The 41,421-nt window shown below is 63.7% G+C and carries 35 protein-coding genes and 1 tRNA gene; 5 read left to right on the forward strand and 31 right to left on the reverse strand.

Annotated features, from left to right (window positions below; all coding sequences use genetic code 11):
- Nucleotides 1-15 precede the first annotated feature (15 nt).
- Nucleotides 16-92: transfer RNA gene (locus tag EV660_RS17630), tRNA-Met, on the forward strand.
- 88 nt (nucleotides 93-180) lie between these two features.
- Here the strand turns inward: EV660_RS17630 and EV660_RS17635 are convergent.
- The 16 genes from EV660_RS17635 to EV660_RS17705 all read right to left on the reverse strand — a co-directional run bounded on the left by EV660_RS17635 (nucleotide 181) and on the right by EV660_RS17705 (nucleotide 25,100).
- Complete coding sequence (locus EV660_RS17635; RefSeq protein ID WP_071480032.1) at nucleotides 181-1,341, reverse strand: patatin-like phospholipase family protein; 1,161 nt, start codon at nucleotides 1,339-1,341, stop codon at nucleotides 181-183.
- Nucleotides 1,338-4,094 (reverse strand): TIR domain-containing protein, encoded by a 2,757-nt coding sequence (locus EV660_RS17640; RefSeq protein WP_071480033.1) that lies wholly within the window; start codon nucleotides 4,092-4,094, stop codon nucleotides 1,338-1,340. The genes EV660_RS17635 and EV660_RS17640 overlap by 4 nt, the downstream gene beginning before the upstream one ends.
- Nucleotides 4,091-4,612 carry a hypothetical protein gene (locus tag EV660_RS17645; RefSeq protein WP_071480034.1) on the reverse strand — a complete coding sequence of 174 codons (522 nt, stop codon included), beginning with the start codon at nucleotides 4,610-4,612 and terminating at the stop codon, nucleotides 4,091-4,093. The genes EV660_RS17640 and EV660_RS17645 overlap by 4 nt, the downstream gene beginning before the upstream one ends.
- Complete coding sequence (locus EV660_RS17650) at nucleotides 4,609-8,949, reverse strand: nSTAND1 domain-containing NTPase (RefSeq protein WP_071480035.1); 4,341 nt, start codon at nucleotides 8,947-8,949, stop codon at nucleotides 4,609-4,611. Before EV660_RS17650 ends, EV660_RS17645 begins: the two co-directional genes overlap by 4 nt.
- On the reverse strand, nucleotides 8,946-13,145 hold the full coding sequence (locus EV660_RS17655; protein WP_071480036.1) for an nSTAND1 domain-containing NTPase: 4,200 nt from the start codon (nucleotides 13,143-13,145) through the stop codon (nucleotides 8,946-8,948). The genes EV660_RS17650 and EV660_RS17655 overlap by 4 nt, the downstream gene beginning before the upstream one ends.
- 13 nt (nucleotides 13,146-13,158) lie before the next feature.
- A complete protein-coding gene (locus tag EV660_RS17660) occupies nucleotides 13,159-14,946 on the reverse strand; it encodes a WD40 repeat domain-containing protein (protein ID WP_071480037.1) in 1,788 nt (595 codons plus the stop codon).
- Nucleotides 14,943-16,103 (reverse strand): toll/interleukin-1 receptor domain-containing protein, encoded by a 1,161-nt coding sequence (locus tag EV660_RS17665; RefSeq protein WP_157798889.1) that lies wholly within the window; start codon nucleotides 16,101-16,103, stop codon nucleotides 14,943-14,945. The genes EV660_RS17660 and EV660_RS17665 overlap by 4 nt, the downstream gene beginning before the upstream one ends.
- A gap of 12 nt (nucleotides 16,104-16,115) precedes the next feature.
- Nucleotides 16,116-16,292, reverse strand: a complete 177-nt coding sequence (locus EV660_RS18755) for a hypothetical protein (RefSeq protein ID WP_157798888.1) — start codon at nucleotides 16,290-16,292, stop codon at nucleotides 16,116-16,118.
- A gap of 292 nt (nucleotides 16,293-16,584) precedes the next feature.
- The gene (locus EV660_RS17670; protein ID WP_071480040.1) at nucleotides 16,585-16,842 is read right to left on the reverse strand and encodes a hypothetical protein; all 258 of its coding nucleotides are present in this window, start codon (nucleotides 16,840-16,842) and stop codon (nucleotides 16,585-16,587) included.
- On the reverse strand, nucleotides 16,842-17,522 hold the full coding sequence (locus EV660_RS17675; RefSeq protein WP_071480041.1) for a YcbK family protein: 681 nt from the start codon (nucleotides 17,520-17,522) through the stop codon (nucleotides 16,842-16,844). The genes EV660_RS17670 and EV660_RS17675 overlap by 1 nt, the downstream gene beginning before the upstream one ends.
- A gap of 169 nt (nucleotides 17,523-17,691) precedes the next feature.
- Entirely contained in the window at nucleotides 17,692-18,000 is a 309-nt protein-coding gene (locus EV660_RS17680; protein WP_071480042.1) for a hypothetical protein, read from the reverse strand.
- Nucleotides 17,997-19,073, reverse strand: a complete 1,077-nt coding sequence (locus EV660_RS17685; RefSeq protein ID WP_071480043.1) for a DUF2793 domain-containing protein — start codon at nucleotides 19,071-19,073, stop codon at nucleotides 17,997-17,999. The genes EV660_RS17680 and EV660_RS17685 overlap by 4 nt, the downstream gene beginning before the upstream one ends.
- A 20-nt stretch (nucleotides 19,074-19,093) precedes the next feature.
- Entirely contained in the window at nucleotides 19,094-23,128 is a 4,035-nt protein-coding gene (locus EV660_RS17690; RefSeq protein WP_071480044.1) for a baseplate multidomain protein megatron, read from the reverse strand.
- A 9-nt stretch (nucleotides 23,129-23,137) separates the two neighbouring features.
- Nucleotides 23,138-23,596, reverse strand: a complete 459-nt coding sequence (locus tag EV660_RS17695) for an NlpC/P60 family protein (protein WP_071480045.1) — start codon at nucleotides 23,594-23,596, stop codon at nucleotides 23,138-23,140.
- Complete coding sequence (locus tag EV660_RS17700; RefSeq protein ID WP_071480046.1) at nucleotides 23,593-24,477, reverse strand: DUF2163 domain-containing protein; 885 nt, start codon at nucleotides 24,475-24,477, stop codon at nucleotides 23,593-23,595. Before EV660_RS17700 ends, EV660_RS17695 begins: the two co-directional genes overlap by 4 nt.
- A complete protein-coding gene (locus EV660_RS17705) occupies nucleotides 24,474-25,100 on the reverse strand; it encodes a DUF2460 domain-containing protein (RefSeq protein ID WP_071480047.1) in 627 nt (208 codons plus the stop codon). The genes EV660_RS17700 and EV660_RS17705 overlap by 4 nt, the downstream gene beginning before the upstream one ends.
- Nucleotides 25,101-25,240: 140 nt before the next feature.
- Here EV660_RS17705 and EV660_RS17710 point away from each other — a divergent pair, with 140 nt between their 5' ends.
- Nucleotides 25,241-26,653, forward strand: coding sequence for a hypothetical protein (locus EV660_RS17710; RefSeq protein WP_071480048.1), 1,413 nt, complete (start codon nucleotides 25,241-25,243; stop codon nucleotides 26,651-26,653).
- 91 nt (nucleotides 26,654-26,744) lie between these two features.
- Here EV660_RS17710 and EV660_RS17715 read toward each other — a convergent pair whose 3' ends face one another.
- The 4 genes from EV660_RS17715 to EV660_RS17730 form a co-directional block, all read right to left on the reverse strand.
- Nucleotides 26,745-28,925 (reverse strand): phage tail tape measure C-terminal domain-containing protein, encoded by a 2,181-nt coding sequence (locus EV660_RS17715; RefSeq protein ID WP_071480049.1) that lies wholly within the window; start codon nucleotides 28,923-28,925, stop codon nucleotides 26,745-26,747.
- Complete coding sequence (locus EV660_RS18975) at nucleotides 28,906-29,046, reverse strand: DUF7697 family protein (RefSeq protein ID WP_232727342.1); 141 nt, start codon at nucleotides 29,044-29,046, stop codon at nucleotides 28,906-28,908. Before EV660_RS18975 ends, EV660_RS17715 begins: the two co-directional genes overlap by 20 nt.
- Before the next feature lie 98 nt (nucleotides 29,047-29,144).
- Nucleotides 29,145-29,600 (reverse strand): hypothetical protein, encoded by a 456-nt coding sequence (locus tag EV660_RS17725; RefSeq protein WP_071480050.1) that lies wholly within the window; start codon nucleotides 29,598-29,600, stop codon nucleotides 29,145-29,147.
- Nucleotides 29,601-30,557, reverse strand: a complete 957-nt coding sequence (locus EV660_RS17730; protein ID WP_071480051.1) for a phage tail tube protein — start codon at nucleotides 30,555-30,557, stop codon at nucleotides 29,601-29,603.
- 111 nt (nucleotides 30,558-30,668) lie between these two features.
- Between EV660_RS17730 and EV660_RS17735 the strand changes: the two genes are divergently transcribed.
- The gene (locus EV660_RS17735) at nucleotides 30,669-31,154 is read left to right on the forward strand and encodes a thermonuclease family protein (RefSeq protein WP_084634743.1); all 486 of its coding nucleotides are present in this window, start codon (nucleotides 30,669-30,671) and stop codon (nucleotides 31,152-31,154) included.
- Nucleotides 31,155-31,163: 9 nt separating this feature from the next.
- Here the strand turns inward: EV660_RS17735 and EV660_RS17740 are convergent, their stop codons facing one another.
- From EV660_RS17740 to EV660_RS17790, 11 genes are all read right to left on the reverse strand, one after another.
- On the reverse strand, nucleotides 31,164-31,583 hold the full coding sequence (locus EV660_RS17740; RefSeq protein WP_071480053.1) for an acyl-CoA transferase: 420 nt from the start codon (nucleotides 31,581-31,583) through the stop codon (nucleotides 31,164-31,166).
- 114 nt (nucleotides 31,584-31,697) lie between these two features.
- Entirely contained in the window at nucleotides 31,698-32,498 is an 801-nt protein-coding gene (locus EV660_RS17745; protein WP_071480054.1) for an LEM-3-like GIY-YIG domain-containing protein, read from the reverse strand.
- Between the two features lie 199 nt (nucleotides 32,499-32,697).
- Nucleotides 32,698-33,330, reverse strand: coding sequence for a DUF6441 family protein (locus EV660_RS17750; RefSeq protein ID WP_071480055.1), 633 nt, complete (start codon nucleotides 33,328-33,330; stop codon nucleotides 32,698-32,700).
- A complete protein-coding gene (locus EV660_RS17755; protein ID WP_071480056.1) occupies nucleotides 33,327-33,638 on the reverse strand; it encodes a head-tail joining protein in 312 nt (103 codons plus the stop codon). The genes EV660_RS17750 and EV660_RS17755 overlap by 4 nt, the downstream gene beginning before the upstream one ends.
- Nucleotides 33,639-33,649: 11 nt before the next feature.
- Nucleotides 33,650-34,672, reverse strand: coding sequence for a major capsid protein (locus tag EV660_RS17760; RefSeq protein WP_071480057.1), 1,023 nt, complete (start codon nucleotides 34,670-34,672; stop codon nucleotides 33,650-33,652).
- 49 nt (nucleotides 34,673-34,721) lie between these two features.
- A complete protein-coding gene (locus EV660_RS17765) occupies nucleotides 34,722-35,102 on the reverse strand; it encodes a head decoration protein (protein ID WP_071480058.1) in 381 nt (126 codons plus the stop codon).
- 88 nt (nucleotides 35,103-35,190) lie between these two features.
- Nucleotides 35,191-36,645, reverse strand: a complete 1,455-nt coding sequence (locus EV660_RS17770; RefSeq protein ID WP_071480059.1) for a S49 family peptidase — start codon at nucleotides 36,643-36,645, stop codon at nucleotides 35,191-35,193.
- Nucleotides 36,645-38,135 (reverse strand): phage portal protein, encoded by a 1,491-nt coding sequence (locus EV660_RS17775; protein WP_071481954.1) that lies wholly within the window; start codon nucleotides 38,133-38,135, stop codon nucleotides 36,645-36,647. Before EV660_RS17775 ends, EV660_RS17770 begins: the two co-directional genes overlap by 1 nt.
- An 11-nt stretch (nucleotides 38,136-38,146) precedes the next feature.
- Nucleotides 38,147-38,356: a phage head-tail joining protein gene (locus EV660_RS17780; protein WP_071480060.1), complete on the reverse strand. Its 210-nt coding sequence runs from the start codon at nucleotides 38,354-38,356 to the stop codon at nucleotides 38,147-38,149.
- Nucleotides 38,357-38,359: 3 nt separating this feature from the next.
- On the reverse strand, nucleotides 38,360-40,402 hold the full coding sequence (locus tag EV660_RS17785; RefSeq protein WP_071480061.1) for a phage terminase large subunit family protein: 2,043 nt from the start codon (nucleotides 40,400-40,402) through the stop codon (nucleotides 38,360-38,362).
- Complete coding sequence (locus tag EV660_RS17790) at nucleotides 40,350-40,889, reverse strand: hypothetical protein (protein ID WP_071480062.1); 540 nt, start codon at nucleotides 40,887-40,889, stop codon at nucleotides 40,350-40,352. Before EV660_RS17790 ends, EV660_RS17785 begins: the two co-directional genes overlap by 53 nt.
- A gap of 133 nt (nucleotides 40,890-41,022) precedes the next feature.
- Between EV660_RS17790 and EV660_RS17795 the strand changes: the two genes are divergently transcribed.
- Together EV660_RS17795 and EV660_RS19145 are read left to right on the forward strand one after the other, a co-directional pair.
- Nucleotides 41,023-41,235 carry a hypothetical protein gene (locus tag EV660_RS17795; protein ID WP_071480063.1) on the forward strand — a complete coding sequence of 71 codons (213 nt, stop codon included), beginning with the start codon at nucleotides 41,023-41,025 and terminating at the stop codon, nucleotides 41,233-41,235.
- Between the two features lie 34 nt (nucleotides 41,236-41,269).
- A partial coding sequence (locus EV660_RS19145; RefSeq protein ID WP_168800680.1) for a DUF6900 domain-containing protein occupies nucleotides 41,270-41,421 on the forward strand: 152 nt, incomplete at its 3' end.

Raw genomic sequence — 41,421 nt, forward strand, 5'->3', positions numbered from 1 at the left:
AAAACAAACAACCAACGCGGGGTGGAGCAGCCAGGTAGCTCGTCAGGCTCATAACCTGAAGGTCACAGGTTCAAATCCTGTCCCCGCAACCAAATACATCAAACATTACAAATACTTAGAACCCGACATAAACCGTCGGGTTTTTGATTGTTCAAAACGACTCAACGCCAACTCAACGTTTCAAGAGGCCCCCTTCGATGTGGGAATGAAACCCGCGAAATGAGAGCTGACATTGACTGTTGATGCCGCAGCAGTTCCAATCTCACCGAATGCATCCATCGCTCTGACGTTATCCATGACCAGCTTCTCTTTTGGCTGCGCAACTCCTAAGACTGATAGCCCTTCGCGGCTGAGATCTGCGTCATACCGCACATATTTGAACGCCCGATCTGTTGCCTCGCTCGGGATCATGTGCCCTAGTTCTCTATCAATTATGTTGCCGTAGACGCAGCGTCCGATCACTCGACATGACACATCGTTCTCAATCGCCATGCCGCGCATCAAGAGGGCCAGGGCGTATTTCGCGAGCAAAGGCAGCGGCAAACCCCAGCGGCGAAGGGCATCTCTCGGATCGATTTCATACCCGGTGCCGACGGATACCAGCAAGAGACGGTCCTCGCCACGTTCCCAGCCGAATTCGGTTGAACCAGGGCTCCTCCGCAAGCGATAGCTAGGGGCCGTAGCCATCTGAAAGAGCTTCAGGGCCGGATTGTTATGCGCGGTCAGCCCGCCGTCCTGGAACTTGAACACTTTCTCGCCGAGCGTGACCTCCTCAAGCGGGAAGAAGCTCGGCGCTGCAGTGCTGGCGCGAACGAGTTGCCAGAGCTTGAGATTTCGGTTGCAGTCCGGCCTTTCGGGGTCGTTGTACATCGCGTCGGGATTCGTGCTGACCGGCCAGCACGAATCCGTACTGGCATTGTGCATGACCATCATGAGATGCCGGTCGATCGGTAGTTTACCCTGCTCTTGCAGTTCAAGGATGCTAAGGTCAGTGAACTCACGCTTCAAGGTCTGGGCGATTGGCCCACGAGGGAATTTGTGCGACAGGCCTGACCAGAGCCGTCGTGGCCAACTGACCGGCGCGAACATCGCCGGTCCGTCGTTGAGATAGATATCCGTGATCTCTTTGACGCTGCGCCCCATCATCAACCCGGCGGCGATGATGGCGCCGGTGGAGGTTCCGGCGATGTAGTCGAAGTAGTCGCGCAGGCGGAAATGGTCGTGGCCGCCATGCGCGGTGCGGAGTTGGCCTTCCATCTCCTGCAGGATGCCGAGCGAGATCAGGCCCATCAGGCCGCCGCCATCGAGGGCAAGTAGGCGTTTTTGTGGGGGGCGGGTCATGTTATGACGTTCCAGTGCAGAATGTGGACGTTGCCGAGCGCGTCGCCGACTGCGAGCAGAGTTTGTGATCCAGCGACTGACGTGATCTCTGCATCAAACGTCATTACGCCCATGACCTTGCCCGTGACAGCTGACCATAGACACAAAGTGCCGTCTGCGGCGCCGCTGACAATGTGGCTACCGTCGGGCGTGAGAATGACGCTGAGGACCATGTCCTCGTGCCCGCGCAGGGGGGCGCTCAGTGCTGCACCGGTCGAGGTATTCCACAGGCACAGCATGCCGTCAGAGCACCCGCTGACGAAGCGGCGGCCGCAGGGTGAGAAGGCGACACTGGTTATCCAGTCCTCGTGCCCACGCAGTGGTTCGCCCATTGCAGCACCCGTAGCGCCACCCCAAAGGCACAGGGTGCCGTCCGCACCGCCGCTGACGATGCGGCTGCCATCGGGCGAAAAGGCGGCGCTGCTTACCATGTCCTCATGCCCGCCCAGGGGCTTGCTCAGTGCAGCAGCCGTGGCAGCATCCCACAGGCGCAGCGTACCGTCCCGGCCACAACCGGCGATGCGGTTGCCATCAGGCGAGAAGGCGAAGCAGCGGACCAAGCCTCTCTGCCGGCGCTGGGGCTCGCCCAGCGCTGCACCTGTGGCTGTATCCCACAGTCGCAGCATTCCGTCATCGCCCCCGCTGATGATGCGGCTACCATCGGGGGAGAAGGCAACGCTCCAGAACCCCCCCTCATGCCCGTGCAGTGGCTCGCCCAGTGCAGCACCAGTTTCGGCATCCCAGAGGCGTAGCGTACCGTCAATGCCACCGCTAACAATGCAGCTGTTATCTGGTGAGCACGCTACGCTGGAAATGGAGCCTTCATGTCCACCTAAACGCATTAATCTCAGGTCTAACTCGGCGCCGTCTAAGGCTAGCCGCAATAGAACTGGGCTTAGGGGGGAAGTGTCTAGCTTGGCATTGGTGCAAAGGGTTTCAAACTGATTTCTGCAAACATCGTTCAACCGCCCGAACAGTTGGAACCCAAGTTGCCCGCGATCATGGTCAAGTGCGTGTCGCGAAAGCTGAAGCGCGTTGCCGACCAGTGCCGCGCTTCTATCGGCGGGACGTAGCCGATAATCGGTCAGCAACCCATCGATGCCCATAAGGGTCAGCTTTGCCTTGATCCACGCATAATCGATACGCAGCGCGTTTGCCGTCTCGTCCTCCCCCGCCTGTTCCAGATGCCACAGCAGATACCGCCAGAGATAGTGCAGCGCGGACCGATCCTGCCCCAGCTCGGCCCAGTTGCCGCTGGCCGGACGGTGCAGGCCAAGAAGGGCGCTGTGCAGGGCGCGCTTTGACGTCTCATCCGCAATCGCGCCCAGATACCACAGCATGTCGTCGTGCATCCGTATCCGCGCGCCGACCGACGGATCGCTCAGGTCGCGCGACTGGATCAGGCGACGGTCCAGAAGCAGCCGCGCGAATTCCTCGGCCTCGTATTGTGACAGCCGCCAGAGCGGGGCGAGAATGGCGACCGGAATCGCGGTATCCTCGGGCACCACGGCGAGGGCTTTGAACCGCTCGCGATCCGCCGGGTCCAGATCGTCGATGCCCATCTGCATGACATTCGCGATGGTCCGTTCCCGTTCGTCTGTGCCCGGCACAACACCCCGCCGCGCGCCATCGGCGATGGTTTTCAGCGCGTGCAACAGCGTTTCGCCATCACGCAGGCGGCCGCGCAACAGACCTTTCGCGATAGCCAGAAGCTGGGGCCAGTGCCAGAAATCCGCGGCAAATGCCGACAGCGCCCGTTGTTCGGTCGCGTTCGGCGCAAGCCCGTAGGACAGTAGCGCCACAGCCTCGTCCGGTTCCATCCCTGAAATATCGATGGTCTGCGCCGAGGGCGGCAGGGCGTCCAGCTTGCGCGTGGTCGCGAGCAGTGAGGCGTTGCCCTGGCCGGTGGCCTTGGCGAAAGTATAGAGGTCCTGCCTGCGCCAGACGTCATCGAGGATGATGAGCACATCGCGCTTTTCCAGAAGGCGGCGCAGTTCCTCGGCGGCCGTGTTCACATCGGGCGCACCTCCGGCACCCGAGATGCGCCGGATCAGGTGGTTGATCTGGCCCAGCACATCGGGGTTGTCCTGCCCGAGGCTGACCCAGAACACGCCGTCGATATAGGCATCGCGGATCTCCGGATCGCGCGCGATTTCCCCCGCCAGCACCGATTTGCCATAGCCCCCGCGCCCCTGCAGGGCAGAGGTGAGGGAGAGGGGCTCGGACGTCTCGGACAGGAGCTGCGCCTTGATCTGCGCGAACAGCCGGGGCCGGGCGATGAAGGTCTCGATCTCCAGCCCCGCATCCCAATCGGCGCGGAAGGTGCCGCCGGTGCTGTTGAGGCGGGCGAGGAACTTCTCGCGGTGCGCGGGCTCGGTCAGATCATAGACCTCACCCCGGCGCAGCCAGCGGGGCAGGGTGCTGCGGGACTGCTTCATCGCCATGACCGGCATCATGGTCGCCCCGTTACGCCGCGCCTCGCGCCATTCCTTGCGGATATACTCGGATTTCAGGGCGGCAGGGGTGATGAGGACAATCAGGAATTCGGCGGTTTCAAGCGCTTGTTCGATCTGTGGCCAGACGGTCTTCTCGGGGCCGAGTTCGCGCAGGTCCTTCCAGGCGGAATGGCCATTGCTGGCAAGAAGCTTGATCAGGCGCTCCGAAGCATCGCCGCCATCTGCGCGGGCGTAGGAGATGAAGATGCGCGCGCTCATGGCTCGATCACCGTGACAGGCCAACCCCTGGCGCGGGCTTTGGCGACCAGATCGGCTGTGCCGCCGGGGCCGTCGCCGGTCTGGCCGTCCCACAGTGCGATGACTTCGGGGGTGCCCAACGCTTCTGCCAGCACCAGCAGCGCGTCGTTGCAGGCGGCGTAGGGGTTGGCGCCCTCGGACACGGTCAGGATGTGGCGGCGGTCGGTGGGGGTGTTGGACCAGAGGCGGCGAAAGCGGGCCTCCCAATCGCCGGGCGCTTCGGTGGCGACGGAGCGGCGCAGGAATTCCTCGGACGGGAAGGGCAGGATGATGTGGCAGGGGATGGCGCGGGCGGCGCAGGCCTCGAGGAACAGGATATCCCCGCCATTGGCGGCCGAGCTAAGGCCGATCTGTGCTTCGTCCGGAATGGCGGCGGCGATGGCCTGCGCGGCATGTGCTGCATGGGACGCAGGAAAGCGCGGCTTGGGACGGTCAGGGGCGTCGATGCGGTGGCCGGTGAAAAGGACGACCCTGCTCATCGCCGGAACTCGGGCGGCAACGGCGGGTCGTAGGTGTCGCAATCCTCGGGCAGGGTCAGGCCCTCGATCCCGATCTCGGCGGCGAGGCCGTCTGTCGAGGTGTCGGGGCGGCCGTTGATATGGGGCAGGTAGCGGCAGGCGACTTGCAGGATGTTACCAGGTGGAAGGTTGCCCCACAGGCGCAGCGTGCCGTCGTCGCCGCCGCTGACGATGCGGCTGCCATCGGGCGAGAAGGCGACGCTGTTTACTGGACTTTCGTGTCCGAGAATGGGCATCCCAAGCATTATTCCCGTGGTTGCATCCCATAGCTGTAGCATGCCACTCTCGCCCGCACTTACAATGCGGTTGTTATCTGGAGCGATCGAAACGCTTCTAATCTCGTTACCAATTTCGCGTAACGGCCTGTGAACCCAGTCCTCTTCTAAACTGGCGGCCAACCTCCATACGCGTAGTTCACCACGATGGTCTCCGCTAACTAGTCGGCTTCCATCGCGTGAGAGGGCGACACTTAAGATTGAGCCTTCGTGCCCAAGAAAGGGACCGTCGAAAGCAACTCTGCTCTCCGTATCCCACAATCGTAAAGTGCTGTCAGCGCCTGCGCTTATTATTCGACTACCATCGTGCGAAAAGACAGCGCTGTGAACCCCGAAAAAAATATCTACCTCGTGCCCGAGTAGGGCATCGCCAAGTGCCGCGCCTGTAATGCCATCCCAAAGGCGCAAAGCACTGTCATCACCCCCGCTAACGACTTGACTACCATCTGGGGAGAAAGCGACGCTTCTTATGCCGCGTGGTATCCCAGACGTTCCAATCTGTCGATCATGCCCGCGGAGTGGCTCGCCTAGCGGCACGCCAGTAGCTCCATCCCAAAAGCGCAATGTGGTATCCTCGCTAGCGCTTACTATACGGCTCCCATTCGGTGAGAGCGCTACACTTGTGACGCTACTATCATGCCCGCGTAATGGCTCGCGCAGCATCGCACCTGTGATTGAGTCCCAAAAAATTAATGTTGTATCATCACCACCACTTACAATGCGACTACCATCAGGTGAAAATAAGACGCTCCGCACCGCTCCCGAATGTCCGAGTAAAGGTTCGCCCAATGAAGAGCCAGTAGTCACATTCCATACGTACAGCGTGCCTTCATCGCACGCGCTGACGATCCGGCCGCCATCAGGCGAGAAAGCGACGCTTTGGATCCGGCACCCATGGCTGCCGCGGATTGGATTGCCCAGTGCCCTGCCTGTGGTGACATCCCAAAGGCGAAGACTACAGTCATTACCCCCGCTCACAACGCTGCGCCCGTCTGGCGAGAACGCCAAGGCGTTGATGCGATCATCATGAGCAATTACAGGATCGATTAGTGCCATACCCGTGGCGATATCCCATATGTATAGACTACCGTCACTGCCGCCGCTGACGATCCGTTGACCATCGGGTGTGAAAGCAATACTCGAAACCTGACTTGTCTGCCTGAACTCGTGCTGACATGCTGGGCGACCTGTCGAGAGTTCGCATACCTGTAAACTGCCTCCGAGGCCCCCGGTGACAATACGACTACCATCTGGCGAGAAAGCCAAACTGGTGATCACTTCCTCACTCCCGCGCTGTGGCCGGCGCAATACTGTGCTTGTAGAGCCATCCCACAAGCGTAGTGCACCGTCGAGGTCCCCGCTCACAATAAGGCTACCGTCCGGCGAGAAGGCGACGCTGGTGACAGTGTTCGTGTGTCCACCTAGTGATCGAACTAGCCGAGTTCCTGTGATGCCTTCCCATAAGTAGAGTGTGCCAGGCCAGGCGCCGCTAACGAAACGTTGGCTATCAGATGAGATGGCTAAAACACCCCCTAGCATTTGCTTTTCGCCTAGTGCTGCGCCTGTGGCCGCATCCCACTGGCGCAACATGCCGTCGGCGCCCCCACTGACAATCTGGCTACCATCGGTGGAGAAGCCGACAATCCGAACTCGGGCTCTGTGCCCCAGAATCAGGCGACTCGGACGACTGTTGGCAAGCGCTAAGTTTACAGCCCGAAACGAAACTGAAGGTGACGGAAAAGGCCCGGCTTCATCCTCTGGCCATGCGCCCAACACCAGCTTCAAAGCGCTGACCGGGTCGGTTTCAGCCTGCGCCAAGGCCAAAGTGACCAGCGCATCAGCCTGAGACTGCGCGGCCTTCGCGGATTGCGTTCGGGCTCCAACTTCAGCGCGTTGGGCCAACTCTGCCTGGGTTCGGGCCTCAGACTCTGCGCGTTGTGCCATTTCCGCTTGAGTGCGCGCCTCCGTTTCGGCCAGTTGTGCGGCCTGATCGCGTTCGGCGGCAATCGCTGCCTGCTGCGATGCCACCCTTGCCTGATACCCCGTCGCAACAACCCCGCTCCCGGCCACAACCAAGAACGCCGCTGCAACGGCACGCCGCAAGACCACCCCGCGTTTCACCGCTGCCCGACAGGCCGCCACATAGGCGCGATCATTGGGCCCGAGTTGCTGCCAGAGGTCCGGGCGCTCGGCAAGTTGCTCCGCCTCCTCCAGCCGCCCGGCCTTGTGCGCCAGATAGTCCTTGCGCCGCCCCTTGGCCTGCCAGTCCGCCGCCGCGCGGCGCAGGGCTTCGAGCGTGGTCAGCTTCTCGCGATCCGCGACCAGCCAGCCACTCAGCGCGTGCCATTCGCGCAGCAGCGCCTCATGCGCGGGCTCGATCACTTTGCCGTCGCTGGTCAAGAGCCGCTGATCAATCAGCGCATCGACCAGTGGCAGGGTCTCGGGCGGAAGTTGGTCGCGGGCGCTGACATTTCGCCGGGCTGTGCCGGTCTCGGGGGCGATCCCGGCGAACCACGGGATCATCGTGCGCCGCAGCAGGGTTTGCTGTGCCAGCGGATCGTTTGAGGCGCTTTGGTGCCTCGCGGCTATCTGCAGCGCGCGCTCGACGGCCGCTTCGATGGAGCCCGCGATGCCGCCCATTGCGTTGTAGTCATCGAGCGTGATTTTCGCCGCGCCGCTGTAGTCGCGGTACAGCCGGTCCAGCGTGAAGGCGAGCAGCGGCAGGGCATCGCGGCCAAGGCCCTTGTCGAATTCGGCCAGCATTGTGTCGGTGATGGCAGGGTCAAAAGCCAGCTTGCGCCCGGCGCTTTGCAGCTTGTCGATCGGGCCGGTGATGATGCGGCTGTACTCGCCCTTGGCGATGGCGGGCAGGCTGAGGGCGCTGTGGTTTAGGCCGGACAGTTGCGGGGCGTTCTGCAGCGCCTCGTAGCTGTCGGATCGGATGGTGATCAGGGCCAGGAAGCGGGGGCTGTCCTGGTGGAGCAGATGCGAAAGCAGCGACAGGAAAGGCCCGCCCTGCGCGCGACCGGAGGATTGGAACAGCTCCTCGCCCTGATCGATGGGCAGGATGATTGTCGGGACGGGCGGAGGCTGGTCATCGAAGGCGGGCAGGCGGTGGGCCTGTGCAAGTTCGGTCAGGAATTGTGACAGCGCCTCTGGCTCGCCCTCGGCCCCAGCATGGACCAAACGCCGGATTTCGCCCAGCGCGCGGGGGGCCTTCTGTTTGGCCGTTTCCGCCAGGCTTTTCGCGAATGCATCCAGCGCGCCAGCTTCGGGCCGGATGGGGGGCAGCGGCAGGTAGTTGCGGTCGTCGCGGCGCAGCCGGGGGATGAGGCCCGCGCGCAGGAACGATGATTTGCCCGCCCCGGAAGCACCCACGATAGCCAGAAGGCGCGGCGGGTTGCTGTCGCGCAGTGCGCGGATTGCGTCCAGCGCGCGACCGGTCTGCGCCTCGCGGCCAAAGAAGATCCCGGCATCCTCGGGCTCCATCGGGCTGAGGCCACGCCAGGGGGGGCGGTCGGGCTCGTCCTCTGGCGGCCAGATGAAATGCTCGGGTGCGATGCGGGCGCGGTGCAAGCCTTCCTTCAGGTTGGCAAGGCCAGAGCGGGACAGGGTTGTCGGGTCGGTGGTTCCGTCATCATAGCGCGCGATATGGGTGTCATGGTCGCGCCCACGTTGCAGATCGACCAGCTGCCAGTTGGATTTCAGCAGCTCCGGGATTTCATTGCGCGGCAAATCATCGACCACGACGCCGAAGATCAGCTTGTTCAGGCTATAGGCCAGCGTCAACTCGGTCTGACACCACGTCGAGTCCTTCCAGCCCCGGCTGATCAGGAAGATCCCCGCGACCGAGCTATCCATGGCCTCGTGGATCCGCGCCTTCCAGTCCTCGCCCGCCGCGATGCCTTGCCGGGGGATGCGGTCGAGGAAGACATCCTGCCAGCCATTTTCGCGCAGCCATTGCGCAAGGGCGAAGGCACAGGGGTTGTCCTGGCTGGAATGGCTGAGGAAAATGCGCGTCATCGCCGGAACTCGGGCGGCAGGGGCGGGTCGTAGGTGTCGCAATCCTCGGGCAGTGTCAGGCCCTCGATCCCGATCTCGGCGGCGAGGCCGTCGGTCGAGGTGTCGGGGCGGCCGTTGATATGGGGCAGGTAGCGGCAGGCAACTTGCAGTATGTTGCCCGGGGGTAGGTTGCGCCAGAGGCGCAGCGTATTATCGTTGCTGCCGCTGACAATGTACTCTTCGGAGGGCGAATGAGCGAGGCTGTTGATGACTCGCGTATGCCCACGCAAAGGCAAGCTCAGTGGATAGCCGGTTGCAACGTCCCAAAACCGCAGACCATCGTTAACTCCAGCGCTAACGATTTGCCTATCGTCTCGTGAGAATTCCGCCACGACAACAACATTTCCATCGGCTTGCACAATATGGGTTAACTCGCTGCCAGACTGTGTTTCCCAGACTCGAATGTCTCCATTGTTGTCAGAGGCTACAATCATCTCGCCATTTGAAGAAAAAGCTATGCTTGTAAATGCACTCCGTGGGCGTCGCAGCGTGTGAATTGTTCTGATGAATTGGAGCGAATCGGACTCCCAGATATGTATTGCTCCGTCCCAACCGCCGCTGGCAATGAGTGTGCCATCGGGCGAGAAGGCGACTCTTCTGACTTCGCGCTCATGTCCGCGCTGCGGCTCCCCCAAAGCAATACCCGTGGTGGCATCCCACAGGCGCAACGTGCCGTCTTGGCCTCCGCTTACGATACGGCTGACGTCAGGAGAGAAAGCGACGCTGCTAACCGAGCCTTCATGCCCGCGCAAGGGCTCACCGAGTGCTGCACCTGCTGCAGCATCCCATAGGCGCAGCGTGCCGTCCTCACCTCCGCTGACGATGCGACCGCCCTCGGGCGAGAATGCGACGCTGTTGACCCTGGCCTCATGTCCGCGCAGTGGTTCGGCCAATGCAACCCCTGTGGTCGCATCCCACAGGCGAAGTGTCCCGTCCTCGCCCCCACTGACGATGCGGCGTCCATCGGGAGAGAAGGCGACGCTAAGAACCCAATCCTCGTGCCCGACGAGGGGCTCGGCCAAAGCTGTTCCGGAGGTGGCATCCCACAATCGCAGTGCGCCGTCCGCGCCGCCGCCAACGATGTGGTGGCCGGTGGAAGAGAACACTACACTGAAGACCCCACCCTCAAAAGCCCTTAGAGTAGCACCTAACTGTACATCTGTTGCGGCATCCCATTGCCGTATCTCACCTAGATTAGACCCGACTCCAAACCCGCTCCCGCTGACGATACGCGTTCCGTCAGGAGAGAACGCGACGCTGTTAACCCAGCCCTCATGCCCACGCAGAGGTTCGCCCAGCGCTTCACCTGTTGCAGCATCCCACATACGCAGTGTGGCGTCCTCGCCCCCGCTGACGATGCGGCGTCCGCCGGGTGAGAACGCGACGCTGTGGACCCCACCTTGATGCCCCAAAAGGGGTTCGCCTAGGGCATCACCTGTAGTTGCATCCCACATACGCAGTCTGGCGTCACTTCCACCGCTGACGATGCGGCTGCCGTCTGAAGAGAAGGCGACGCTGAAGACTGCCCCATCATGGCCATGCATCGGATTGCCCAAAGGTTCACCGGTTGCTGCATCCCACTGGCGCAAAGTGTAGTCGTCTCCTCCACTGACGATGCGGCTGCCATCGGGAGAGAATTGGACGCTACGAACCCAGTCCTCATGTCCTATCAGGGGCTCGCCCAGTACCGCCCCTGTGGTGACATCCCACAGGCGCAGCGTGCCGTCCTCGCCGCCGCTGATAACGCGGCTGCCATCGGGCGAGACGGCGAAGACCACGCCCTCATGGCCGCGCAAGGGCTCGCCCAGTGCAGCGCCGGTGGTTGCATCCCAGAGGCGCAGCGTGCCATCTTCACCCCCGCTGACGATGCGGCTGCCATCGGTCGTGACGGCGACGCTGACGACCCCGCCCTCATGTCCGTGCATCAAGGTGTACGGACGCGTGTTAGCCAGCGCTGTGCTGATGGCGGGAAAAGCAACTGAGGGCGCTGGAAAAGGCCCGGCTTCATCCCGTGGCCATGCGCCCAACACCAGCTTCAGCGCATCTACTGAACTTGTTTCGGCTTGCGATAGTGCAAGCAGCGCCAAGGCATCGACGCGAGATTGGGCCGCTTGTTTGTTCCAATCAAAAGCGAACCATCCCGCGATAAGCAAACCCGACAGCAAGACTGCGGCTACGCCCAGTCCAATCTTGATCGCGAGCTTGCCTGATGCTATTGCCTTCTCTCGTCCAAAGAGGGCGGTCGCCTTAGCTTCGGTTTCTGCTCGAAGCTGCGAAACCACCATAGCCTTTTCACGGGTTTCGGCTTCGAGCTTCGCAAGAGTATCTGCTCTTGCCTTCGCCTCCGCCTTGCGCTCATCCCGAATGCGCTGATGCTCGGCCCTCGACCAGTCCAGAAACCGCCGCTCGACCGGTGCCAGCCATGCCCCCTGCGCCTGTCGCAACGCCTGAAACCGTTCCTCATCGGCCAGCGAGGTCAGGTGCTTCGCGCTTTCCCCCGCCGCCGCCCAATCCTGCGCGCGGCGCATCAGGTCTGAAAGGGTGCGCAACGCGCCCGCATGTTCTATCAGATACTCGTGCAGCCGCGGCCACTGCGTGATCAGCGCCTCATGCGCGATCTCGACATGGGCGGCACTTGTCTGGACCAGACGGCCCAGATCATCTTGGTCCTTGCCAAGTCGTTCTCCCGCCAGCCGGGAGATCAGCCGGTTCTGGTCCGCGTCGAATTCCTCGCGCGCGGCGATGCGGCGGGTGGCCCCGGTGTCGATCTCGCTCAGCCGGATCAGGCGGATGAAAATCGGCATCAGCCGCGCGGTGTCGTCCGGGGACAAGACGCCCTCAATTCGCTCAGCCTCATTGCCCAGCGCTGCGCGCGCGCCGCCATTCGCGGCATAGGCTCCGAGCAAGCCGCCATGTATCTTCTGGTCTCGCCAAGCAAGGCTGAGCGTCATCTGCGCAAGGGCCAGATGGCCGGGCCGGTCGGACAGCTCCTTGCGCAGAAGCCCGATTAATGTGTCCTGTTCCTTCTCCTCGCGGTGCCCTGCCAAAGTCAGCGGCCCGCGCACGATTTCGGCCAGATCGGCGGGTTGTTTGAGGTTGAACTGCGCTTCGGGCGGGCGGATCATGGGCCCCAGCCCCTCGACCGCACCGACAAGGTTCAGGTGGTCCGAGCGCAGGGTGATCAGGATACGCAGCCGATCGCCCATCGCATCGGCAAGTGCTGCGATCAGGCGGCCAAATTCGGGGCGGCGCTCGCGGGGGGGAAGGGTGACAAGCTCCTCGGCCTGGTCGATGATCAGCAGCGTGTGGGTGCTGGCCGGATCAAGGCCGCAGAGCAGAGCGAAGGAGGGGTCGGTTGTCAGCGACTGACGCAAGCTGGCGATGGCGGCCTGATCGCGGTCGAGTTGCCCAGCGGCGGACTGAATGGCGTCGCGCATCCGCTCGATCGGGTTATCGGCAGGGCGCATGGTGACGACATGCCAGATCGTCTGGTCATCGATGTGCGGGCGGTCGGTCCGCAAAGCCCCGCCGCGCCAGGCATGCCCTACCCCTGCCATGGCGAGCGAGGATTTCCCCGCGCCGCTGTCGGCAACGATGGTCACCGCGCGATGGCGGCGCATCAGGGCCAGCACCTCGTCGGTTTCGCTGCGGCGGCCAAAGAAGCGGTCGGCCCAATCCTCGGACATGCTGCGCAGGCCGGGGAAAGGGTCATCGGTCAGGACCGGCAGCCCGTCCTTGTCGAGGCCCAGCGCGGCGCGGAGCAGGCGTTGCAACGCGTCCGGGTCGTTCAGCGGGTCGCGGATGGCGTGGTAACGCTTGACGAAGGGGGTGAGGCTTTCCGACCCGCCATCCTGCAGGATGGGGATGATGCGAAAACTCTCGTCCTTGATGGCGCGGGACAGGGCGAGATCGGTCTCGGCGCGCACCCAGTTGCAGATGCCATTGCTGCCGACAATGACGGCAAAGGCACTGGCCGCGCCGATGGCTGCTTCAAGCTGCGCTTGCCAGGGTTTGCCCTCGTCCAGATCCTCGACATCCAGCCATACCTTCAGCCCTGCCGCTTGCGCATCAGGGCTGGCCAGCAGCCGCCGCTTCAGATCGATGGCGGCGGCTTTGTCGGGGCCGGAATGGCTGAGGAAGATGTTCGGTGAATTCATTGAGCGCCGCAGATTAAGTCCATTTTGAGATATCCGAAAATTTGCCGGTTCGGCGCGCTTTATCCAGCTCGTTCATCTGCGTTCTGAGCCGTTTCCATTCTTCCAGCTCCGCTTCAGTCATTGGTTGAGTGAGTGGAGCTTCTTCTGGCGCTCTATAAACTTCGGCAGCAGTAACTGCGTCTGAACTTACGCTTGGGTAATCAATCGTCTGAGATATAGCCTCAACAAGCGCGTCGAACGCTCCGGACTCTTCGAGCGGCATATCGATGAAGAAGTAGTCTCTCAGCGCATCTGGTGGTTTTGTGGGAATTGCGCTGCTGGTGAAAACCGGAATGATCCGGGGTCGCCCTGTTTCGCGTTGCAGACGTCGCGCGAGTTCCAATTCGCCATGTTGCATGAAGGCGAGGTCTTTGTCGCCAACGATGAAAAGCGCGGCGACCGAGTTTTCCAGCGCGTCGCGCGCGGCTTCATCAAGACGCGGGTGAGTCATTGGGTCGAGAACGGCTTCGACCACATTTCGCTTGATCATTTCGGGATGCGCAAAAAGCTTGTCGAGCAGCTTGCGCTTATACGGTTCGTCCTTGGGACGTCTTGTCACAAACACCTGATGCACGGGAGGATCGAGAAACCAGACAATAACCTTTCCGTCACCGCCGCTGCTGACGATGCGGCAGCCATCGGGCGAGAAGGCGACGCTGCTGACCTTGCCCTTATGCCCGCGCAGGGGCTCGCCCAGCGAAGCACCCGTGGATGCATCCCACAAGCGAAGGGTGCGGTCATCGCCGCTGCTGACAATGCGGCGGCTATCAGGTGAAAAGGCAACGCTGTTGACCCAGCCCTCATGCCCGCGCAAAGGCTCGCTCAGTGCGGCACGGGTGCCAGCATCCCACAGGCGCAGTGTACCGTACTCGCCGCCGTTGACAATGCGGCTGCCATCTGGAGAAAAAGCAACACTACTGACTTCTCTCGGGTTCCCGCGTAGGGGCTCGCCCAGTGCCACACCAGTGGCGGCATCCCAAAGGCGCAGCGTGCCGTCTTCGCCCCCGCTGACGATGCTGCCTCCGTCCGGCGAAAAGGCGACGTTGGTTACCTCGCCATCATGCCCGCGCAGGGGCGCGCCCAGTGGAGCACCCGTGCTGGAATCCCAAAGGCGCAGCGTTCCGTCATAGCTCCCGCTGACGATGCGGCAGCCATCGGGCGAGAAGGCGACGCTGTTGACCCCGCCCTGATGCCCGAGCAGGGGCTCGCCTTTTTCAGTACCCGTGGCGGCATCCCACAGGCGCAGCGTGCCGTCTACGGCCCCGCTGACGATGCGGCGGCCATCGGGTGCGCAAGCGACGCTAGTGACCTCGCCCTCATGCCCGCGCAGGGGCGCACCCAGTGGCTTGCCGGTGGCGGCATCCCACAGACGGAGCGTGTGGTCATCGCTTCCGCTGACGATGCGGCTACCATCGGGTGAAAACGTAACGCTGCGGACCCAGTCCTCATGCCCAAACAGTTCAAGAAACCGTTGCCCAGTAGTGCGCCGAGCGCCAATCATTGTGGCGCCTGCCAGCTTCGCCCTCGACAGATCGCTGCCCGACAAATCCGCGCCCGAGAAGTCGAACCCGCTGAGATCAGACGCTCCGAAATCAACCTTCAGCTTCTTGCCACGAAAGCTTGTTTTCGGGTCTAGCCCCGCAGCCCTCACCATCGCAACGAAATCGTCCGACGGCTCTGCCGTCAAATCCTCAATTCGCCGCCGAGCGGCCGCAGGCAAACACATTTCGATGGCATTTCTGAGCTTTGGGTCTGTCTTCATTCAAAGTGACCCTCCAGTGGTAGCCTTGTCAGGCCACATTCCTCCAGGATGAGCTTGGCCAGCTCTGCTTCGGTCTGTTTGCGTCGGGCAGATTTGGTCTTCTGCCGTTTTCGTGGCATTTCGGAAGCGTCGAAATCGATATCAACCGCTTCATAGTTGACCTGTATTTCACCCGAGATTGCGATGGTATCGCCAGTGGGCACTACATCGAAAATGCGAAGATGGCCCGAGTCTCCGCGCGCGGCAAGAACCTGGCCCTCTAGGCCATCGTCCGCGTCGATGCGCAATATCTCATGAGCCTGGCCGCCACCGATCCGGGTGACCTGCGCATTTGGGCCGTTCCAGCCCTCGGGGAACGCACGCCTCGTCGTGGCAATGCGGCCTCCCGTAACTGTCGTGTGCAAGAGAGCCTGCCGGATCGTGAATACCAGCGTGCCGTGCTTTGTCGTGATCCGGGACAGACCGGTAAAGGCCAAGTATAGCAAGACCTCACGCAACACCGGATCCAAACCGCTTGTCCCTTGCGACTGCTGGGCTGGAGACAAACCGTAGTTGCCGCTGACCGGTGACATGTCTGTTCCAAGATCGGTTGGTGCCCGTCGGGGTTTTGGGTGGGTCTTGGGGGGCGTAACTATCTGCACTTGATCCGTTCTTAGACCTTTGGCCAGCTTGGCAAGATCATCGACTATGCTTGCCATGACCGTGTCGCGCTCGTTCTTGCCCGCTGTCCGCTCGTATTCCGAAAGGGCCTTGCGGCCTTTGGGGCGCATATTCGGGGTTCTGAGCCATTCAAATCCGTCAAGCCCACCGCAGGGTGTGATCAGGATCGGGTAGAACGCGGGGGCCTCGGTGGAGTTGTTTTGCCGCTGACGATCAAGGATGCGCGGAACTTCCTTCTGGGTTATGAACGGCGATCGGAGTGCGTTTGGCGAGACCAGAAGAATAAAGATGTCGCAGGCATCAATGGCCGCGAGGATCCTAGCCTCCCAGTCCTGTGATCCGTGCAGGTCGACATCCGCCCAGGGCACTACCTGCGCTGTATTTTTCAAGGGCCCGAGATGGCTATCCACATAGGTCAGCCACTTGACCTCATCGCGCCCCGGGAACTCGGGTTCGTCCAGATGGGCATAGCTGATGAATACCTTGGGTGTTGTCACGGACTTCAAAACTCACTGCGGATTAACCTTTTCATCATAGTGCAGAAAATGTCGATTTTTCCAGCCATTTGTCGCTGAATGCAGGTGGATGCCATGGTCGCAGCGCTCCGCCTGCCTGCGGTTCGCCGCTGTCATGGTGTTCTGGCTGCGGGTCAGGTGCACAATTGTGCCCATTTCAGAACGCGACACGGCACATCCGGGGTGCCATGCTGATAGTTCAGCGACTCGCTGTGGCTCTTTGAAACAGTAAATCCGTGAAACGGGCCGGGCGTGTTGCTTTGGTCGAGGTATTCGGTGCTTCCCGGCGATGGCCTGGCCCGTCACTCACCGACAGGCCCGCGCCTGGTCGCGGAGCACGGCATAATCCGCCAGCCATTCAGCAATCACGGTGCCTTGCCGCAGCGCGGCAAGTTCGTCTGCCACGCGTGCCTGCTCCGTCCTGCTGTACTCGACCACGGGCGGGCAGGAGCCGGGCGGTGTGTCAAAACTGCCCCCCGCGCAGGCGGTCAAGAAGATCGTCGCGGCTGCGAGGGCGGCTTGCGGCCGCCTCCAGCATCTGGCGGTGGATGGCATCGTTGCGCTCCAGTGTTTCAAGCCGCTCGGCAGTGCGCCCCGCGCGCTCGGCCGTGCGGCGAAGGTTGAGGATGAACAGGGCGATGGTGAGCAGGGCGAGGGCGATGGCCGCCGCCCGTCGCGCCCAAGGCCGGGTGAACAGCCCAACCGCGAGGCTTGCCCACATCAGCGCAGGCCCTTCTTCCAGTCATCGAGACGCGCCCAGACGGCCACTGCGATTCCGCCCAGCGCCAGTGCGATGAACAGCCAGCGCAGCGTGTCGAGATGCGGCACCAGCGGCAGGACAGCGCCTTGCGCCTCGGCCAGCACTTCCTGCGCAACCTCGACACCCGCCGCGCCGACTGTCGCAACGCCCGCGGCACCGGTGCCTTTCAGCGTCCGGCTTTGCGCGATGGTCTCGCGCGCGGGCGGTGTTTCCGCCGCAAACGCCACCGCCCGCACCGGAAACCGCTCGCCCCATTGCCGGGCTGGCCCCAAGTCGATATGGATGAAGCCCGAGCGCGGGTAGAAGCCGAAGCCCAGAAACCCGACCTCGCGCGCTGCCGCTTCAAACGCCACCGGATCGTGGTTCGACATGGCAATATCGAAGGCCGTGCCGTCCATATGCTTCGAGCGCGGTGCGCCGCCGACAGCGCGGTTATGCTCGGGCGAGCGATAGGCGGAACGGATGATCAGCGGCTTGCCCAGCCGGTTGCGGAGCGCCTGCAGCTTGTCCAGCGCTTCGGGGTGCAGCTTCAGCTGGCCTGTGCCACGACAGGCGATCTCTGCAGGCGAGAAGTTGCGCCAGCGCCAGAGGCTGTCGGGTACATCGCGGAAATGGCGGAAGGTGCGGATGGGGTCAGACATGGGGTCTCTCCTTTGGGTGATGGGCATGCGAAATGGGTCGCAGCCCGTTGGGGGCTGCGGTGGGGATCTGTCGGGTGTGCGGGGGGATCAGTGTACCAGTGCAGCCTTGCGCACTGGTGTGGTGAGCGCGCGCTGGGCGGTGCCGGCAGAGGGCAACAGTCAGCAGCTGTCAGTTGCCATCCCTGCGCTGGAAGGCGGCGAAGATCAGGTTGCGCATGTCGTGGATATCGCGCTCGATCCGGGCAAGGCGGTCATGATCGACGCGCCGGTCCTCATCACGCCGCTTCTCGATGCGGGCGCGTTCCTCGGCCAGTTCCTGCTCCAGCTTGTGCAGCAGCGCCTCGTTGGTAAATGCTTTGCGCGTCACGGCAGTTGCCAGCCCCGCGATGAAGGTGAACCAGACGCCAATTGCGGCTGTGATGCCATGATCGCGAAACGCCTGCAGGATCTGATCGGTCAGTGAAGAGTGCTGGCTCATCCGATTTTTGCCCCCCAGAAGCTGGTCTGTTCGGTGGCAAAGAACCCGTCATGCGCGCGGAAGAAGCCCTGCAATTCGACTGTATCGCCTGCCTCCAGCACAGCCATGCTTTGGAGCCAGAGCGCTGTGGCCTCGGAGCGATGCGTCGAGGAGCTTTCGCCATAGCTGCCGCGCAGCACGTCGGTGCCATTGATCACCAGCCGCCCGCTCATGCGTGCCGATGTGCTGGCATTGACCTTGAACATCAGCGTGGCCCCAAAAAGATAGGTGCTGTCTACTGGGGCCACGAACTGGTTGGCACTGGCATCGAAAGCGCCCTGATCATTATACTCGGTGACATTGATGCCGATCTTCGTCCAGGCACCGACGCCGACATAATTGTCGTAATTGGTGTATCCCTTGAAGCGCGGCAGGTGGGGCTGATCGAGGATTCCTGTGGCGGGGTCAGCACGCAGAGCGTCATGGAAAGTGCTGCCATTGGGCGAGACTGCGAGGCGGAATGCCTCCGAGCCGAACAGCCCCAGCAGCGCGCGGGTCGAGAAGCCGGTCTGGAACAGGAATCCCAGATCATTCGCGCTGGCCTGCTTGTTCAGGCTCTGGATCAGGCTGCCAGTTCCGCCTGCGCCCGTGGCCAGCGCGGTCCAGAGGGCTGCATTGATCTGCGCAAGGAATGGGTTGTTGGCATCGGCCGTTGCGCCAAGCCCGATGCGCGTCAGATCCTGCAGCGCGCTGGGCGTGGTGCCGATCCAACCTGCACCGTCATAGATGAGCAGCACACCTTGATCTTCGACCCATGCGCGCCATCCCACACGTGGCGGCAGGCGTAGCCAGGCCCCGTCGGTCCAGAGCGCGACATTCAGATCCCAGCCAGACCAATCACCCGTTGCACCAGAGGCAATTATATAGCGGTCCCCCTCACTTGGGCTCGCCGGAGGCGCTGTCAGATCGCGGCCCAGAACGGAAAGCTGGACCAGCCCATCCAGCAGGCGCAGGGCCTCGTTATGGGTGACATGCTTCTGGGCCTGCGCGGCCAGAATATAGGGCAGCAGCAGGTTGCTGGTGGTGTCGGACATGGAAAATCCTGTGGTTTTGGTCAGAAGAAGAGCGTGACAGTCCGCGCGACCCCGCGCCCGAGCAGGGCAGAGAGTTGCGCGATGCGGATGCTCAGCGTGTCGCAGGGACCGAGCAGCGCGCCCCAGTCGGCAATTTGTTCAGTGCTGGTGTAGACCGCACTGGTGATGCTGGTGCTCAGCGTGCGTTTCACGGATGCGCCGTCGAGGATATCGACCTCGTATGCCTCAAGCTCCTCTGCCAAAGCCACATCACCCGCGCCCCAGTTGTCAGACGCCAGAGCCCGCGACCGTCGCACCCAGCGAATTGTCAGATCGCCGGGCGTGCGCGCTCTGCGCCAGGGCTGGTCGATATGCGCAACCGAGAAAGGCCGCAGCCCGGCACCTTCCGGCGTGAAGCTGGCCGCCACATAGCTGTCATCGCTGGGCGGGCGCGCGGCGGGTCCGATGCGCCAGTTCCATGGCAGGCCCAGATCGGCCTCCGCAATCTGCAGCGCGGTCAGGCTGTCGTCCAGCACCACGACGCGCGCACCTTCCGGCGTCGGATCGCCCATCGCATGTTCGGTCCCACGCTGACCGCGCAGCAGCCGCGTCAGGTGATAGCGCCCCGGCGCGATCAGCTCGGCCGCGCCTGCCTGCACGATCTCCCACTGCCCGGCACCCGTTTCGACCGCCAGTGCATTGGCCCCGCCAAAAATCGCGATGTCGGTGACGCTTTCCAGCGTGCCCGAGAAGAGATCCACGATTAGCTCATTGCCCAGATCGAAGCGGGAGGTCGGGCCAGCATGGAAATCTGCGACCAGCACGCCCATCCGTGCCCGCCTGCTGAATGTGCTCAGCAGCTCGAACCCGTCAGTTGCGGGGCTGCGATAGACGGCCATTTCGCCGGGCCATGGCCGCGAATGGGCAGCGATCAGTGGGCGATGGGGGACAATCTCCTCGCGCAACTGGGGCAGGTCGAGAAACAGCACATCCGGCGACCCAAACACCATCGGCGTGGCCAGCGATGCGGGCCGGGGGTTGCCCGGGGGCAGATCGTAGATCGCACGGTCCTGTCGCAGGGCCTCAACGCTGCGAAACGTCGAGTCTGCCACCGAGACAAACCGCAAATCGACCTGCCGTCCGTCATGCTCGAGCGCGATCACATCGCAGGGATCGAGGGCCAGCCTTGACGGTGGAAGCCGAAACACGGCGGTTTCGCGCCCCGACCAGGCTTCCATCAGCGCGCGGCGGCAGCGGCGCTCGGCCTCTTCGGGCGGCACGGCCATGGGAAAGCTCTCAAGCGCAATGCGCGTCGTGTCCACCGTGATGCGCTGCGCCTCGACTTGCGCGGCGTCATAATCCTCATCGGCCCGCGCGACCTGCCATTTGAGCGCCTGCGGCAGTTCGGTTTCCTGCGCGCGGGTGAGTTCCAGAACTTCGGCCCCGGCTGCGCCATCGCCGCCCCCGCCGGTTCCCGCAGCGACCATATCCTCAGCGCTGACCACGGTGACGGCTGCGCGGCCACGCATAACAAAGCGAATGACACCGCCGCTCTCCACCGCATCAAAGCTGAAATGCCGCGCAAGCGTGGCGACAGAGCTGCGCGGGGATTCGAGCACGCCGATCACAAAGCCCTCGACCGCGCCCCAGAGGCCAGAGACATCGATGCGCGCTTCAGGCAGCCCAGCGCGCAGGCAAAGGTGGCGGACGAGCGCTGCGAGCGACACAGCCCCCAGCCGCCCCGTCAGCCAGTGGCCGAGCCGCCAGTTGGGCCCATCGGTCCAGACGCCGGTCAGCGCCGGGAAAAACGGATAGGGCCGCGCATCCCAAGTCCAGGCGGCGCATTCGGGGACATGCACCATGCGGTCGCCATAGACCGACGACACCGGGTTGTTGTCCGGGTCACCCCACCAGAGATAGCTGGCCTCGAGATAGGCGCGCTGGATCGCATCATCGCGCCAGCCGCGCGAGAAGTAGGGCACAAAGCTTTCCGACGACTTGGGGTCAAAGAACACATTGGGCTGGTTGGTGCCTCGATCAACCGCCGGACAGCCGAGTTCAGTGAACCAGATGGGTTTTGACTCTGGCACCCATGCGGTGGGCGTGCCGCTTTCGACCCCGCCGGGGCGGTTATAGTGCGGCTCGGACCACCAGGCGCGCAGATCCTTGTAGCGATAGACCCATGGCTTGCCGTGAGCGCCGTCAGCAATGGCCGTGCGGATTTGCGCCGCGCGATCGGCCGCACTGGCATAGAACCAGTCGAACCCTTCGCCGCCTGCAATATTGGATTGCAGATAGGCGCGGTCATGGATGGCAGGCCAGCCAGAAAGCGCGTCAGCGTGATCAAACCCGTCGCGCCAGTCCGAGAGCGGCATATAGTTGTCGATGCCGATGAAATCGATATTCGGATCGGCCCAGAGCGGGTCGAGATGGAAATAGACATCACTGCTGCCATCGCTCGGCTGGTGGCCGAAATACTCCGACCAGTCGGCAGCATAGCTGATCTTTGTACCCGCCCCGAGAATGGCGCGCACATCGGCCGCCAGATCGCGAAACGCCTGCACCGCCGGATAGGCCGACGCGCCCGAGCGGATTTGCGTGAGCCCCCGCATTTCCGTGCCGATCAGGAAGGCATCGACGCCGCCCGCCACAGCACAGAGATGCGCATAATGCAGGATCATCCGCTGCAGGCCCCAGTCACCTGCGGGGCCGGTCCAGTGCACGCTCTCGCCCAGAATGGCGAAACTGGCCGGTGTCGCGCTGCCGAAGAAGCTCGCCACCTGCGCGGCTGCACTCGCGGTCTGGTTGGCGGTCCCTGCAAATCCCGCTGCTGGCGAACAGGTGACGCGCCCCCGCCATGGAAACTTGGGCTGGCCGATATCGCTCGCATTGTCACTATAGGGATCGGGCAGCGTGTTGCCTGGTGGCACATCCATCATCAGGAAGGGATAGAAGGTCACGCGCATCCCGCGCGCTTTCAGTTCCCGGATCGCCTGCACGACGGCGAAATCCGCAGGCGTGCCACCATAGACCGGACGATCTTCGGAATCACGGCTCACCAGCTGCGCCGTCAGCCGCGTGACCCCGTTCACGGTCCAGCTGGCATTTGGGGTAGATTTGTCGCTGAATTCCACCTTGGGCCGGATCGTGCATTGGCCTGCGCGCAGATCATCGCCGAACCACGACACCACGAGGCTGACGCTTTCGACGCTCGGCACCATCGCCTGCAAGCGGTCCAGCGCCACGACCATGTCGGCTGTGTTGGTCACCGCATTGGAATTCTCGGCGCTGCTGGTGCCGCCAAGTGTCGTGTTGAAAAGCGCATTGCTGACCAGACGACCGCCTTCAACCTTGCGCACGACCTCTGTCGCATAGGTGAACTCGCCCGCTGAAGGGATCAGCGTCACCGCGCGGGTCAGCCCTTCGGCCGTGTCGGGATCAGCGAGGGGGCGGAACACTTCAAAGGTCAGCTGTGGGATGCGATTGCCGTAATCGCCGAGCGGCAGGTCTTCGAACATGACATAAGCTGTGCCGCGATAGGCGGGGGTGTTGGCGGCCCCCATCCGGGCCACCATAAAGGGATCAGGCTGCTGCGCGTCATCGCCCGGATACCAGCGCCAGGTGATGCCGGAGAGATCGAGGGGTTTGCCATCGGCCCAGATGCGCCCGATGCCGGTGATCGCCCCTTCCGAAAGGGCCACAGCGAATGACGCATAATACAGGTACTCAGTCGTCCTGACCCTTGGCCCGCCGCCCTTGCCACCGCCGCGCTGAGTCGTGGTCTTCGTCTCCTCCCGAAAATCCGTGGCCCAGATGATATTGCCGCCAATCCGCATGCGCCCATAAACACGCGGGATGACCGCGCCTTCGGTCGAGGAGGTGATGCGCAAGCTGTCAAGCCGCGCGCCCTCGATGCGTTGCGCAGGTGCCAGCGAGGAAATCAGCCAGCTGTCGATGGCCGAGCCCACTGTCGCCCCGATCATCCCGCCAATGGCCGCGCCCGACAAACCAAGAACAGCCCCGCCAAAGCCCAGACCGATGCTGGAGCCGACAGCGCCGAGGACAAGGGTTGCCATTTGTGGAGCTCACTCAGGATTGGGGTGATCGGACGTGATAGCCGGAAACAGGAGGGCAAAAGCGATGCGCCGCTGCCACGTTGATGTGAGCGGCTGTTCGATCACACCCAGCCGCTCATAAGCATGGATGAATCTGTCAGGGCCGGTCAGGATCCCGACATGTTTGGCGATGGCACGCGGCATCATCCGGAACAGGAGCAACGCGCCGGGTGGCGCATCAATCACCGGCACCTCGATCATCATCCGCCGCGCGCCTTCTGCCAGTATTTCGCGCGACCCGGTTTCGCCCCAGTCCCGGCTATAAGGCAGAATCGGGAAGGCTTCGGGCCCCACAACCTCGCGCCAGACCCCACGCGCAAGGCCGAGGCAGTCACAGCCGACCCCGCGCAAGCTCGCCTGGTCGTGGTATGGTGTGCCGAGCCATCTGCGCGCAGCCGCAATGACGCGGTCCGGATCAGCCGGTGTCACAGCACACCACCTTCATGCCCGCCATCGCGCGAGGCGTAGCGCAGAATGGTGTCTTGTCCGGGGATATGCGGGAAGCCCCGGAAATTGACAGTGTTGGCGAACTTTGCGCTGCAAGTCTCGATCCGCTTGTCGCAGCCTGCACGGATCGAGAAACCGTCGCCCTCAGTGAAAGAGCGCACAGGTGCTTCCAGCAGGGTCAGGATAGCGATGCCATCGCTGAGGTCATGCGCCAGCACCTCCGCCCGCCGCCCGGCATTGGCACCGCTGGTCCAGTCAATCGTGCCGAAGGCAAACCAACCCGCGTTGAACCCCGCCAGCCCCGCCGCCGTGAAGGCCCGGTCACGCAGCAGGTCGATGACAGCGCCGCTGCCTTTGTAGGCCGGGTCCTCCAGATCGACGCCGCAGCGCGCATCGCCCAAGCCCGCATCGCAGCCTGCCTGAAACGTCCTCCCGACAGTCTGGCCCAGCACATGCGCGAGGCTGCGCACCTCGGCGACAAAGGCCATGCGTCCGCGCCGGATTTGCCCGACTGCGCCCCGGCGCATCAGCACCCGCTGGCTGGTGTCCGCCCAGTTCACGCGCCAGAGCTCGACTTCCGCATTGTCCCAGCGCCCGTCGAGAATATCCGTCTCGGTGATGCGGTCCGAGGACAGCACGCCCTCGGCATCCTGCGCATCGACCGACAGGTCCGACCCGGCGCGGATTTCTGAGGCCGCAAAGCCGCTCTCGGGCTCAAACTCCGTGCCCTCGAACATCAATGTGCAATCATGATCGGTAAAGCCAAAGCTGACCCCATCGGCGCGCGTGATGCGCCAGCACCAGGCCAGCGTTGTCGTGCCCTCATCGAGATGGGCTTGCAGTGCAGGGTCGATTTGTTTCATCGCCGGATCTCCAGCAGGGGAATGGAGGTGATCGAGCCAAGCCGCTCGATATCGAGGGTGACGTCCAGCGTGTCGCTGTCGAAGCGGACGGGGACCTCGAATTCGAAGCCTGCGGTGATGCTGACACCTGTGGCCGGGGCGGTCCCGAATGTCACCACGCCGGTCGTGGCATCAACCGTCCAGCCACTGGCTTGTTCAACCCCGCCCAGCGCGAGGCGGACGCTGCCTGCGACCGGCTTGGTGATGGCGCGGGTCCAGGTCTGATTGCCGGAGCTGTAGCGCTTCATCAGCGCGAAACTGGTCACACTGCCATTGCCTGTGCCGATAGGCTGGTCCAGCGGCCCGGGCATCTGTGACGGTGCGCAGGATTTGTAATCCGACCAGTCCTTGAAGCGAAACCCGTGCAGACGTCCATTCCGCGCCTCGAAGAAGGCGACGACAGCGGCAAGATCATCGGCGCGTCGAATGCCATAGGCGACATCATAACGGCGGCGCGAGTTCGCCCAGCTGGCATTTCGTTCCTCGTCGCCCGAGGCCAGTTCAACGATCTGCGTGCGCCGCTCCGGCCCGCCGCGCGCACCACGGCTGATCGCGTCCGGAAACCGGACCTCGTCAAAGGACATCTGATCCTCGTCTCAGGAAGTAGGGGTTTGCTCAGGAAGCGGGTCGACTTAGGGGCGGCTATGCGGGACCTTGCGGACGTTTGGGGTTCGCAGGCGCGTGATCATGTTGCATTTCAAGGCGACCCCGATATTGTCGCAGCATGACGCAAACCCTCGCGAAAACATGGGTCTGGCGATCCACCGAAGACAGTCGCGCGGCGGGGTTGGTTTCCGTTCTGGCGGTGGCAGAAACGCTGGCCTGTGTAGCGCTCTATTGGGTGCTTTTTCTATGGTTCGGCGTGACATGGCACCATTGGCTCATCTTGATCGCCACGCCACTGGTTCTGCTGCGCTCGGAACGATCCATCGCCAAGGGTGTCGAGTGGTTTAATGCCTACATCGACCAATCCGATGAAAAGAAACCAAGTCTTATCAAGACCGTTATGATCCTTGGCCTCGCCACTGGTATGGCTGGTGGAGTCGTGTGGGTGCTGGCGACAAACTGGGTTGGTGATGAAAGCAACTGGGCCTTTTTTTGGAAGGTTATGCTGATTGGCTGGCTATCCATCATGGGGGGGCTGGCGATAGCGGGCGCCCTAGCAGGAGCGGTAGCGTTGGTGGCAGCAATAGTTTTAGCGGGAATGGTAGCTGGACCGATTTTGGTGGTGGGAGCGGCAACGTCAGCGAAAGCCGGGGCGGTATTAGCGGCGGTCTTGCTAGCGGGAGTGCTAACGGCAATCAGCCCCAGCGTTATTGTTGGCGTGTGGCTAAGGGCGACAGCCACGCGTTTTGCGGCGACTGCATGCTATCTTTGGCCGGGACTGCGTAAACTGCCCACGAACTGGCGGTTTTCGATGCTGGTTTCGGATGTTTGGCACCCTCCGGAACTGATTCCCGGGGATCCTAGATTCACCTACGGTGGGTTATTTTCATTTTCTTTGAGTAAAGTCGGCCTCTCTCAAAAATACTTCGGTCATTTGGTCATCAATTTTATCGCCTCGCTCATCTTCTTCTTGCCCGCCATGCTCTGGCGTTGGGCGATCAAATCCACCGCATGGTTTTATATTCCCTTGCTCTGGGTCCGGCGCGGGTGGCTAAGCCATGAAGGCGAAGAGCTACGCATCTGGGCGGAATCTTACAGCAGCAAGGTGATCAACTGGCTGTGGCTAATCTTTGGCGGCTTTTCCTTTGCGGCTCTCGCCATTGGGCTGTTTAGCTTCGAGAAATGGCTGGCGCTGAAAAGCACAACCGCCGAGGCTGGCGCGCCAATGGGCGTGATAGGGTTTCTGGCATCATTGGATTGGGCCGAATTGCTGACCCAACCTTGGTTATGGGCCTATATCCCATCATATGCGCTGAGCGTCGTCATTTTCTTCGCGCTCGACAGCATCGCCGCCGAAATCCGTGCGGGGGCCACGCCCGAGTCGCGCGCGGCCAGCATCGCGCGTTGGAAATGGGCGGCCAATGCGCGGGCAGTGTTGACCAATATCGGGCTTTTGCTGGCACTGTGGTATTTCCTTGGCGCAGTGGATGCAGGGGCGCAGGTGCAGGATTTCCTCGCGCGTTGGTCCTGACGAATTGTTCTGAATTCGTGAGCTCGAAAAGGGCGGGGCGACCGTCCGCTGTAGGCTCCATGTGACCATACTGCGCCGCCTTCCACCGCATTCACATGCCCCGCCGCCCGAGATTGACCGCACGGGCAATGTCTGCTGCCACTTGCGTGCGGGACTGGCGGAAGCTTTCCGCATCGCGCGCCATGATCGTGACATTCACAGTCGTGCCGCCATCCCCACTGCGTCCTCCATAGCCAGCGGCCTCTCTCCGCGAGAGCACGCGCTCGCCGCGTTGCAGGATTGCGGGTACTTCGTCAGGCTTGAGGCCCGCCCAGCCGCCGGAATGCATCCGCGGCGCACCGGCAAAGGCCATGGCAGGCACCATGCGCGCCGGGGCGGGGCCGCCCACGACACCGCCCGCATGGAAGATATTGGCGAACAGCCCACCTGCGCCGCCCAGTACGCCGGAGAGCAGCCCCGCCAGTGGGCCCAAGATAAAGCGGCGCGCCGCCAGCCGTGCCAGATCGGCGATCATTGAGGTCACCAGATCGCGGAAGTCGAGCTTGCCCTTGCGCACGAAATCGGCGACGGCGTTCTCGGCCGCCCCGAACGCGCCCACCAGCGCCTGACCGATATCCGCACCGATATCGCGCGCCTTGTCGGCATACTCGGACAGCGCGGCCGTCACCGCTTGCCAGCCAGTCAGCGCAACAGTTGCGCCAGTGGCGGTGTCCGATCCGGCCTGTCGCCCAGAAGCACCCGCGCGTCCCGCTGCTGCTTCAGCCTGATCCAGCGCCTCGGACATACGCTGCGCACCAGCTGTTGCCGCGTCCAGCGCATCTGCGCTTTCCTCGCCAGACCCGCGCACTGCTGCGAGAAGCGCAGCCATGGCCTCGCGTGCGCCGTCAAAGGCGCTGGCGAGTGTTGCATCCGCCCGCGCGCGAAATCCCTCGGCCGAACGTTCGGCCCGCATTATCCCGGCATCGAAACTCGACACCCAGGCCTGCACGCCCAGCGCGTCGATCTGGAAGCCTGCGCCGATCACATCGGCGATCTGGTTGAACCCGGGCGCGATCCGGCTCAGGAAATCCGCCCATGTCTGGCCCAAAAACCGCATCAGCCGTAGCCAGAGGGCCTCGATATCCGCGCGCATGGCGCGAAACCGGTCGCCAAAGGTCGACATCGAGGCCGCCATGCCGTCCCAGACCGCGCGCGCGACATTGCCCATCAATTCCAGCGCGGCCCCGAAGCCACCGGCGCCGGAAACAAGTCGGCCAAACTGATAGACCAGCTCGCCCGCGCCGACGATCAGCGCGCCGATGCCGGTGCGGATCAGCGCCCCGCGCAGCAGCACCAGCGCAGTCGCCAACCCGCGTACCGAAAGCGCCGCAGCGGCCAGCCCGGCCACCCAGCGCCCGGCCATGAAGGCGGCGAAGGTACCCGCGATGCTGACAAGGCGTCCGAGATTGTCAAAGAGACCCCGGATTGCCATGCCCAGCGGGCCGGTGGTGCGCGCAACAGACGCCATGGCATCGGCGACAGCTTCGAGCGCCGGCGCTGCGGCCACCGCCAGCTGGTTCGACAAGCCCCGCCAGATCAGGCCAAGGCGTGAGATGGCATCATTGGTGCGCTCGATCTGCGCGGCGTCCTGATCAGACACCACCACACCGAAATCTCGCACGTCCTGTGTGGCTTGGCGCAAGGTGGCGCTGTCGATGCGGCCAAAGACCAGTGCAGCGCGATCCCCAAACAGCTGCGAGGCCACTGCCGCGCGCTCTGCCTCGGGCACGAACTGGCCCAGCGCCTCCTGAATCGTTGCAATGCGCGCATCGAGCGGCAGGCGTTGCAGGTCTTCCGCCGAGAGGCGCAACCGGCGCAGCGCCTCGACCGCAGGTCCAGTACCAGAGGCCGCCTGCGACAGGCGTCGTGTCAGTTGCATCGTGGCCTGTTCGACCTGACCCATGGACACGCCTGCCAGATCGCCTGCGCGTTCCAGCACCTGAATGCTGGCGACAGTGGTGTCGAGCGAGGCGGCAAGCTTGGCTTGTGCATCGACAGTTTGCAGGCCGGAGCGGATCATGGCCACACCTGCTGCAGTCGCCGCCGCAACTGCCGCAGCAGCCGCCAGTTTCACCCGTCGCGAGAACGCCGCCAGCCGCCGGTTCGCCGCCTCCATCTCCGCGCTCAGCCGTCCGAAACCGCGCTTGCCAGCCTCGCCCACGCCCTCCAGTTCCGAGCGCACCTGACGCCCGCCCACAGCCGCAAGGCGGACGCTAACCCGTTTCTCCGCCATGATGTGCTTCCATCTGTTCGTTGAGCTTGAGGACCATCACGGCCTCAATCCCTGGCAGCAGTTCCGCCAGGACCAGGGGCGGCACGCCCAGCGCCTGACCCAGCGCGAGTGCCGCGGTCATGTCCCAGCCGATCACCGCACCCGGCGTGATGCGCAGCTGGCCGCCCAGACGCCCGACCAGATCCCGGACCTGCCAACCTTCCTGCGTGAGCGGGCGGTTCAGCCGCGCGGGGCAGTCCGGGCACGACCTTTCGCGGCCCTCGAAGGGCTCACAGGCTTCGCAGTAGCGCGCGCCCCCGCCGAACTCCCACTCGGCAAGGGCGCAGAGGCGTTTTTTTCCTGTTCCAGCAGCAGGCCCTTCGAGACATAGGTCAGCTGGAACGCTTCGAAGATGGGCCAGATGTCCAGAAGCGCGTCGATGGCCTCGGGGCTGGGGTCGATGGGCACACCGCCTGTATCACCGATCCCCTCCCAATCGAGCACGGCCCGCCTTGCGAGGGCTTTGGCGAAGGCCATGGCGCGGGTCTCATCCGTGGCCTCATCGGGCACGGCCTCGACCTCCGGGTCGGCGCGGGTGGCGACCATCAGCGCGGTGGTCAAGGGGCGCAGCTGCACGCGCACGCCGGGGGCGAGGTCATGCCAGCGGGGCGCATTGGTCAGATCGAGGGTGAGCATTCAATAAGCCTCCATGGCGTTGATCAGGGTGGCGGTGCACATCCGCCCGACAGTCGCATCCCGCGCAGCCTGCCAGTCGAAAGTGGCCTGCACGCCCTGCGGTCCCGCGATCTCGATGCGCGGGCGGGGCAGGTAGACGGCGTGCACGGTGAAAGTGAAGCTCTCGCCAGAGGGCAGGACATAGGCGAATTCCATGGCACAGGGGTCGCCATTGATGGCCTGCGTGACCAGCGTCTGGTCGGCGAAACGCACCTCGATCCGGCCAGTCAGCGCAGCGATGGATGGGTCTGCGCCATCAATGCGCCCATCAGCGCGGATGGTCTCGATCCGGTCGAGGTTGTTGGCATAGGTGATCTCGGCCGAGACGACATTGCCCAGATCGACGCCATTGCGCTTGATCGCGCCGTTGAAATGGCCGAAGCGCTGCAGATCGAGGGTCGCAGGGGGTGAGGCACCTGTGCCGAACGCGCTGGTGGCGGCCCCCACTGTTTCGCCCTGTGCCACCAGTCGTGCCGTTGCGGTCAGCAGGCCCGAGCGCTGCATCTGCCATGACAACTGATCCAGCACGCAACCCGAATACATCGCATAGCGCGGTACTTCCGGCATCCCGGTCTCGATCGACATGCTGGGCAGCGCCCATGCACCAGACTGGAATTGATGGGTGTAGGGCGCTGATGCCCCCGTCGTGGTCGGGTTGCCAAACGCGGCCTTCAGCCAGAAGCCGAAGGCCTGCGCGTCGATGGGGACGACGACATCGCCATCCGAGGTCACCGCATCCTTGATCGGCGGCAGCGGATCACGGCCATAGCCCAGAAGCTCGCTGTTCAGAAGCGGCTGCTCCGCCCCCAGCGTCGCGCTGGCAAAGGGCATCCGCGTGTAGCCGCTCGCGGGCGGCGTGCCATATGTCGTCTCGAACGCCAGCGCCATCTGCGCCCGCGCCCCCTGGGCTCGTGCCATGGTGTGTCCTTTCTTTACGGTGATGGCGTCAGTGCCTTGTCTGCGCCGTGATGTTTTGAAACACAGGGGACGGGCGCCCGCCCCAAGAGCAGAACACACAGGATAACCCGCATGTTCCGATTTCTCCGGCGACGATCTCGCCGCCCTTCGCCACTACGCCGCTTCAGATCCTTTGGCTCGGTCGCCATTCTGGCCTTTGCCGGGACCATGGCGCTGAACAGTTGCGATGTCCCAACATCTGTCACGACGGCGCCCGGCGCTTCAGCCTTGCCAGCGGATATCGACTTTTCAGGGCGCGTGACGCGCATTGTCGACGGCGATACCTTCTGGATCAGCGGTCAGGATGTGCGCATCCGTGTCTGGGGTCTTGATGCGCCGGAGACCAATCGCCCCGGCGGCGCTGCAGCAACCGCTGCGATGACGCGGCTGGTCTCTGGTCAGGTTCTGCACTGCCGAACGCGCGATATCGACCGTTTCGGGCGCATCGTCGGTCAGTGTTTCCTGCCTGATGGCCGCGATATCACGCGCGAAATGATCAGAAGTGGTACCGCGACCGAGTTCTGTCGGTTCTCGCTCAATTATTATGGCACCTGCTGATCTGGCCATTCACCCGAGCGGATCGGCCGTGGAATAGTGCAGCACCACCGTAATCACCGCTGCTTTCAGACTGGCCGCGCCCTCGATCGGCAGATCGACCGGGCGCGGCGCTTCCGCCTCGACCCAGTCACAAAGGCCACCCAGCGTGCGTTCGGCGGAGATTGCCGCGCCGATGCTGGCGCAAAGCGTGGCAAAGGCAGTGTCGCGATCGGCCCCTTGCACAACCGTTTCGATCTCGGCCCGGTGCTGGAAGTGGTAGCGCAGCGGTGAGAGCGTGACGCCGGGCTCGCCCGGTTCGCCATCGCGCAGGATCATGAGCCCGGCGGCAGGAACGCGCTCGGGCAGCACCTCACCGCGCAGCACCGGCACATGCGGCACCGTGCGCATCAGGTCCGCCAGGGCGGTGAGGATGGTTTCGCGAGGGGACATTAGTTTTCCTGTTTCAGGTAATGTCACACGATTGCAACCGAGGAATCGGCCGCACGTGCTCATTTCACAAGCGGCGCGTAATTCCGCCGCTTCTCCTTCAGCCTTGGAATGCTCTCAGGTCATCGCATCTAGATACTGACACCCTGCGCCGGGTCGGATTTTTGAGAGCGTTTTTGCGTCCTCAGTGACACTTCTTCCGCGCAGATCGTGTTCGAGATCATGCCTTCGATGTCCGCTGAATCGCGACCTGCCGTGGGCACGCTTCTTTTCGCTTTTGATGCGCAGGAACTCTGTCGTGTTGTCGCTGCGTTTAGAGGTTTCGAAAATAGAGACAATCAATCCATTTTTGACCCCGATGATGCAGTCGACTCGGGCCGAACGCTCCGCCGAAAGGTTCCAGTCCCCAAGGGTCGCTCGAGCAAGACGCTCCGGATCCTCGGAACCCAGCAGAGAGCCGGTATCCTGCCGGTTCAAGCTCACAAACAAGATATTCCCGCGGAACAGCGGCACGTCGGCGCGCGTCACTGGACGGTCATAGGCCTCGCTGATCTGATTTCGCGTGAGCCACAGTTTCCTATCGCCATGGCCTGATACCTTGTTGGTATCGCCAAGCAGGGGAATAAGGACGGCCTCGAGATCAAGAGCTACCTTGTCATCGAGTTCGTGTGCAACGATCAAGATCTCGACATCATTTCCAGAGTGGCGAATTTCGCGGATGCGCCCGAGCTTGTGTTCCGCCTCGTTGAGCGGTTCCTCGCCTTGGCTGCGCTCAATATGCGCATGATTGAAGCAACGGTTTCCGTTCCCCTTTCCAATGTAAAACACCCTGTCGCGCAATGACCCGCTGACGCGCGGGTCAGCCAAGGCATAGACGTATGCCTTCAACTTGGATGTCACCATTGCATTGAAATGCATGAACCCCTCCGGCTTGCGGGCACTTCTGGAAAAGGAGTTCAGATTATCTCACGTGTCAAGGCAGTTGACCCGCGAGCAAATGGATGTTGGGTGCGATCAGCAGGTTTGGTTCGCATGCACTTGGCGACAACCCTATCCCGTTCACGCGGCAACGTAGGTAACAGGTCCACCATGGCCGCCGTGCGCGTCTCGCGGGGTGTCATCCGATCTTTCCCTCCACCCATTTCGCGACAATCGCTCCCGGCAGTGCGTCCTGCGTGGCCCTTGCGTCCCGCGCCAAATCCAGCCGCTTCGGCAGTTTGACCTGTGGCACCAGCAGAAAAATCGGCACTGTGGTCACACCGCGCCCGGTTTTCGCGCGCGATGCCACAGCCCGCCCGCGCGCGTTCAGCCGGCCCTCGGCCACCAGCAGGCTCGGACCAGTGCGCCTGTAGATGAAACGCAACTGCAGGCCCGAGCGGCGTTCCCATTCGCCGGGGGTGATACGGCCACCACGCGCGGATTTCCCGGCAGCGGGTGTGGGGATCGCCAGCCAGAACCCGTTTCGCGACCGGATCAGTGGGCCGGTATCGTGGGCACCGATGATCACCGGCGCTTTCGACCAGACCACCGCCGCAGCGCTCAGGCTGGTTTTGCCCTTGGGGAACTGCTCCGACCTGATAGTGCGCGCCAACCGCTGACCCAGCCCCGCGCCAGTGATCTGCGCGCGCCAAGCGGACTTCAGGCTGTTGCCAGCCTCGCGCGTGGCAGTGGTGACGGCGCGTTCGCCAGCCTTGATTTCAGCGGCCATCATGGCGACGAGGTCAGGGGTGATATCCAGCTTCAGTTTCATGCAGGCCTCAGATTAACGGTCCAGATGAGCCGCTCGCGGTCACGGACTGGTTCGCCCTGAATGAGGAAGGCTTCGCCACTGATCTCCACGCGGTCGCCCGGACGCGGGTTCGTGACCTCGGCCACGCGCAGGTCGATGCGGGTGGTCTCGGACCAGATCCGGGTGTCACCGAAACCGGTGACCTCATCCGCGCGGCGGGTGACCACGCGGACGAGTTTCGGTGCGCCACCGTCCGCGATCCATGTGGCATCGCGGGCTATGTTCGGGTCGGCGAAGAGATTGTCGATGGCGGCGGCAAAGACCGACATGAACGCGCCCGTCAGTTCGAGCTGTGCAGGCGGATCGCGAGGCGCGGACGCTTGTTGACCGGCAGGATTGACGCCTCGGTCATGAGATCAATCCAGCGGCCCTTGGCATCCATCATCTGGCGCGCATAAAGCGGCAGACCGACCGTATTGGCTGTCTCCAGCAGGTTCGCGGGGCCGCCATAGGTGGTGAAGGTATCAAACGTGCCCAGCGGGAAGGCGATGCCCTCGCCGGTGGGGATCAGCCGCTCCGAGGTGCCGTTCGAGAGGGTGACCGAGCCGTTGTATTCCTCGAACAGGATCCCCGCGAAGGGGAAGGCGCGGCGCATGTCCTCGCGCAGCGGCTGGCCGCCGGTCGCCGAGAAGAACTTGTAGGCGTCCTCGGTCTTCGGGTGGCTTATCAGCTTGTCGAAGAACTCCGAGCTCACCAGCGCATGGGCGGTGGTCATGGTCTCGCCCTTGAGGTTGTCCTCGATCGCACGCAGCGTGGTGCGGACCTTGCCCTGGATGTTGGTGCCGGCGGTGCCGAAGACGAAATCGACCGAAATCTGATCGAGGCCGAACTCGGTGAAGTAGTTGTAGAGCGTGGTGCCCGCGCCATCCTTCACGATGCCGCGCAGCGCGTTCATCTCCATGTATTCGCGGGTCTGGGCATGCTTGCGGCGCATGAGCGTGAGCTTGCGGTTCATCACCTCGACCAGCGGATCGGCCGCGTCCGAGACGCCCAGCGCGGGCATGCCCTGGATATCGGCGGGCAGGATCACGTCGTCATGCGGGATCCACGGTAGCGCGAAGCTGCGCATGGAGCGGGCCTCGCGATTGCCGACCGTGGCCGGTGCGCCGAGCGGGACCGAGGGCAGGAGGCTCAGGACGCCTTCGCGTTGCTCGATGACGATGGAGCGCTGGGTCACGCCCTCGAAGCGGAAGAGGCCGATCTGGCCGAGGCGGGTATAGAGGTTGGGCAGGATGTTGATGGCCTGCGTCATCTCGGCGAGCGAATAGCCGCCCGCGTCAAACGGGTTGCGGGTGATGGTCATGGGGAACTCCGGGGGAAAGAGGGGCAGGGAAGAGGTGCGAGATCTCGGATCAGGCGGTGTCGCGCGGGATGATGCCCTGCGCAGCCAGCTGGCCATGTTTGGTGGCGATCTTGGCCCCGTCATCGACAGTGGCGTCAAAGACGAGGGCGGCGCGCGAGACGATTGCTGGCCCGCGCGCGACCACCACGCCGATGCCATCTGCGCCAGTGGCATCGACGGCGTAGAGCAGAACGGCGCTTGCAGTCTGGGCACCGTCCGAGCCGCCCGAGGTGGCGAGCTTGTATTTGCCGCTGGCGGTGATGCGGCCCAGCACAGCGCCGACCGGATAGGCTGTGCCCTCCAGCAGGGTGACGGTTTCGCGGGTGTAGTTGGGATTGACCTCGTATTTGAGGACATCGCCCATCGTGGCGGGCTGGTGAAGGACGGTCATGGCGGGGATCCTATGTCAGGGGTCAAAAGAAATCCCCAGCCGATGCGGCAGGGGACGACAGCCAGGCGAGTCATCTGGTCGGTGATGATCAGCCGCGCGGGTTGGCAGCAGCGCGCTTTGCAGCGGTCACAATCGGGCTTTCGGAAGATTTCGGCAGGATGGGCGAGGGCGCTGCCGCAATCACGTCCCGCGCATCAGATGCATCGGCCGCGCGTTGCAGTACCAGTTTGCGCAGGGCTTCGGGGGTGGTGCCCTCGCGGAGCGCTTTCGCGGCATCGATCGCGATGCCGAGGCGGCCTGCCTGCGCCGCGATCTCGGCGATTTCCGCCGCCGCCTCGCGCAGCTGCGCCGATAGCTCGGCCAGATTGCTCGGCTGTGGCGAGGCTGCCCGCTGCGAAGATGCTGGTGCCGGTGCTGGTTCAGAGGGTGATTCCGGCGCGGCAGCAGTTTCCGGGGCATCGCATGCGGGGGTTTCGACCACGGCGTCGGCAGCATCATCCGGCTGCGCATCGCTGACATCCTCTTGCAAAGTCTCGTCCTGGTCGGGTGCGTTGGACATGGTTGTCTCCTTTCGGGTTCGGGGGGTGATGGCATCGTTTCGTGTCGAGGGGGCCATGCGTGCGATGGCTGCAGGCGGTCTTTGCGCCAGCATCTGCCGGAAAGCGGCAAAGCCCCGCGCCAGATCGGTGACCTCGTCGGCGAGGCCAGCGGCGACAGCATCCGCTCCGCGGAAGGTCGCGGCTTCGGTCGCCAGCGCAGCCTCCTGGCTCAGGCGACCAGAGCGCCCGGCCGCGACGGTCTCCGCGAACAGGAACCGCAGCAGGTCGATCTCGCGCTGGATGTCGTCGCGCACGGCCTCGGGCAGCGGTTGATAGGGATTGCCCTCGACCTTGTGGCTGCCGGAATGGATCAGCGTGACGCGCACCCCGTCCTGATCGAGCTGCCCGCTGAGGTCGGCATGGAGCACCACGACGCCGATGCTGCCCAGCGCGCCGGTGCGCGGCAACAGGATACGATCCGCCTGGCTCGCCAGCGCATAACCCGCCGAGAAGGCATGTTCGGCAACGAAGGCCCAGACTGGCTTGGCTCCCCGGATGGCACGAATACGATCTGCGAGGTCAAAAACTCCCGCAACTTCACCGCCAAAACTGTCGATTTCCAACGCGAGGCCGCGCACCGCAGGATCGCTCGCCGCCGCCTCGATCTGGGCTGCGATCCCCTCATAGCTGGTCTGGCCCGAAGACTGGCCGATCCAGCCTCCGCGATGGATGAGCACGCCCGCGATCTCGATCACGGCAATGCCGTCGACGACCGGATAGGGCGCATCGCCGTGCAGGTGAAAGCTCTCGGCAAGGCCACCAGCCAGAATGCTGGCGCGGGCGGGCAGGGCGGCGGTGCCATCCGGCGTGGCGTCCCCATCGACCAACTCCACCCGCCGCCCGAGAATGCTGGGCCCGAGGCCCGACAGGAACGCCATGGCCTTGGAGGGTTCCACCAGCAGCGGCGTGTTGAAGGCGCGCGCGGCAATGCGGGCATGGAGCATCAGGGCTGGTCCTCGTCTGGGCGCGGGCGGTCCTCCGCGTCATCGGTTGTGTCGGTGTCGTCATGCCCCTCGGCTGGCACCGCCTGCACGCCCTGCGCGGGCGAGCCGGGGCGGCGGAAGTCGAGGCCCAGCGCCCGTTCGCGGGCACGTTCGGCGGCGATCTCCCGGTCGACCTGTTCTGCGTCATAGCCCCGCTCGGCAATGGCCTGCGTGCGCGATTTCAGCCCGGCTTCGATCTGGGCGATCTCTGCATTGGCGTCCTTGAGCGGATCGACCCAGTCCCATTTCGTGGGCAGCCAGTCGGCGGTCAGGAGCTGCGCGCGGTTGGCTTCATAGCCGGGCAGGGTGAGCGCGCCCGACAGCACGGCCGCATCCATCCATCGGGCATAGACGGGTCGGCAGAGCTGCCAGACCATCACCGAATGCTGCCAGGCCGAGACGCGGCGGCGGAATTCGATCAGCGCGAGGCGCGAGTTCGAGAAGTTGCCCTTCACCATGTCGTTGGCGATGTATGGATAGGGGATACCCAGCGCAGCCGAGATCTGCAGCAGCGTCCGGTACTGGAACGGCTCATAAGTGCCCCCGCTGTCGGCGGGCTGGCCCACAGTCACATCCTCGCCGGGATCCAGCCGCACGATCTGGCCCGGGCTGATTTCCACTCCGGCTGGTCCGTCCTCGTCCTCGGGCGGGGCAAGGGGGTTCTCCAGCGCAGGCGAGGTCACAAACATCGCATACATAGCTGCGACCTTCTTCCGGTCGAGCTCGGCATCGTCATACTGATCGAGCAGGAACAGCTTCACGATGGCCGGGGCCAGTTTGGAGACCCCGCGCAACTGGCCACCCTCGACCGGGTCGATGACATGGATGACCTCCGATGCCGGGACGCGGACGACCTCACCTGCCAGCCCCGGATCGGTGCTGTCGCCCGGATGGCGGCGCAGGAAGTGATAGGCCACGCGCCGCCCGATCCGGTCGAATTCGATGCCTTGACGAATGGCATTGCCGTTCGCTGCTGTCCCGGTCTGTTCCAGCGGCAGCATCTCAGCGGGCAACATCTGCAATTGCAGCGGCACTGTCAGCCCGTCACCCGCTCGGCGCATCCGGATCCTGAAGAACACCTCGCCCGCGATGAACACCTCACGCGCGGCGCGGCGCTGCAGCCCATAGAAATCCGTCAGCCCTTCGGCATCAGCCTCGTCGGTCCAGGCGAGCCAGAGGCGCTGCAGTTCCTCCTTGCGCGCGGCGTCCCCGATTTTCGAGATCGGCTTGATCCCGTCGCCCACCGTGTTGGCGGCCCAGCTTTCCACCGCATTCACGGCATAGCCGTTGTTGCGCACCAGCCAGCGGGCGCGGGCGGTGATGTCCGGCCCGGCAGCGGCGATCAGCGCGTTGACATGCGCCCGCGTCGCGCGGAACCCGCGTAGGCGCCGATGATGCTGGCCGGCATCGAACCCGCCGATGAAGGCCCCGAGGCGCTGACGCCAGTTCATCGCGCTGGCCATCACAGGTCCTTCACGGCGAAGGGGCGCAACACGCGCCGGCTGGTCCGTTCCAGCGCCGCGATCCGGCGCTCGATATCGGCGATGGCGGCGGCCAGCTCGGCATCCGAGCCATAGGTGATGTTCTTGCCGTCATAGCTGACCGAGCGCGTGCCGCTGTAGCGCGCGGCCAGCAGGGCGCTGTGGCGGGATTTCAGCTCGTCGAGGGTCATCAATCATTCCATGTATCGGGGCGTGCTGATCTTCCAGCCGCGCCGCCTTGGCGTCGTCATTTTCCCGGCTTGCGGGGCTGTCGGTTTCTCTGGCGCGGCATCCATTGGCACAGAGGCAGTTTCCACCCCCGCCTGCTTCTCCAGCTGCCGCCACATGCGTTCATCAAAGCGGTCCGCGCCGAGAATCCACGCTGCAGCCCGCGCATAGACGCGGGTGTCCAGCGCCTCGTTGCGCTCGCGCAGTTTCTGCCATTCCTGGCGGGCATAGCCGCGTCGGTCGCGGATCGTGACCAGCTGCTCGGCGACCAGCTGCTTGAGCCATTCGCTGTCCACCCAGTCGGGCAGGTGGATCGTGCCCGCCGATGCGGGGGCGTCTGGCTCGGAGGGCCGCTCGATCCGCAGATAGCGATAGGTCTCCGCCTTGAACGTGGCCGTGGCCACTGTCCAGAGCCGCGCCCCGCGCTTCAGCTTCCGCCCGTTCACGGTCGCATCGACATAGGTCGGCCCAGACACGGGCGTGGCCCGGTTGAAGCCTTCCAAGCCCTTCACCGGTGCCACCTGCGCAATGCCCTGCTTGCGGGACCACGCATAGACGGCGGCGGACTCATAGCCGGTGTCGATGGCGAGCTTGGCCAGCGTCATGAACGCGCCATTCTCGTGCACCCATGTCTGGCTGAGCAGCGCAGTCAGCTTCTCCCAGCAGGCCGGATCATCCGGCCCGCCCGGAATGACGATGTGATCCACCAGCCAGCTTTCCAGCCCACGGCCCCATGCCCATACATCGACCTCGATCCGGTCCTTCTGCACATCCGCCCCCGCGGTCAGGAACAGCCCGCCTGCGGGGATCTGCGCGGGGAAGGCAATGCGCCGGTCGGCCAGCCGCTGCCATTCCGGGGCCTCGCCGCTTTCGATCCAGGTCTCGCCCAGCAGCGTGTTGCGCGCCGCGCGCAGCATCTCGTCCGAGCCTTGCGCCGCCAGCCAGTCCCGCGCGATCTGCTCCCAGCTCTTCCAGCCGATCGGCGAATAGAGCGCCGAGAGGTGGAACCCGATGGCGGTCGGGTCGGCGGATACGGCGGTCGCGCGCCATTCGCCGCGCGCCAGCATCTCGGTCTTGTGGTGCTCGGCGATGGGGCGCTCGCAGCCCTCACAATGATAGGTTGCCGTTTCCGGACGTCCCTTCGCCCAGCGCAGCCGTTCGAACTGCAGCCACTGGCGATGACCACAGTGCGGGCAGGGCACGAAGAAGCGCCGCTGGTCGCTGGCCTCGAACTCCCGCTCGATCCGGCTCAGGCCCCGGATGGTCGGGGTCGAGACCATGAACACTTTGCGCCGATGCGCGAAGGTGGTGGTCCGCGCTTCGGCCAGCGTGACCGGATCGCCTTCCTCGTCGGCCGAGGCCGGGTAGGCATCGACCTCGTCGAGAAACACATAGCGCGCGGGCATCGACCGCAGGCCAGTGGCCGAGTTCGCGCCGGTCAGCACCAGGATGCCGCCCGGAAATTCCTTGGACAGCATCGAATTGCCAGCGTCGCGGGAGCGGGCAGGACTGACCCGCTCCTTCAGCGCCGGGCTGTCCTCGATCAGGGGATCGATCCGGCCGCGCGAGGTCCGCTTGGCCATCTCGACGGTCGGCAGCACGGCAAGCATGGGCCCCGGCGCGTGGTGGATCACGAAGCCGATCCAGTTGTTTCCCGCCTCGGTCGCGCCGACCTGCGCGGCCTTCATGAAGCTGATGCGCTGTGCCGGGTGGCTCGGGGACAGCGCATCCATGATGCCGCGCAGATAGGGCGTGCGCGCAGTCCGGTACCGCCCGGGTTCGGCCGAGGCGCGCGAGCTGAGCCAGCGATGCGCATCGGCCCATTCCGACACGGTGAGATCGGCGTCCGGCCGCATCCCCCGCCGCCAGGCGCGCAGGATGTCTTCCGCGCCGTCGAAGCCGAGGTCGAGGTCTTCTGTCAGGTCGCTGTCGGTCAGGCTGTGATCATTGTCTCCTTCATGCAAGCGAGACCCGGAGGTCTGCGAGGGCGTCGAGCTGCTCTCGGACATGGGTTTCCAGCACCCTCTGCAGGATCGCAGTCTCGATCGTCACGGGCACCCCCGAGGCCTTCTCCATCTCTGCGGATAATTGCGCGGCCATCAGCGCGGCGACGCGGGTGGGCCAGGTGACCCATGTATCGCGCTCCTGGCGCGCAAGGCGAAACACCAGCGTCTCGGCGCGTGCGCGGTCCACCAGCACGCCCTTCTTCTTCTGGATGGCGATCTGCTTGTCCTGCGCCATGTAAACGGTCAGCGCAGTGCGGGCCTTGATGTAGGACGATGTCTCTCCCGGCCCGCTGATCATCCCGTCGCCACCGCCGCGCGAGCGCATCTGCTGGTCCGGATCGGTCATCGCGCCGCGTCGTGCATCGGACGCTGCCGCATTGATCGAGCCATCGGCAAAGAGCACCAGCCGCCCGTTCTTCCGCGCCTTCTGCACCGCGCCGCGCGAGAGCCCGGAATGGGCGGCGTAGGCACGCTCGGACATACCTTCCATGGCTCTGCGGCGATCCTCAAGATATTGGAATTAAACGGAAATGCGCTGCTTATTCAGTTGATTACACTCCCGTATAGAGCGATTCTGTTATCAAGGAAACGGTGCATCGCGCACAACGCAAGGAGCCAAAACCATGACCATCGCCATCCCCTCCGACACGACCCGCATCTTTATTGACCGCGCCCGCTTCGTGCAGGCCATGACCACTGCCGCGCTACAGCGCCACCTCAACGACCAGAGCCTCAACGCCGAGGTCTTCGAGATGGCAGGCCGGGTTGGGATCGACTGCCTGACCATCGAGCTGGCCGATGTGGTGCCGGTCCTGAAGCAGCACGGGCTGATCTGAGCTCGCGCGCCCCTGAATCACCCGGAGCAAAGCCATGCCATCCCGCACCGAACCCACCCCGAACGCCCAGCGCGATGCCGTCATCTTTGACATCGCCCAGCGCCAGTTCCGCCTCGAGACGCTGGAAACCCGCAACCGGGATCGTCTCGATTTCCATGATGTGGCGGTCTGGGCCCTGCGCGCCGC

The organism is Roseinatronobacter bogoriensis DSM 18756, from assembly GCF_004366635.1.
GTDB lineage: Bacteria > Pseudomonadota > Alphaproteobacteria > Rhodobacterales > Rhodobacteraceae > Roseinatronobacter > Roseinatronobacter bogoriensis.

What these genes read in the sequence shown, in the direction of transcription:
- EV660_RS17635 (WP_071480032.1), bottom strand. Translation starts at nt 1,341, where the DNA reads ATGACCCGCCCCCCACAAAAACGCCTACTTGCCCTCGATGGCGGCGGC.
- EV660_RS17640 (WP_071480033.1), bottom strand. Translation starts at nt 4,094, where the DNA reads ATGAGCGCGCGCATCTTCATCTCCTACGCCCGCGCAGATGGCGGCGAT.
- EV660_RS17645 (WP_071480034.1), bottom strand. Translation starts at nt 4,612, where the DNA reads ATGAGCAGGGTCGTCCTTTTCACCGGCCACCGCATCGACGCCCCTGAC.
- EV660_RS17650 (WP_071480035.1), bottom strand. Translation starts at nt 8,949, where the DNA reads ATGACGCGCATTTTCCTCAGCCATTCCAGCCAGGACAACCCCTGTGCC.
- EV660_RS17655 (WP_071480036.1), bottom strand. Translation starts at nt 13,145, where the DNA reads ATGAATTCACCGAACATCTTCCTCAGCCATTCCGGCCCCGACAAAGCC.
- EV660_RS17660 (WP_071480037.1), bottom strand. Translation starts at nt 14,946, where the DNA reads ATGAAGACAGACCCAAAGCTCAGAAATGCCATCGAAATGTGTTTGCCT.
- EV660_RS17670 (WP_071480040.1), bottom strand. Translation starts at nt 16,842, where the DNA reads ATGTGGGCAAGCCTCGCGGTTGGGCTGTTCACCCGGCCTTGGGCGCGA.
- EV660_RS17675 (WP_071480041.1), bottom strand. Translation starts at nt 17,522, where the DNA reads ATGTCTGACCCCATCCGCACCTTCCGCCATTTCCGCGATGTACCCGAC.
- EV660_RS17680 (WP_071480042.1), bottom strand. Translation starts at nt 18,000, where the DNA reads ATGAGCCAGCACTCTTCACTGACCGATCAGATCCTGCAGGCGTTTCGC.
- EV660_RS17685 (WP_071480043.1), bottom strand. Translation starts at nt 19,073, where the DNA reads ATGTCCGACACCACCAGCAACCTGCTGCTGCCCTATATTCTGGCCGCG.
- EV660_RS17690 (WP_071480044.1), bottom strand. Translation starts at nt 23,128, where the DNA reads ATGGCAACCCTTGTCCTCGGCGCTGTCGGCTCCAGCATCGGTCTGGGC.
- EV660_RS17700 (WP_071480046.1), bottom strand. Translation starts at nt 24,477, where the DNA reads ATGAAACAAATCGACCCTGCACTGCAAGCCCATCTCGATGAGGGCACG.
- EV660_RS17705 (WP_071480047.1), bottom strand. Translation starts at nt 25,100, where the DNA reads ATGTCCTTTGACGAGGTCCGGTTTCCGGACGCGATCAGCCGTGGTGCG.
- EV660_RS17710 (WP_071480048.1), top strand. Translation starts at nt 25,241, where the DNA reads ATGACGCAAACCCTCGCGAAAACATGGGTCTGGCGATCCACCGAAGAC.
- EV660_RS17715 (WP_071480049.1), bottom strand. Translation starts at nt 28,925, where the DNA reads ATGGCGGAGAAACGGGTTAGCGTCCGCCTTGCGGCTGTGGGCGGGCGT.
- EV660_RS18975 (WP_232727342.1), bottom strand. Translation starts at nt 29,046, where the DNA reads ATGACCGCGGCACTCGCGCTGGGTCAGGCGCTGGGCGTGCCGCCCCTG.
- EV660_RS17725 (WP_071480050.1), bottom strand. Translation starts at nt 29,600, where the DNA reads ATGCTCACCCTCGATCTGACCAATGCGCCCCGCTGGCATGACCTCGCC.
- EV660_RS17730 (WP_071480051.1), bottom strand. Translation starts at nt 30,557, where the DNA reads ATGGCACGAGCCCAGGGGGCGCGGGCGCAGATGGCGCTGGCGTTCGAG.
- EV660_RS17735 (WP_084634743.1), top strand. Translation starts at nt 30,669, where the DNA reads ATGTTCCGATTTCTCCGGCGACGATCTCGCCGCCCTTCGCCACTACGC.
- EV660_RS17740 (WP_071480053.1), bottom strand. Translation starts at nt 31,583, where the DNA reads ATGTCCCCTCGCGAAACCATCCTCACCGCCCTGGCGGACCTGATGCGC.
- EV660_RS17745 (WP_071480054.1), bottom strand. Translation starts at nt 32,498, where the DNA reads ATGCATTTCAATGCAATGGTGACATCCAAGTTGAAGGCATACGTCTAT.
- EV660_RS17750 (WP_071480055.1), bottom strand. Translation starts at nt 33,330, where the DNA reads ATGAAACTGAAGCTGGATATCACCCCTGACCTCGTCGCCATGATGGCC.
- EV660_RS17755 (WP_071480056.1), bottom strand. Translation starts at nt 33,638, where the DNA reads ATGTCGGTCTTTGCCGCCGCCATCGACAATCTCTTCGCCGACCCGAAC.
- EV660_RS17760 (WP_071480057.1), bottom strand. Translation starts at nt 34,672, where the DNA reads ATGACCATCACCCGCAACCCGTTTGACGCGGGCGGCTATTCGCTCGCC.
- EV660_RS17765 (WP_071480058.1), bottom strand. Translation starts at nt 35,102, where the DNA reads ATGACCGTCCTTCACCAGCCCGCCACGATGGGCGATGTCCTCAAATAC.
- EV660_RS17770 (WP_071480059.1), bottom strand. Translation starts at nt 36,645, where the DNA reads ATGCTCCATGCCCGCATTGCCGCGCGCGCCTTCAACACGCCGCTGCTG.
- EV660_RS17775 (WP_071481954.1), bottom strand. Translation starts at nt 38,135, where the DNA reads ATGAACTGGCGTCAGCGCCTCGGGGCCTTCATCGGCGGGTTCGATGCC.
- EV660_RS17780 (WP_071480060.1), bottom strand. Translation starts at nt 38,356, where the DNA reads ATGACCCTCGACGAGCTGAAATCCCGCCACAGCGCCCTGCTGGCCGCG.
- EV660_RS17785 (WP_071480061.1), bottom strand. Translation starts at nt 40,402, where the DNA reads ATGTCCGAGAGCAGCTCGACGCCCTCGCAGACCTCCGGGTCTCGCTTG.
- EV660_RS17790 (WP_071480062.1), bottom strand. Translation starts at nt 40,889, where the DNA reads ATGGAAGGTATGTCCGAGCGTGCCTACGCCGCCCATTCCGGGCTCTCG.
- EV660_RS17795 (WP_071480063.1), top strand. Translation starts at nt 41,023, where the DNA reads ATGACCATCGCCATCCCCTCCGACACGACCCGCATCTTTATTGACCGC.